Below are 54,761 nucleotides of genomic sequence, written 5' to 3'. Positions count from 1 at the left end.
CGGTCGGCCCGAAGTTCTCGCGGCTCCACGAGGGCGAGCCCGTCGAACTCGAGGACGGGACCGTCGTCGACCCCGAGCAGGTCGTCGGCGATCCGCGGCCGGGCCGATCGATCGTCTACACCGGCGACACCCGTCCCACGGCGGCGACGATCGAGGTCGCCGACGACCCCGATCTGGTGATCCACGACGCGACCTTCGCCGACGACCGCGCCGAGCGCGCCGCCGAGACCGCCCACTCGACGGCTCGCCAGGCCGCCGAAATCGCGAACCGTGCCGGCGCGGATCGGCTCGCGCTGTTGCATCTCTCCTCCCGGTATGCAGGCTATACCGAGGATCACGAACGGCAGGCTCGTGACGTCTTCGGCGAAGACGCGTTCGTCCCCGACGACGGTGAGAACGTCGAGATTCCCTACCCGGAGGACTGACCGGGGGGGGCGTTCGCGGCGCGGCTTCGACTCTCGTCCGACGGACTCCGTTGGCTCGTTGGACACCTCCTATAGTCGCCCTGATTCGGTTCGCCCGTATCGGGATCCACTCGAGTTCGCCGTCGTCCCGGTGGCGGTGGAAGCCCACGAGACGGTACGTGCCGGTTCGGTAATACTGTTCGACGGGAATCGAGGTGTTCCTCGAGCGATCCGGAACCGAACGCGCGCCGGATTTATACTCGACTCGCACCTATGACCGTCCGTGAGTACGCGAACGAGTGCGCTCGATGCGGTCGTCTTCGGTGTCGATATTCAGAGCGGTGACGTGCGCGGCGATGCACCATCGTACGCACTGGCCGTCTTCGATGGCGAGGACATCACCAGAGACGTCGTTACCCATCGGAAACTCCGGCGACTGATCGACGACGAGGAGCCGGCGATCGTCGCGACGGACAACATGTACGAGTTGGCTGCCGACAAGGACCAGCTGATCCACTTCCTCGGAACCCTCCCCGCCGGGACGAAGCTCGTCCAGGTAACGGGTGCCGAACAGCCCGAGCCGCTCTCCCGCGTCGCGAACCGTCACAACGTCCCCTACGGGAAGGATCCGATGCAGGAGGCCGAAGCCGCCGCCCGACTGGCCGCCCACAACGTCGGCCACGAGGTCTCGGCCTTTACCGACACGACGGAAGTCAAGGTCGCACGCGGGCGCTCGACGGGCAGCGGCGGCTGGAGCGAGGACCGTTACACCCGCCGCATCCACGGCTCGGTCAGGAAACGAGCCCGCGAGGTCGAGTCCGAACTCGAGGACGCCAACCTCGAGTACGAGAAAGACGTGCGGGAATCCTACGGCGGCTTCGCCAACGCCGTCTTCACCGTCCACGCCCGCCCCAGCGACATCCCCGTCTCCCGAAATCGGGCGGGCGACGTTCGCGTCGAGATCGAGCGCCAGCGCCGCGACGGCATCGAGTTCGAGCCGCTCGTCAAACGACGCGACCACGTCATCGTCGGTATCGACCCCGGAACGACGACCGCCGTCGCCATCGTCGGCCTCGAGGGAACGGTGCTCGACGTCTGGAGTTCCCGAACCAGCGACACCGCCGGGGTGATCGAGTGGATCGTCGAGCGCGGGCGGCCGATCATCGTCGCGGCGGACGTGACGCCGATGCCCGAAACGGTCGAGAAGTTCCGCCGGAGTTTCGACGCCGCGGGATGGACACCCGAGAGCGACCTCCCGGTCGACGAGAAACAACATCGCACGCGCGACCATCCCTACGACGACGACCACCAGCGCGACGCGATGGCCGCCGCACTGTACGCCCTCGACGCCCACGAGGATCAGTTCGACCGCATCGCCGACAAACTCCCGCCGGGTATCGATCGCGGCGAGGTCACTGCCCGCGTCGTCGCCGGCGAGGAAAGCGTCGAAGCCGTCCTGCGGGACCTCGACGACGACGAGGAGCCCGAAGCGGAATCCACCGAACACGAGCCACGCGAACTGACCGAGGAGGAAAAACGAATCAAGGACCTGGAACGACAGGTCGAACGGCTCCAGTCACACGTCGAGACCCTCGAGGGCCGTATCGAGGACCGCGACGACCGCATCGACGAACTCGAGACCGAACTCGGCGTCGCCCGCCGCGAGGAGCGCAAGGAGGTCCGCCGGAACCGCGAGGTGAGCCGCCTCGAACGGAAGGCAAACCGCCTCGAGCGCGAACGCGACGAAGCCCAGGAAGACATCGAGACCCTCGAGCGAAAGGTCGAACGGATGAAAGCCCTCTGGAAACTCGATCACTCGAACTTCAGCGACGTGTCCGCCGAAAAGGAGGGTCTGGTCCCGGTCAAGGTCGTCGAGAAGTTCACGAAAGGGGCGATCCGCGAGGCCGACGATCAGTACGGGATCGCGGCCGGCGACGTGGTCTACATCCGGGATGCCAGCGGCGCGGGCCGATCCACGGCCGAACTCATGGCGGAGTTCGAGCCTCGCGTCATCCTCAAAGACGGCGGCCTGTCCGAGATCGCCGACGAGATCCTCTTCGAGAGCGAGATTCCGGTCGGTCCCGCCGACGACGTCGCGATGCAGGAGGTCGACGAACTCGCCGTCGCCCGCGAAGACGACGTCGAAGCGGCCATCGACGACTGGCGCGAACGCGCCGAAGACCGAAAGCGGGACCGCAAAGCCGCGATGGTCGACCAGCTCATCAGCGAGCACCGGGCCGGCGACAACGAAGTCTGACAGTCCGTTCGAAGACCGATCGTTACGCGTCTGGCCCCGACGTCATCGGCGACAGCGCCGTCGGCACCTCCTCGAGCGCGACCTCCTCGGTGAGATCCGCGGGGTCGTCGACCGGTCCGTTGACGAACAGCGCGTGGCCAATGAAGCCGATCGCGACGATTCCCAGCGCGGCGATCGCGGCCGGATACGGAATCATCGTGGCGTACCCGACGACGGCACCGGCTCCGAGACTCGCGGCGATAGCGACCAACACGAGGTCGTAGTAATGAAGCGTTCGTCCCATACGGGAGATAACGAGGGACAGGGGTAAAACGCTTGAGCCGCTGTACACGGCTTCTACCGGAGACAATCAAAACATCCCGAAATTCTGGAGCAGGCCGGAGATCAGCGATCTGACGACCAGTCCGAGACCGGCGATGACGAGTGCCATCCCCGCGGCGATCACCGGATCCGCGTACGCGATGAGCCCGATGCCGGCCAGCAGGATCACAAGACCCGCGATACCGAGCGCGCCGAGGTTTCGCAACATACCCACGGGTGCAGAGCCAAGCGAAATAAACGGCGTGGTTTCGAGGGCTCGCGACGGCGGAACACCGTAGCGACGGATCCCGGTTTCGGCGATCGAATCGGTAAAGTGTTAAACCCCTCGAACGCCAATCGACGGCCATGAGCGACGACGGCGAGGGCGGTCGGAAGAACCTCCGAATGCCCGAGGACGACGAGGTCTTCGCGACCGTCACGAACATGCTCGGGGCGAATCGGGTCAAAGTACGCTGTGCCGACGGGACGGAACGCACCGCGCGCATTCCGGGCAAGATGCAAAAACGCATCTGGATCCGGGAAGACGACGTCGTCCTCGTCGAACCCTGGGACTGGCAGGACGAAAAGGCCGACATCACCTGGCGCTACGAGAAAAGCGACGCGGACCAACTCCGTCGGGAAGGCCACATCCAATAAGAACGACTTTTTGCGCTGCGTGCGGTCGCGAAGCGACCGCACTCGGCAAAAACTCGACTAAAAGCACTCCTCCTTCCTCTCCACTCACTCCGTTCGTTCCGAGTCAGTCGTCGGCTCGCTCGCGCCCCAGGCGCGAGCGGTGAACGGCGTCGCTCGGGTTCTTCGAACCGCTCGCTCGCCGACAATAGCCATATGCGATTTGACTGCTCCCGGTCAATCACCGGGCCTGCCATCGAACCCGCGTCAGGGGATGCAACGGGTTCGAGCCGTGGACGTCGTAGGTGACGTCGATAACGTCCAGTTCTGGAGAGTCGTGAAGCCGGTCGAGAACGGCATCGGCGTACCCGCGTTCCCGTAAATACCGTCGACGAAGGTGGCCGAGCACGGTCTCCGGGGGCGGACCCACCTGCTCGAGGTGAACGCCGGCCGTCACCGATCGCTCGGCTGCGAGGGTCTCAAGCCGTTCGACGACCGACTCCGTCTCCGAGAGCGTGACCAGCGTTCCCTTGGTGAAGACGACACAGTTGCCATCGACGGCGTCAACGATCTCCCACTCGCCGAAGAAGTCGAACTGGTCGACCGCGATCCGCTCTCGGTCGCGCCCGTCGACGAACACTTCGCGGGCGAATTCGACGCCGGCCAGGACGTACTCGCCGCCGACGACGCGGACGCCGGGAAATTTAGACGCGATCGCATCCAGCGTCCAGCCCCACCCGCATCCGAGATCCAGGACCGTTTCGTCCCCCTCGAGGAGCGGTTCGAGGGCCGTCTGGACTGTGTCGTACTCTCGTTCAACGAGTTCGGCTACTCCAACTCGATAGAGAGTCTGGTCCTCCGAGACGAGATCGCCGTCCGAACGACCGTGCGAGCGTATTTCTTTGACGGCGTCGATCGGGGGAAGCGGGTGGTCGCGGTAGCTCTCGAGAAGACGAGCGTAGATTTCCTCGTAGGTTTCGGTACCGATGTAGGCGGTCGAGTCACTTGGCGGCTCCCCGCTCGGGTCGAGTAGATACGCCGCCCAGTCGGAGTATTTCGGCAGGGCGTCGAGCGGAACTGGCTCCATCACTCGTCACCCCTCGCTGCGGATGGCGTTCTGCGAGCGGTACTATCGGCCAGTGATAGTTGCGTGACTATCACCGAGAAAGCAGTACGTCGATCGACGGCTTCGCTCTACTAGTTCGTTTCGGTTCGATCAATCGAGATATCAAATACCGGATTACAGCCCGGCGACGTCCTCGATCGCGTCGGTCAGTTTCTTGATGCTCTCGAGGTCATGTTCGCCCATGTGACCGATGCGGAACGTCTCCTCGCCGAGTTGCGAGCCGTAGCCGTTCGAGAAGACGAAGTCGTACTCCTCGCTCACGGCGTCGATAGTTGCGGCGACGTCGATGCCCTGCGTGTTCTCGATGCAGGACACCGTCTGCGATTCGTACCCCACCTCGGGGAACATGTCGAAGTGCTCGCGGGCCCACTCGCGGGTGTACTCGGCCATCTCGCGGTGGCGCTGGTCCCGGGCGTCGTGGCCCTCCTCGAGCATGTACTTCATCTGCTTGCGGTAGGCGAGCATGATCGGGATGGCGGGCGTCGAGTGAGTCTGGCCTTTTCGGTCGTAGTAGTCGATCGTCCGCTGGAAGCCACCATACCACGACGCGGAGTCCTTCTCGAGTTCGCGCTCGTAGGCGTCGTCGCTGACGACGCAGATCGCCAGCCCCGGCGGCATCGCGAACGCCTTCTGGCTCGATGCGAAGATGACGTCGATGTTGTGGTCGTCGATATCGACGTAGTCCCCGCCCAGCGAGGAAACCGCGTCGACGACGAAATAGGTGTCCGGATACTCGGCGACGACGTCGCCGATCTCCTCGATGGGATTCCGGACGCCGGTCGAACTCTCGTTCATCACGGTCGCGACGACATCGTAGTGCTTGTCGCTCTCCTCGAGCGTCTCCCGGATGTCCTCGGGCTTGATCGCCTGTCCCCACTCGTACTCGAGCCTGTCGACGTTCTTGCCCAGTCGCTCGGCGACGTTGGCGTGGCGCTCGCTGAAGCTCCCACAGGTCGGGACGAGAATGTCGTCGTCGACGAGATTGAGCGTCGAGGCCTCCCAGAACTCGGTGCCCGATCCCGTCAGGATGACAACCTCGTTGTCGGTGCCGAGGAACTCCTTGGTGTCCTCGACGATGGTCGTGTACAGGTCCGTCATTCGGTCCATCCGGTGGCCGAACATCGGCTCGGCCATCGCCTCGATCACGTCGTCGCGAACCTCCGTCGGACCTGGAATATACAGCGTTTTGTCGGGATAGTTGTCTTTGTATTCGCGTTTCTTGGTCACGCAAACCACCTCGGTACGGCCCACTGCGTAGCGAGGCGGTATGGTACTTTTGATGCCACACCGGGACCGGCTGTCGGAGCCGTGAGAAGTCCGATTCTGAAATCGCCGATACCGGCAGCCGCCGGGTCGGGGGACGGCTCCGGTATTCGACCTGAAGGGGACCCCTCATCGTCGTCTGATGTGGGTTGCAAACGTATGCGACCATCTCGCTACTCGCCGTGAACTCGAGGAGCCGGTCGCCCGCCGGCTCCGCGACAGGTTCCGTTTCGAGGCCATCGATCAACTCGTCGTCGTCCCCTCGGATCCCGACGTTGTGTGGCTGGCCGTTGCCGTCGACCATGCCGATCACGTACTCGGCATCCGCCTCGAGAACGAGCGTCGGGTTTGCTCGACCCTCGATGTCGGACGGCGTACCCCCCTCCCAGTGGCTCGTCTGGCCGCTGAGCGTGATCTCCGTTCCGGGCTCGATGTGATAGCCGTCGGCCGCCGACTCGCCCTCGTCGCCGGTTCCGTCCTCGGGAATCGTGGCGGGCTCGTCGGTCCCACCGCCGTCCTCGAGACATCCCGCGAGTCCCGCACTCGCCGTCGCGACGCTCGCGAGTTTCAGCACTGTTCGACGAGCGACGACTCGTCCGTCCCGGACAGATACGCATACCTGTCGGAAAGTTAATGTGAGCTCAATAATTTTAGCGGTCGAACGATTCTCGACCCGACCAGCGACAGGAGTCACTACGAACGTGATGAACGCGGGGTAGTAAAACGAAATCCCCGCGTGGTGACCGACGGACCCCCTCACGGATATAGGGTCCGTCGATCGACGATACCAACGTCGAACGGAGACGGGGTACTCGAGTGCGTTATTCGACCTGCAGGGTGCCCCGCATCTGCGTCTGGTGGGGACGGCAGACGTACTCGGCCATGTCGGAGTTCGCCGTGAAGGTCAGCGTCTGGTCCGACGGCTCTTCGTCGGAGACCTGTTCGGTCGAGAGGTCGTTGACGACGCTGTCGTCGCTGTCGACGATCTCGATGTTGTGTGGCTGGCCGTTGCCCTGGTTCCAGCCGATCGTGTACTCCTCACCCTCCGAGAGGACGATGGTCGGGTTCTCCGAGCCCTCGATCGCCGACGGGCTCACACCCTCCCAGTGACTGGTCTGTGCGCTGAACATGATCTCCTCGCCGGCTTCGGCTTCGTACTCGCTTGCACCGCCGCCGTTGCCGTTGCCGTTACCGTTGCCGTTGCCGTTGCCATCACCGTTACCGCTCCCGCCACAGCCAGCGACGAGCGCCGTCGATGCCGCTGCGCCCGTGAGCTTCAGCGCTGTCCGCCGCGAAACCGCATTATCTCGTGCCATCACCGGAGGTTGGGCCTGAGCACATAAAAATTGATACCTTCTACCACCACGATGTTATGAGAATACATGCCACAATATAGACCTCGGCAGCGCGAGTGTCGTCGCTCCCGCATCCGGGGATTCGTACGGCCTCCTGTCCGTCATTACCGGTGGGACCGGGACAGCAAACCGTCTCAGGCATCACCACGGTCTCCCGCGTGGAACCCCTCGGTCCGGTCGACGGAAAGGCGCAGGAACGCCGGCACCGTGATGAGCGCGATCGCGATCTCGAGGCCACCGACGACGACGAACGCGAGTCCGTAGCCGTAGGTGCCGGCGATCGTTCCGCCGACGAGGAATCCACAGAGGAATCCGAGGCTTCCGGCGAGGTTGAACCCGGCCATGGCAGTTCCGCGCTCGCTCTCGTCGGCGAGATCGGTGACCAGCGCCATCGTCGCAGGGGCGACGAGCGCGCCGAGGATCCCGACGCCGATCATCGCGATCGCTGCGGTCGGAACCGACGGCGACGCCCCGACGAGGAGGATTCCCCCGCCGTAACACGCCGAGCCGACGACGATCGGGACCGTCCGGCCGAACCGATCCGAGAGAGCCCCCATCGGATACTGCAACAACGCGAAGGGAGCGAAAAAACACGCCAGCAAGAGCCCGGTCATCCCGGCGTCGAGGTCGAAGGCCTCCTGGAAGTAGAGCGTCCCGACGAGCGCAAAAAAGCCCGCGGTGAGCCGGTCGACGAAACCGAAAGCGTACGGCAGCGACAGCACCGGCCGTCGCCGGACACCGTCGACGAGCGCTCGCACGGACCGACTCCCCTCGGGAGTTCGATCGCCGGCGAGCGAGACGAGACCGCCGACACAGACGAGCAGGCCGGCGGCGACGACCAGCGGCGCACGCGGGTCGAGTTCGGTCAGTTGCCCGCCGACGGGCGCACCGAGCGCGGCACCGAGCCCGATTGCGATCCCCGCAGCACCCATGTTCCGGCCGTGACCACCCTCGAGATCCATCAACATCGTCATCGTCAGGGAGAACGCGCCGATGGTCATCGCCCCCTGGAAGACGCGCAGGAGGAGGACGCCCTCGAAGCTGACCGAGCCGACCGACGGAACGGCAGCGAGCGTCCCGTAGCCGAGCGCGCCGGCGAGGGACCCGACGACGATGAACGGCGTTCGCCGCCCGGTCGCGTCGCTCGCGATACCCCAGACGCCGACGAACGTCACGTAGGCGGCGAATTCGGCGACCAGAAACCACATGCTCGCATCGAGGGGCGTCGCTGCGAACGCGGACGTGGCCGCATCGGCCCCCAGCGTCTCCACGAGCGTCGCGACGCCCGGATAGAGCAGCACTTGCGAGAACAACACCGCGAAGACGAGGGCGGCGAGGACGACCCGATCGCGGTCACTCGAGTGCACGGCCGACCGTTGGTGCTCCGGAAGTATCAACTCGTTCGTCTCGATCGAACGCCGATCCCGTTTCTCGCCCACGGTGTCAACATCACGAACTGATAGCCCCGAAATCGACGTGTTTTCCCGTCCCGGCGACCTGTCGCTACCGATGACACTCACGCGTCGGCAGCTGCTCGCCACGGGAGCGGCCGCAGGAACCGGGGTCGTTGCCGGCTGTACCGGGCTGGTTCGGGACTCGCTCTCGTCGACGCCGGGGACCGTCTCGGCGGCGGCACTCGAGGAGACGGGCTACGACGAACACACTGTCGAGGAGGTCGTCGTCGAACGAACCGTCGGCCGGTTCGGGATCGAGCGCTCGATCGAGGCCAGCAACTGGTACGCCGAGTACGACCGCGCGATCGCGCTCGATTCGCTCGGCCTGACGCGCATCCAGGCGGCGGTCGTCTCCGTGTTGACCACGCCACAGGTGTCGGTGCTCGGGAAGACGTTCAATCCCGTCGGCAACTACTCGACCGACGACCTCGTCGAACTGATCCAGAACCGGTACGACCGCCTCGAGGACGTCGAATACGCCGACGAGGAATCGGTCGCCGTGCTGGGAACCGAAACGACGCTCGCCCGGTATCGGGCCAGCGCTCGCCTCATCACTGCGGGGACCACGCTCGACGTCTACCTGGCACTCAGCGAACCCGTCGCTCACGGCGACGACTTCGCGATCTGTGTCGCGGTCTACCCGCAACTACAGGGACTCGAGGCCGAATCCGGGTTCGTTCGGACCATGCTCGAGTCGGTCGAGCACGAGTGAGCGGGCCGTTGTCACTCGGTTAATCAAAAGAACTTGCTCGGGTGAAAACAGCTATGGCTTAACTACGTTGGGTATTAATCACCAGTATGTCAAAGGTCGACCGGTTTTTCCGATCAATTTCGAGTATTCAACGTCGTCGGTTGTTAGTCCATATGTTAGACCACAATCCGGAGGACGACTCGAAACTATACATCGGCGATACTGAAACGACCGACGAGGAACTGGAAGCACTTCTCACCGAGATGGAACACACGCATCTGCCGCTGTTGGAAGACTACGGGTTCATCAACTGGGACCGAGATACTCACGAGGTGACGAAGGGGCCACAGTTCGACGAGATCAGACCGCTCTTGGAGTTGATGGTGAACCACCGAGACGAACTCCCCGAGAACTGGATCTAGGACGCGAACCGATGCCGCGTCGAGTTCCCTCGAGCGCCGACGGTCGGTCCCCGGGTTCGAGTTTCATAGCTCGCCGGTCGTCTCGAGGGCGCACCTGGTCCGACCTCGTTACGTCCGATTGGCAGTAGATATAAGTCACAACGAGTCAAACAGGAAATCGGAAGCCGGTCTCCAGCGACGAGGGGGCTGTATCGAAATGCCCCGGGTGTAGTGGCACCCGAGACTCGCTTCCAAACCCACGAGGGTTTCGAAGCATGATTACGTTGATTCTACCGGGATATAAACGTCCCGCACGACGACAGAATCGCCAGACGCGACCAGTCTCGACGCCGCGCTCGATCGGGAGGTGCGATCGCGATGTGTAGCGAGGAGACGACGGCTGGCGATGACCGACGAGTGGACGACTCGGCGCTGCTCTCGTGTCCCAGTTGCGGCCAGCCCATCACCGGGCTGACGTCGACCGGGCCCCATACCGGCGTCGTCAGGCCCTGTGGCTGTTCGGTCGCACCTGGGCTGATCCACCGCGAGCGCGATAGCGGCATTCACCACGAGAGCGACACCAGCGTCCATCACGAGCGCGACGACGGGACCGGCGAGTAACCCGGGGCTCGGCGCTCGAGCCCCGACGAGCAGTCGACCGGTCGCCGTCGCGAGTCGATGACACCACCACGCCGTCGACACCACCACGCCGTCGATACGATCGACCGGCCGGTCGGCTCGGAACCGGGCCTCGAGTCCGGTCGCGGCTACCGACACACGGTAGTCGTCGGCGAAATCGCCCGCGAACCACGTGATCGATAGTCACGTGCATGGAACGACCCGTTCGAAGCGAAAGACCACCAGAAGGTGGCGTCCTGTTAGAGAGGTCCTGTTATCGTGGCAACGGGGAGTGGCCACTCCCTCCCCAACCGACTCACTCGCTGTGCTCGTTCGTCCCTCGCACGGCTTCGAGCCGCGGTTCACAGTAGCTCACCGCGGCACGGCGCGCGCCACCACATGCCAGTTGTCGGTCGGAGGTGATACGTAGACGTCCTGTCTGTGCCGATGTCCGCCGTCGGAGCGAACAGAGTTCCCACACTGATCCCGGCACCGTTCAGCGGAAAACCGTCGGCTGTCACACCTGAACGGGACGGGAGGTCGCCGAGTACGGGAGGAGCGATCACCGAGTGCGAAGTCGGAAGCATCGAGCCCCAGGCCGCCTCGCAGGCGACGAGCAGGAGAAGTCAGGCTCGAGCGCGGGTTCGTTCGGGCGTGTCGGCTTTGTTGTTCGCGTAGGCGTTGTAGGCCGAGAGGAGGGCCACGAGCAAGCCGGAGATCGCGGTCCCGGTCGCGAGTTGGGTGCTCCCCATCTCGATGACGGAAGGCGAAACGAGCGCCCACAGGCCGAGCACGACGGCGAGCGACGCGACGCCGACGCTCGCTAATCGATCCCGCGACAGCCGATAGAAGTTGTAGCCGGCGAGCAGGAAGATCGCCGTTCCGGTCAGGGTATCGTTCCAGACCGCCGCGTCCGTGGACTGGAAGAGGAACGGCAAGGCGACGAGAGAGAGCCCGATCAGCGCGACGAGGGCGCTCACCCACTGCATCGCATCCGTGTTGAGCGAGTTGTAGTCGGTCCGGGTCTCACGGCCGGTGTCGGTTGGTGTGTCACTCATAAGTTCGTCACGCCGCGGTAGCCCCCATTCGGAGAAAACGAGAGTGCTTGCACCTGTCGGGACGACCGTCGACGGGGAGGACCGGCCGTTCGATCCCGCCAGGTGTACCGAACGGGGTAACGGCCGCGTTCGAAACCCGGATCCGCTTCGGGACTGCTACGGCCGGATGTAGGCGTACCCCTCGCTCTGGAGCCGAGTGAGTTCGCCGCCACCGGAGGGAACGGTTTCGACGCCCTCGACGAGGTCGGATTCCGCGAGGTCTTTCAACTCGAGCGTGTTGCCACAGGCTTTGACCGAGATGCCGGTCTCGAGCAGGGATTCGACCGTGTCGCTGCCGTCACCGCCGGCCGTCAACGGCTCGATCCCCTCGGCCTGGGCGACGATCGCGATATCGTCGATCTCGACGGAGTCGTCCATGGTGAGGTTTTCGGCGATCGTGAGCGCGGTCTCTCGTTGCGTCGGGTCGTCGGCGATGAGGTGGAAAACTGTCTGCACGTGTCGAGGACCCACTCCGCTCCCGATAGGAGTTGAGCCTGCAAACGAAGCGCCCCGGCGAACTCGCCGCTCGAGGGATCGCGGGAGCGCCCGAGCGATTCGTGCGTGTCATTCTCTCGCCTACGTTTTTTGCCGTTACTGAGACGCATATGAACGTGGAGAAGTATGCATACTAAACATGAGCGACGACGCGAGCGACGAGCACGACGGGGACCGCGAGCGCGGACTCGGCACGCGGAGCGTCCACGCCGGCCAGTCCCCCGATCCGGAAACCGGTGCGATGGCACCGCCGATCTATCAGACGACCTCCTACGTCTTCGAGGACGCCGACACCGCCGCCGACCGCTACGCCCTCGAGGACGACGGCTACATCTACTCCCGGATCGCCAACCCGACGGTCGAGATCCTCGAGGACCGCCTCGCCGACCTCGAGGGCGGTGTGGGCGCGGTCGCGACGGGCAGCGGCATGGCCGCGCTGGACTCCGCAGTGCTGATCCTCGCCGAGGCGGGCGACAACGTGGTCTGTTCGACCGACACCTACGGCGGGACGACCACCTACTTCTCGAAGACGGCGACGCGCCGGAACATCGAGCCGAAATTCGTCCCAACCCTCGAGTACGACGCCTACGAGGCGGCCATCGACGAGGACACCGCGTTCGTCCACGTCGAGACGATCGGCAACCCCTCGCTGGTGACGCCCGACTTCGAGCGGGTCGCCGAGATCGCCCACGAGAACGGCGTGCCGCTGGTCGTGGACAACACCTTCGCGACGCCGGCGCTCTGTCGCCCCCTCGAGCACGGGGCCGACGTCGTCTGGGAGTCGACGACCAAGTGGCTCCACGGATCGGGCACGACCGTCGGCGGCGTCCTCGTCGACGGCGGCTCCTTCCCCTGGGGCGAGCACGGTTACGACGAGATCGCCGGCCAGAACCACGCCTACCACGACGTCGACTTCTCGCGGGACTTCCCCGAGGCCCCCTTCGCCGCGACGGCCCGCTATCGCTCGCTGCGCAGTCTGGGCAACCAGCAGTCGCCGTTCGACGCCTGGCAGACGCTGCAGGGCCTCGAGTCGATGCCCCTGCGCGTCGAGCGACACTGCGAGAACGCGCAGGTCGTGGCGGACTACCTCGACGACCACGAAGACGTCGCCTGGGTCACGTATCCGGGACTCGCCGACCACCCGACCCACGACAACGCGCGGCGATACCTCGAGGATTACGGCGGGATGGTCGCGTTCGGACTCGAAGAGGGGTTCGAGGCGGGCAAGGCCTTCTGCGAGAACGTCGAACTCGCCCAGTTCCTCGCGAACATCGGCGACGCGAAGACGCTCGTGATCCACCCCGCGAGTACGACCCACGGGCAACTCTCGCCCGAAGAACGCGATGAGGCCGGCGTCACGGCCGACCTGATCCGGATGTCCGTCGGGATCGAGGACCCCGAGGACGTTCTGGCCGACCTCGAGGGAGCGATCGCCGCGGCGACGCGGGCCTGTCGATCGGCGGGTGAGACGCGGTGACGACCAAGAACACGATCGACCTCGGCGAGTTCCAGTTCCTCTCGGGGGAGTCGATCCCGAACCTCGAGATGGCATACGAGACGTACGGCGACTTCACCGGCGACAACGCGGTGTTGGTCTGTCACGCGCTGACCGGCAGCGCCCACGTCGCCCGCCGGCCGGATGCAGGCGGCGACACGGCGGGACAGGCTCGCGCCTGGTGGGGCGACGTCGTCGGCCCAGGGAAGGCGATCGATACGACGGAGTACTACGTCGTCTGTGCGAACGCGCCGGGGTCGTGTTACGGGACGACGGGGCCCGCGAGCGAGAACCCCGAAACGGGCGAGCCCTACGGGACCGATTTCCCCCCGGTGACGGTCGGCGACTGGTCGCGCGCCCAGCGAGCGCTGCTGGACGAACTCGGCGTCGGGCGACTCCACGCCGTCGTCGGCGGCAGCGTCGGCGGGATGAACGTCCTCGACTGGCTGCGCCGGTTCCCCGACGACGTCGAACGCGCCGGTGCGGTCGCGACCGCGTCCCGACTCGACGCACAGTGTCTCGCGCTCGATACCGTCGCCAAGCGAGCGATTACGGGCGACCCCAACTGGAACGACGGCCACTACTACGGCGGGCCGGAACCCGAGGAAGGGCTGGCTCGAGCCCGCCAGATCGGCCACATCATGTATCTCTCGAAGGACTCCATGGGGCGCAAGTTCGGTCGGCGCTCTGCGGGTCGAGAGGCGGTCCGCGAGGAGCCGCCGGATCCCGCGGCCGCCTTCTTCCCCTATCGGGAGGTCGAGTCATATCTGGACTATCAGGCCGACAAGTTCACGGACCGATTCGACGCGAACAGCTATCTCTACATGACCCGTGCGATGGACGACTTCGACCTGTCGGCGGGGTACGAATCCGACGCCGACGCCCTGGCAGCCTTCGAGGGGGAGCTCCTCGTTCTCTCCTTTACCGGCGACTGGCACTTCACCGTCGAGCAGGCCGAAGCCCTGGCCGAGGCCAGCCGCGAGGCCGGCGTCGACGTCGCCCATCACGTCGTCGAATCCGACCACGGCCACGACGCGTTCCTCGTCGAACCCGAAAAGGTCGGCCCGCCGCTCGCGGATCTGCTCGAGGCGGGGCTCGCCGGCCGTGCGATCACCGATACGGCTCCCGAAACCGACGACACGGGGGAGTTCGCGCCGGTTCACACGAGTCTGTTTTCCGAGTGAGGCTGTCGGGTCGACGTGGCATCGAACGCGAGTCGACTCTTATGGTCGTCGAAGACGGACACCTCTACACGACCGCTCCTCGGCCGGTCCCGCCCGGTTGATATTTGCGATAATACAGCTATAGATTGTCGTAACTTATAATACGACAGTATATTATGTGCAGATCATATCTATAGAAGGTCAAGTCAAATACGGGAGAAATCGACGAAGGATGAACGGAATCGATCGGTACAACAGGTACCGAAGGAGGGACAAAGCGACCTGCCGATCAAACAGGGAGCCGTGTTCGGGGCGATCACGGTGATCGCAACGTATCTCACGCACCTGTTCCTGACGGCGATTACGACGGCACAGGTTCGTCCCGAAGTCGCATCCATCGGAGTCGGTGACGACGCATCGCTGATCGTCACGGAACTGGTCAGTTCCTGGAAAGCTGCGGGCTGGAGTTACCTCGGCGTGTTCGGTACGGAGTTCGAAGTCGACGGTGAAGCCGCGACGCTCGGTGACGCCCCGAATCACGGTGCCGCGTTCGCGGGTAGCCCGAGCAGCGCGTTCGGCCTCTCGACGCTGTTCCTCTTTCTCGTAACGGTCGGTGGTCTACTTACCCAGCCTCGTGACGCCCTCGAGGCAGTGATGGCGAAAGTCCGGTAGCGACGGGACATGCGGAACTGAGTCGATCGACTGATCGAACCCGCCGTTTTTCTCGCGCGGGACGAGACGAGCGCGTTCGAACGGGCTCCCGGAGCGATCGTCGAGCGAACCGACTCGAGGCAGCGTTCGAGGATCAGTACTGTTGGTCGTGGCCGCGATCGAGCGAGACGTACTGTTCGGCGTGAGATCGGTCCGAGCGCCGGCGCGCGAACCAGTAGTGGACGTCGGAAACGAACAGCGCGAGGTTTTGGCGGCCCAGCAGCGCGATCGAGATCCCCTGTGGCGAGCGGAACAGGGCGATCAGCGACCACATCGTTCCTGCGGCGACCGCACCCGCCGCGGAGAAGCGCATCCCCAGCGTAACGAAGGTCAGTCCGTACACGAACCCGATCCCCATCGACGGCAGGCTCGTGCCGAGCGGAACCCGCGCACTCGAGTCGCGCAACGTCGGCGCGAGAAAGACGATCGAGAGGCCGCTTCCAACCATGAATACGAAGTCTTGCCACATCATCAAAACAACTTACTCGGTCACGAGTTAATAACGTCGTTGGTCTCGAAATCGGTCATTGGGCCTGACAGTTGCCGAAAACGGACGATACGGTCAGAGCAGTGGTCGGGAGACCGCGAGCCACAGGACGGGGTCCTATGAGCACAACCAGCGATTACGGGGCCAAACCGGACCGACCCGAACCCGCCTCAACGGTCGGCGAGCACGCCGTCGTCGACCAGCGTCTCGCGAGCCTCGGCCATCGACGTGACGACGACGTCACAGTGGGGTTCGACGGCCGGTTTCGGTTCGAAGCCGATCGCCAGGCCGGCGACCTCGAGCATCGGCAGGTCGTTGGCACCGTCGCCGACTGCCACGGTGTCCGCGAGGTCGACGCCGACGTCGGCGGCGAGGTCCTCGAGCGCGTCGTCTTTGGTGCCTTCGATCAGGGGCCCTTCGACTGCGCCCGTCAGCTCGCCCCCGTTCATCGGGAGTCGATTCGAGACGATGTGATCGACGGAGACGTCCTCGCGCTCGAGGGCCGCCGCGACGCCGCGTTCGAACCCGCCGGTGAGGATGGCGGTCGTGACGCCGGCATCGTTGAGTTCGGCGATGAGGTCGGCGGCACCCTCGCGCAGGACGACCTCGTCGAAGGCGGCCTCGGCCTCCGCCTGGGGAAGCCCCTCGAGCAGGGCCGCGCGTTTGCGCAGGCTCTCGGCGTAGCCGATCTCGTCGTTCATCGCGCGGTCGGTGATCTCCGCCATGTCATCGGCGACGCTCCGCCGATCACCGAGCAGTACGGTCATTTCCGAGTCAGAAAGCGTCCCATCGAAGTCGAAAGCGACGACTGTCATTGTGCCCCGGTTGTCGGTCCCCGGATAAACCAGTTCAGGTTTCCTCTCGTGGCGACCGCGGCGCTGCTTCCACGCTTCGAGCGATCGTAACGTATTATCGACCCGCCTTCGTTGCCGAGTACATGTCGTCAGATCGACGATTCGAGTACGACAAGGGACCCGATCTCGAGGCGGCGGAATCGACGACCGGGACCGATTCCGACGGTGACGACGAGGGCAATCGGGACGAGCCGGCAGAGAGCGATCGGCGGGTCGCAATCGTCGCCGGCTGGAAAGCCGGGACAGTCGCCGGTGTGAGCGCGTTCGCGGTCTGCTTCGCCGTGATCTACCAGATCGTCGGGTCGATGTACGCGATGGGCGCGTACTCGGGCGGGGAGACCGACCCGAGTCGCGTCGTGATCGCGGGGCTGACCAGCCTAGCGAGTCACGGCGTGACGATCGAAGAGGGTGGCGAACCGATCGAGGCGGCGGTCAGGTACGCGGCCAGCGCGGGCCTCACCTCACACGTGACCGCGCTGGTTCCGCCCGTCATCTTGGCAGTCGCTGGCTTCCTCCTCGTCCGATACGTTCACCTCCGGACGCGCCGGGTTGCCGGTCTCGCACTCGGCTCGCTGGTCGGCAGCTACGTCGTCCTGATGACCGGCCTCTCGATGATCGCTCGGTGGACGCCCGAACGGACGGCCAATGGCACCGACGAGGCAGCGACGATTGCCGCCGCGACCGATCTCGGCGCGGTGCTCTCGATCGGGACCACTGCGCTCGTCTTCGTCGCCGTCGGGGCCGCCGTGGCCGGCCTCCCACGGCTACTGGCCGTCGACCGATAAGTCGCTGTCCCGATGGATCAGTTCGATTCGACCGGCGTTTTGACGATCGTTATCGGTCGCGAGGAGAGGCGTGCGACGCGATCCGTGACGCTGCCGAGTAGCTGGCGATACTCGCCGGACCGCTCCTTCGATCCCATGACGAGCAGGTCGACGTCCGCCTCGTCGGCGTAGTCGAGGATCTCCTCGTGGGGGGAGCCATGCCGGACGACCGTCGTCGACTCGAGGCCCGCCTCGTGGGCCGCTTCGGAAGCCGATTCGAGCGCGTCCTCGCCCACCTGCTCGAGGGCCGCCTCGAGGCTTTCGAACTCGTGGACGTACTCGTCGCCACTGTAGGTACTGTACACGTCGCTGTCGACGACGTACAGCAAGTGGAGTTCCGCGTCGGTTTGTTCGGCGACGGCGATGGCGTGCTCGACCGCGAGTTCCGTCCCGTCTTCCGCATCGGTCGGCAGTAGGATTCGATCGTACATGGTTCGAGAGACGTCGTGTTGACGGATAATACTGTTCAATGTTCCCGGTGCGCGGGAGCCATGGAGTCGAAATCGGCATCGTTCGGGCGAGATCCGTACGGACAGAACGGTCAGGAGACAAACCGCCGTGGGGATAGCGCGTCTCGGCCAGCCGGGACCGTCGTCTGCACGGGCGGAACACCGGTATTTTTTGCCGGCCCCGAGCACAACGGAAGGGTTTACGTGCTCCGCACGGTTGTCTCGCGCATGAAGGTTCTCGTCACGGATCCGATCGCGGATGCGGGTCTGGACGTACTCAGAGACGCCGGCCACGAAGTCGAGACGGGTTACGAACTCGAGGGCGATGCACTCCTCGAGGCGGTCTCCGACGCCAACGGGCTGATCGTTCGCTCCGGGACCGAAGTCACCGAGGAGGTTCTCGACGCCGCGGACGAACTGGCTATCGTCGGTCGAGCCGGGATCGGCGTCGACAACATCGACATCGACGCCGCGAAAGATCACGGTGTCATCGTCGCCAATGCTCCCGAAGGGAACGTTCGGGCGGCCGCCGAACACACCGTCGCGATGACGTTCGCGACCGCTCGATCGATCCCGCAGGCCCACATCCGCCTGAAAAACGGCGAGTGGGCGAAAAGCGACTATCTCGGGACCGAACTCAACGGCAAGACCCTGGGCGTCGTCGGGCTCGGCCGCGTCGGCCAGGAGGTCGCCAAGAAACTCGACTCCCTTGGCATGGACATCGTCGCCTACGATCCCTACATCAGCGAGGAGCGCGCCGACCGCATCGGTGCCGAACTCGTCGAGTTCGAGCCGTGTCTCGAGCGTGCGGACTTCCTCACCGTCCATACCCCCCTCACCCCGGAGACCGAGGGGCTGATCAGCGAGGACGAACTGGCGTTGCTGGGCGACGGCTACCTGGTCAACTGCGCCCGTGGCGGCGTCGTCGACGAGGACGCACTGGCCGCCAAGGTCGAGGACGGAACGCTCGCCGGCGCGGCGATCGACGTCTTCGCCGAGGAACCGCTGCCCGCTGACTCGCCGCTCCTCGAGCACGACGACATCATCGTCACGCCCCACCTCGGTGCCTCGACGGAGGCCGCACAGGAGAACGTCGCCACCTCGACGGCCAAACAGGTCAACGCCGCACTGGTGGGCGAACCGGTCGCGAACGCCCTGAACGCGCCGTCGATCGACGAGAGCGCGTTCCCACGCGTCGAACCCTACATCGACCTCGCGGAGACCGCCGGCAAGGTCGCCGCCCAGCTCCTCGAGGGCCGCATCGAAGACATCGAAGTCGTCTACGAAGGCGACATCGCCGACGAGGACGTGGAGTTCGTCACCGCGAGCGCGCTCAAAGGCGTCTTCGAACCACTCGAGTGGCAGGTCAACGCGGTCAACGCCCCACAGATCGCCGAGGATCGCGGCGTCGACGTCACCGAGTCCAAGACGCGACAGGCCGAGGACTTCCAGAGCCTGGTCTCCGTGACCGTCAGCAACGGCGACGACGAGGTCTCCGTCGACGGCACCCTCTTCGCCGGTGACGATCCACGCATCGTCCGTATCGACGGCTACCGCGTCGACGCGATCCCCCACGGCCGGATGGTCATCGCGCGGAACACGGACGAACCCGGCGTCATCGGTCTCATCGGGAGCGTCATGGGCAAACACGACGTCAACATCGCCGGCATGTTCAACGCCCGCGAAACGATCGGCGGCGAGGCGCTGACCGTCTACAACGTCGACAGCGAGGTCCCCGCCGAAGCCAAGGAGGAGCTCGAGGCCGACGAGCGAATCATCGGCATCAGCGACATCACGCTGAACGGGCAGGCCTGAGCGGTCGAACGACCGCGTCGGCGTTCGCCGTTTTCCGTTCGTTCCGTGCAGTTTCGTATCCGCGGCCTCGACAGCGGAGCTAAACCCCCGACCCAGAATCCTGGTTGATACTGTCAGCCCGCGTTCGAACTACCCCCGGTACTCGGCCATCACGAACGGGACCGAACTCCCGAGCGGATCGTCGACGCGGCGCTCCCAGACGATCTCGAAACCGGCCGTTTCGAGCGCGCTACGGGTCCGCTGCCGGCCATGCGTGCTGAAGAACATCGATCGGCCGCTCCCGAGCCAGTCGCGCCGGACCGTCTCGTAACTACTCGAGCCGACCGTCGTGAGGAGCCGACCGCCCGGTCGGAGGACACGCGCGAACTCCGCGTAGACGGCCGGATGGTCCGCTCGGGGAACGTGGAAGACGGCGTGGTACGCCGTGATCCCGTCGACCGAGTTCGCCGCGATCGGGAGGGACGTCATCTCGCCCTGGACGAGGTGAGCGTCGGGGACGTTGGCCGCCGACAGCTCGAGCTGGCGGCCCGAGAGGTCGAGACCGATCCGGTCGACCCCGGTGAGGTTCGCGAGCGTGCGCATCCCGTCGCCACAGCCGACGTCGAGAACGGTCGCGTCCGCGGGAAGCGCCGCGAGCAGGTCGTCGATCAGGGCGGCGTCTTCCCCGTCGGCCCGGCGGTTCCTGGCGTAGTCGTCGGCGACGGCGTCCCACGCTCGTCGGAGTTCTCGTCGGTCCATGGGCGGGAGAGGTCCCCAGAGGGCATGTCGCTGGTGCCAAACGGGGACGACAGTGGGTCGGGCCAGTCGACCGCGTTGGCCGTACGCTCTTGTCCGTCGGCGTCGTAGCGGGGGCGATGAACTCCCCCGAGATCTCGCGGCTCGCGGCCGTCCTCGCTGACCTCCGTGACCGCGGCTACCGCTGCCCTGATCCGGTCGACGTCGAAGCGCCGGTCGTGGCGACCGGTGGCGACCACCCTGCGGACGGTCCGGACGCACCGCTGTCGGTCGAGCGCGTTCGGGAGGTCACGCCGCTGTCGCTCGTCAGCGGCCTGGCGGACGCCGCCCACGCCGGTCACGCGCCGGTTCTCGTCGTCGACGAGTGGGGGGTCGAGGACGCCCGGGCCGTCCTCGGCGAGCCGTTCTTGCTCCGCGGTCGGAGGGATGGACGCCGCCGGTTGTACTCGATTCCGGACCGGATCGCGCTGACCGACGGGCGGTACGCCTGCGTGCGAACCGACGCGAACCCGCAGTGGCGGGAGGAGTCGGTGACCACGGCGACCGCGCTCGAGGCGGGGCGTGCGGAGCCGTCGATCGAGGACGGGCGCGATCGGACGGGGACCGACGAGCCACGACTCGTGCTCAAGGCCGACGGCACGGTTCAGGCCGCCCTCGCAGCCGACGCGCTGACCTGTCCCGGTCCCGACCCGGACGCGTTCCCCTACCGGTACGGCCGCGGTGCGGACAAGCGCATCCACGTCTTCGATCGGGACCGCGAAGTCGGTCGCTACGCCGGCATCGCCGCCATGAAGGGCAACGCCTACCGACCAGTATCGCTGCCCTTGCTGCCCGAGCACCACGTCAAAACTGGCGGACGGCTGGCTCGCAGTGTGACGGTCGCCGTCGTGACAGCCGACGGCGTCGAGTACGAACGACCCTGAGGAGACAGCCGCTCACGACGGTCGACGCCGGCGATCACGGTGCGCCCATCAGCACGAACCGACTCTCGGTGTCGCCGTTGTGGATCCGGTGGGTCGTGTCCGGTGCGATCCGGATCGCGTCGCCCGGGTTCATCTCGATCGACTCGTCTTCGACCGTGACCGTCGCTTCGCCCTCCATCAGCAGGTAGACCTCTTCGTGGCCTTCCTCCTCGTGGGCGTGTTCCTTGCCCTCCCAGCCGGGGTCGCACTCGACGACGGTCACGCCCATGTTCTCGCAATCCAGTTCGTCACGGAGGAAGTACATCCCGTTCCGATCGTCGGCGTCGTGGTAGTTCACTTTGGTGTAGTCGGACATCACGGACACCTGCCCACACGGCGCACAATAAACGTTGACGGTACCCACGTCCTGACCGGATGGCGAGCGTTCACCGTCGGTGTGCCGATCAGCAAAAGACCTATCGCTCAGACGAACAACGTCTCGAGTATGGACGACGACGTTTCGGTCGATTTCGGCGAGGACGGACTCGTCCCCGCCGTGGCACAGGACGCCGACACCGGCGAGGTACTGATGGTCGCGTACGTCTCGCCGGACGCCCTCGAGCGGACCCGCGAGACCGGCCGCGCACACTACTACTCCCGCAGTCGCGAGGAACTCTGGGAGAAGGGCGCGACGAGCGGCCACGTCCAGGAGGTCACGGAGGTACGAGTCGACTGCGACGCCGACACCCTCCTCTACCTGGTCGACCAGGAGGGCGGCGCGTGCCACACCGGCCACCGGTCGTGTTTCTACCGGACGATCGACGGCGAGCAGGTCGGCGAACGGGTGTTCGATCCGGAGACAGTCTACGAGTAAGATGAGCGAGCGCGTCCATCCCTCCGACGACCGCTCGAACACTGCCGCCGGGAGCGACGAATCGACACCGCTCGAGGAACTCGAGGCCGCCCGAACCCGTCTCGCGGAGAGCAACGGCCGGATCGAAGACCACGGCGAGGAAACCGTCGACGAGGTCGCGACCGCCTATCGAAACGCGACGACGCTGTTAGACGACTACGTCGACCGCGCGACCGGGACCGGCAAGGAGAACTTCCAGGCGTACATCCAACTCGAGGGGAAATTCGACGGGCTGGTCTCGAGCCTGTCGGACGACCTCCCGGAACGGGAGGCCTTCGAGGACGCCCTCGAGGCGATCGACAAACGCCGGCTCAGCGAATCGGACTTCGAACGGGCCACCGACGCCCTCGAGCCGGCCGCCGCGTACGCCGACCTGCTCGAAGAACGGGAGGCCGCTCGCGAAGCGCTGGTCGAGGCCCGCAAGAACGCGAACAAGCGCCTGCGGGCCATCGACGACGAGATCGACGACCACGAGCGGCTGCTCGAGCTCTCGACTGCCGATCTGGACGCGCCGGTCGACCGGCTCCGGGACCCCATCGAGCGCTACAACGAGGCCGTCCGCGAGGCGTTCGAGGACTACCGGCTCTCGGCCAGCGCACGCGAGGTGTTCGACCTTCTCGAGCGAAGTACGTGGTATCCGTTCGTGACCTACGAGCAGCCGCCCGACGAGCTATTGGACTACGTCCGCGAGAACCCGGCCGGCGAGTACACGATCCCCGAGTTGCTCGAGTACGCCGACTATTCCCGGTCGAAGCTCTCCCACTACGTCGAGAGCGCGGACGAACTCAAGCGGTCGGTCGCGACCCAGCAGACGTATCTCGACGGTATCGACGCCGAGCCGCTGACGATCGACTGGCCGCCGGAACCGGCGGGCGCGTTGCGCCGCCGGGTGCGGGAGTATCGCCCCTTCGTCGCGCGGGTGGCCGGCGAGGAGACCGTCGCAACGTTGCGCGAGGTCGGCCTCCTCGCGACCGACCCCGACTACGACCGCCTGCAGACCGCAGCTCAGGCCGTCGTCCAGCTCACCCCCGCCGAGCGCGAGCGGCTGTCCGACGGTCGCATCGCGGACGAGCTCGAACGCCTGCGAACCGAACGGGAGCGACTCGAGGACGCACTCGAGGTCGACGACCCGGTCTGAGCGGCGCGACGACGGCGAAACCCATCGTCCGCGACGACGGCCCCGCACTTTAGCCGCCGCCGCTCGAAGGATCGACCATGGCCAGACACGTCCTCGTCCCGGTCGACGACTCCGAGCCGGCCCGGGCGGCCCTCGAGCACGCCATCGAGTGGGTGCCCGCCGATCGAGTGACGGTCGTCCACGCGATCGACGACCTCGAGGCGGACTACGCCGGTGTGGTGTCGGAAAACGACGAGCCCGCGTTCTTCGCCGCGGTCCGGGAAACCGCCGCCGAGTACGAGCGATCGGTCGAGACCACCGTCGTCGAGGGCGGCGGAGCGGCGGACGCGATCCTCGAGTACGTCGACGAGGCGGACATCGACGCGATCGTGATGGGCAGCGAGGGGAAAGCGGGCGTCTCGCGGATGCTGCTGGGCAGCGTCGCGGAGGCGGTCACGCGGCGCGCCGAGGTTCCGGTGACGATCGTGCCGTGACAGCGTGTGATGGTCACGGAGAGTCGCTACTGACACGATCGCCACGCTGATCGCGACCTGTCGTCCGATCAGGGTACGATGCCCATCAGAGGAGGGCAGAGAGAGACACTGACCGCGGCAGTTCGACCAGTCTACCTGTAAAGAAGAACGGCACTTCGTCCCTCGACCTGTTCTCGGAATAACTTTATCGGGAGGAACAATCTAGTTCGGATATGAGTGCTGCGAAACGTCTCTACAACCGCACTGATGAGTGGCTGCTGGACCGCTCTCAGGGGGAGTATGCGATCTGCTTAGGGGTGTCGGTAGGTGTCGGCGTTCTCGTAGTCGGCCTGCTGTTGGGTGGGAAATTCCTTCTCGTTCAGGCGCTCACGATGGCTCTCGTCATGTTCGGTTTGGAGTACGTGTTTGGGCTCCACCAGCCGACTGAAGAGGGCTGAGTCCGCCCGATCGATCCGTACGGGTCACCTGGCGTCGCCTCCGAAACGGTCGTATCTTGAATACTCCTGCCGTTATCGTGAGTGTGAGTTTTCGGGTGTCGACTGCTATTCAGCCGTTCCCCGCAATGGGGTGGTCGTAACTGATGGGCGATCGAGCGGGTCGCAGAAACCACCCTCAGACGGACCGCTGTCAGTCAGTGTCGGCGGCCCCAGGGACGGGTCGTGGGGTCGCCGGTCGCTCGAGACAGAGGATCGTCTCAGGCGTCGGCCTTCGCAGCCGCTAGCGCGTCGTACATGTCGTCGACGAGCCGCTCGGCGCGGTCGGCGTCGCGGGCTTCGGCGTAGATCCGGACGAGCGGTTCGGTCCCGGAGGGGCGGGCCAGCACCCAGGCGTCGCCGTAATCCAGCCGGTAGCCGTCGCGCGTGTTGAGGTCCGCGTCGGCGGCCTGGGCCTGGTTGGCGGCCGCATCGAGCATCGCGTCGCGTTCCGCCGTCGACTCGTACTCGAGGTTGCGCCGGACGTTGACGTAGCCGTCGTAGGGGGCGACGATCTCGCTGACCGGCCGCTGGGCGACCAACTCGAGGAATCGCGCGGCCGTGTAGGCCCCATCGCGCGAGAGCCGGTGGTTGGGGAAGAAGATCCCTCCGTTGCCCTCGCCCGCGATCGGGACCCGCCGGCCGTTGGCCTCGAGTTCCTCGATGCGGGTGATGATGTTCGTCGAACCGATCGGCGTGAGCTCGAGTTCGGCCCCGACCTCGCCGACGACGTCGACGAGCCGCTGGGAGACGTTGACCGCCGAGACGGTGGTGTCGCCGGCCTCGAGTTCGGCCGCGGCGAGGGCGGCGAGGGTGGCATCGCCCTCGACGTACTCGCCGGTCTCGTCGAAGAAGATGGCCCGATCGGCGTCGCCGTCGTGGGCGATGCCGACGTCGGCGTCGGTGGCCCGGACGAGCCTGCCGAGGTCCGTGAGGTTGTCGGGGACGGGCTCGGGGTCACGGCCCGGGAAGTGACCGTCGGGCTGGCCGTTGACTGTCACGACGCGACAGCCCAGTTCGCGGAAGAACTCGGGACTGGTCAGCGAGCCAGCCCCGTGACCCGGATCGAGCGCGACGGTGAGGTCGGCGTCGGCGATCCGCTCCCGCTCGGCAGCGGCGAGCAGGTCGTCGACGTAGGCCCGCCGGACGCCCGCTACCTCCCGGACGCGTCCCGTTTCGTCCCAGGGGGCGACGGTGAACGATTCCGCGAGCAGCCGTTCCTCGATCGACTCGAGGGCGGCGATCGAGAGTTCGACGCCGTCGGCCCCGACGAGTTTGACGCCGTTGTACTGGGGCGGGTTGTGTGAGGCCGTGATGACCATCACCGGCACCCCTTCCCGTTCGGCGTAGGCCTGTGCGCCCGGCGTGGGGACGATCCCGAGGCGGTCGACGTCGGTCCCGGTACTCGCCAGCCCGCTGGCGGCCGCGTCGGCCAGCATCCGCCCCGTGTAGCGCGTGTCGCGGGCGATCGCGACGCGGTCCCCACCGTGACCGTCGCGCCAGGTCGTCCCCGCCGCTTTCGCGACGCGAAGGACGAACGCAGGCGTCAGCTCCTCGTTGGCGACGCCCCGCGTCCCACTCGATCCGAAGACTTGCATTACGCGCTAGTCTGACCGGACTCCCCAAAGGGATTCCGCAACCTGTCCCGACGCGACGGCGACGGGGCGGAACGTTTTCGGCCCACCCTCGCCACGTTCCCGTATGGATTCGATCGAGGAAAAGCGCGTCTACGGCGACCGCGAAGGGGCGATCACGGCCTACGTCGCGAGCGCGATGGGCGTCGTTCGCGTCCGCGTCGCCGGCGACACCGTCGGCGAATTCGGCCTCTGCGAGCGCTGTGCGGTCCGGGACATCGCAGCGACCCGCGACGCCGTCGCCATCGCGACCGACCGGGACATCCGCGTGTGTCCGCTCGAGAGCGAGCGCGACGACGGGACAGCCAGCGAGGACGAGACGTTCGTCGAAACCGGATTCGGCCCGGCGGTCGCCGTCGGGTACGACGGCGGCGATTTGATCGGGGCCGACCCGGAGGGCCGCGTTGCGCGTCGAGCGGGCGGGAGCGAGGAATGGGTCACGCTCGAGGACGAGGCCGTCGAGACGGTCCGAGCGATCGACGGCGACCTCGTCGGGGCCGATCGTGGCGTCTTCCGCGTCCACGGCGGCGGGCTCGATCACGCCGGACTGACCGACGTGCGGGACGTCTCGGCTGCCGGCGTGCCGCTGGCCGCCACCGCCGATGGACTCTACAAGCTCGGCAACGGCTGGATGGCGGTCCTCGAGGGGTCGTTCGACACCGTCGCGGCGGATCCACGGTCCCGACGTGGCCACATCGAGCGCGCACACGCCGTTTCGGGGGAGACGATCTACGCGTCGACGGGGGACGGCGAGTGGCTCGCCGACGACGACGCGAGCGATCGAATCGTCGGCTTCGGGTACGGCGACGAAACCTACGCCGTCACGGAGACCGGGACCTTCCGATCCTCGAGCGAGGACGGGTGGCGACGGCGACTACTGGGCGTCACCGACGTCGTCGGGATGGCCGTCCCCGCGACGACACCGCCAAAAACCGACAGCCCTGCGAGGTAGCTGGCTCTCGTCGGCGACGGGACCATCCGACGATAGGAGCCGGGAGAACGAAAACTGGTTTACCCCCCGGCCTGTCCAACCGACTATGATCGTCAGCGGATCCGCGTCGCAGGCTCTGGCCGCCGCGCTCGCACGTGAACTCGAGGAACCGCTCGCCGCCGTCGAGTACGACCGCTTTCCCGACGGCGAACTGCTCGCCGCCGTCCCCGGCGTCGCCGAGACCGAGCCCGATCGGGCAGTGATCGTCGCCTCGACGGTCTCGAGCGACGCCCACCTCGAGGTGCTCCAGTTGCAAGACGCCGTCCGCGAGGCCGGCGTCGCGGAGGTCGTCACCGTCCTGCCCTACATGGGCTATGGGCGACAGGACGCGGCCTTCGAGCCGGGCCATCCCGTCTCCGCGCGAGCGGTCGCCCGCGCGATTTCGACCGGGACGGACCGGATCCTGACCGTCAACCCCCACGAGACGGCCGTCTGCGAGTTCTTCGAGCCGGCGGCGACGGCGGTCGACGCGGCCGGGCGACTGGCCGAACCCCTGCCCGACGACCTCGCGGATCCGGTCTTCCTCGCGCCGGATGCGGGGGCCGTCGAACTCGCCGAGACGGCCCGCGACAGCTACAGCGCGGGCGAGACCGACTACTTCGAGAAGACCCGCCATTCGGGCACCGAGGTCGAGGTTTCGCCGAGCGACGTCGACGTCGCCGGCCGCGACGTCGTCGTCGTCGACGACATCATCGCGACGGGGTCGACGATGAGCGAAGCCGTCGCGGTTCTCGAGGATCGCGACGTCGGTCGGGTGTTCGTGACCTGCGTCCACCCGCTGCTCGCTCGCAACGCCGTCACGAAGCTCTCTCGAGCCGGCGTGGAAGCGATCTACGGCACCGACACCCTCGAGCGCGGGGTCGAGACGGTCTCCGTCGCCCCCACGCTCGCACAGTACCTGTAAGTAAACGATTAAGTACTCCCCGGACACTGGTCTAGTTGTTATCGCCTGGCACGAGCTCGGCTCGGCCACGGCACCGACGAACCGATCGGCGGAGACACTGCGGGAACTGATCAACGGGTTGGGATGCACGGAATCGTCCACAAGACGCTCAAGGAGTACGTCGTCGACCGAACCGACGACGGCACCTGGGATACGATCGTCGAGCAGTCCGGTCTCGAGCCGAAGCTCTACCTCCCCGTCTCTCATTACGAGGACGAGGAAATCGACGCCATCCTCGAAACGCTCTCGACGATGGCCACCCAGGATCGGCGGGCGATCGAACGCGATTTCGGCAAGACCCTCGCCCCCGAACTGCTCTCGACGTTTAGCGCACACGTCCAGCGGGACCAGGGCCTGCCGGAACTGCTGGTCGGACTCGAGGACGCCTACAGCAACATCAACACCGCCACCGAAGAGACATCGCTCCCCGCGGTATCCGCGACACGCGAGTCCGATTCCGTAACCGTCACGTACGATACCGCCCGGGACCAGCAGTACTGCGGGCTCGCCCACGGCATCCTCGAGGGACTCGCCACCGCGTTCGACGCCGACGCGACCGTCACGGAAACGGAGTGTGTCGACGACGGGGCCGATACCTGTCAGTTCCGCGTCGTCCTCGAGTGAGACGGACGACCGTCAGTCGGTGCCGGCACATCTACACGGCGAGTCGCGGGTGCGCCGGGATCCAGTGACAGCAGACCGCACGAGCGCCGATGGCCGATTAGTCGGCCACCGTGATCTCGAACCGAGCACCGCCGGATCGAGACTCCAGCACGTCGATCCGCCAGTCGTGGACGTCGACCGCGTTCGTGACGATCGACAGGCCGAGTCCGGTGTTGTCGCGGGTCGACCCCGACGAGTAGCCGACTTCGAACGCGTCCTCACGACGGTCGGCCGGAATGCCGGGCCCGTCGTCTTCGACGTAGAACCCGCGAACGTCCTCGAGCGCACCGACGCCGATGGTAACGCCGTCGCCGCCGTGTTCGATCGCGTTCCGAAAGAGGTTCTGGAAGATACTCGAGAGGATACTCCGGTCCGCCTCGAACGCGATCGTCTCACCGCGTTCGAGGGTCGCCCCGTCGGTCTCGATGACCGTCCACACGTCCTCGACGACGCTGTGCAGATCGACGACGTGGACGTCGTCGAGTTCCTGCTTCGAGAGCGTCACCGCGTCGTCGATGATGGCGTCCATCCGGTGGAGAGCGGCGCGGACGGCCGCGACGGTCTCCGGTGACGGGTCCGTCGCGAGCAGTTCCGTGTAGCCAAGCGCGACCGCCAGCGGGTTTCGGAGGTCGTGTGACAGGACACGCGACACCGTCGAGAGGCGTTCGTTTCGCTCCTCGATCTCGCGTTCGATCCGCTTTCGATCGGAGATATCGAAATGTTCGACGAGAACGTACAGCTCCCCATCGCGTTCGAACGTCGTCGCCCACATCAGAAACCACGAGAGCGGGTCCTCGGGCGTCGGACAGGGATACTCCAGTTGGACGTGTTCCTCGCGGCCGTCGAGCAGCGCTTCGATGTCCTCACAGGCCCGTTCGGCGTACGGATCGTCGTCGCGACTCGATTCACAGACCTCGAGATAGTTCGAGCCGACCATCGCAGGATCGGCGGGAAACCCGCCCTCGAGCGCGAATTCCTGCCACGCCGCGTTCGTGTAGACGATCAATCCGTCGGAATCGACGATCGCCACCTCCGAATCGAGCGTGTCGATCGCGAGAAGGGCGAGTTCGTCGGATCCACTCATGCACGACAGATAGCAGCCGTACCATATCAGCGTTCGTACGCCTACGACGGTCGACGCGCGACGCCCACCAGCACTCGAGCGTCAGCGACGACGCGCCAGCACTAGCCGGACACACACGATGCCGACGGCAGCGAGCGCCGCCGAGAGGCCGAAGCCGGGCATCTCCTCGAGCGTCGTCAGCGGGCCGCCGACACTGACCGTGGCGGTCCGTTCGCCGACGGCGATCTCGTACCGCCCGTCCTCGTCGAACCGGAGGTCGGCATCGACCGTCGCCGTCTCGCCGGGCCGGATCGCGACCGGGCGCTCAGCGACGACCCCGTCGACGGTTTTGAACGCGAGGATCGCCGCGGCCGGTCGGTCGTCGGCGGCCTCGACCGTCGCCGTCGCGGTGACCGGCTCGCCGGGGTCGGTGCTGTCGGGCGTAACCCGCAGGTCGGTGACGGTCACGCTCGCCGACGAGCGGACGACGACGGGCAGCCGCTCCGAACCGACACGAACCTCGTACTCCCCGGGCTCGGACGGCGTCCACGAGAACCGATGGCTCGTCTCCGCGCCAGGTGTGAGCCGCCCCGAGTAGTGATCGACTACCCGTCCGTCGACCTGGAGGGTCGCATCGTAGACACCCTCGCGCTCGCCGACGTTCGAGACTCTGCCCGGAATCGTAACGGATTCACCGACCGGGATCGCGATCGCGTCGCGCTCCTCGCTGTCAGTATCGGCCGACGCCAGCGGGAGCTCCCGTTCCCACGCGCCGTCCGCCACCTCGAGCGAGCCGGGTCCGAGCCCGTACTCGAAGACCGCGACCGGCTGGTCGAAGGCGGCGGCGTGCTGGCTCCGGGTCCACATCTCCGGGCTCGCGTTGGTCCGCGTGTACCGCTCGGCGACGGCACGAACCGTCACACCGCCGGCGTCCTCGATCGCCGCCAGGAACTGCGCCTCGGTCACCGCCTCTTCGTGGGCGTTCAACGATCGGAACACGTCCGCGAGCGTCCGGTCGCCGTCCGTCTCGAGCCGGAGCCGGCGGTCGATCTCGCCGTAGACGAGTGCCCCTTTCACGTAGTGGGTCCGTTCGTCGCCCCAGGTCGAGCGGTCGACGAGCGTCCCGTCGGCGTCGGGAGACTGCTCACCCCGCTCGAGGAGCCGCTTGAACTCGTCGAACTCGGTCCGACCGTTCTCGAGTGCGAGCAGCCCCGCATAGTAGTCCGCCTGTCCTTCGACGATCCACTCCGCCTCCGGTTCGATCCCCGTCTCCGGCCCGGAGAAGCGCTGGCGAGTGTGGACGTACTCGTGGAGCCACACCGGGTTCGGATCGTCGAGGGTGGCATCGTCGACGACCCACGCGTCCGACTGCCCGTACTGAATCCCGCGAGATCCCCAGTCGACCTCGTGTGGGACCGCGACCACGAACACCTCGTCGTTTCGCGCCCCGACCTCGAGGCGCTCGCGTGCGTCGGCGAGGCTCGTGAGGATCGCGTCCGGGGACTCCCGAAGCGTCGCCGCGTCGGGGACGACCAGCCTGATCGTCCCGCCGTCGACGGCTCGCTCGTACTCCCGAACCGAACCGAAGAAGGCGATGTCGCCGCCGGTCGCCCCCGATCCGTCGACCCGAACCGTCTTCTCGAGCCCGACCGGTTCGGTTCGGCGCAGCGAGAGTCCGACGTCGGGGACCGCCACGACGCCCCAGTCACCGGTGTCGACGAACGCGTAGCCGTCACTCGCCGAGCGGGCCCCGCCTCGCTCGCCCTCGCCCCGCCGATCCGCCGGCATCGTATACCGGATCGTCGCCTCCTCGCGGTCCTCCGTCCACCGGAACGTCCGCTCGCCGGTCCGTTCGAAGCCCGCCATCGACTCGACGGTTGCACCCCGCTCGAGTTCGATCTCGAGTTCCGTCACCGAATCCGGAACGCCGACGGTCAACGTCGCTTCGAACACGTCGGGATCGGCCGGCCGGTGCCGAAGGACGGTCGTCCGGGAGAGCACGTCCTCGGCGTGACTCGTCGCGACCGCCTCGCTGTTCGTTCCGACCGAGGGCAGCGACTCGCCGGACCCGCCGCTCGAGTCAGCGGCGACTGTCCCATCGATCGGTCGTGCCGGCTCGAGGGCACCGACGGCGGCCGGGCAACTGCCGAGGAGCAACACGACGAACGCGAGCACGGCGACGCGGGATTGCACTGACCCGTTCTAACGAGTCAGTGGTAAAGACGCTTCTTACGGGAGTACTATCACGTTCCACGGAATCACCGGAGAGGCGAACGGAAACTCCCTCGCTGCTCGCGGGTCACTCAGTTCCCCATCCGCTCGCGTGGTCTAAAGAAGGGAGCGTCTCTGGCTATTCGCGTCTCCGAAGTCCGAACGAAGGAACGACCTCGCCTCGCTCGTCGGCGACTAGTCCGACGCTTCCGCAGCCGCCAGCGGCTCGATCGCCATCTCGGCATCCACCTTTTTCTCGTCGGATTCGCTCGTATACTCGCTCATCCCTCCTCGAAAAATCTGGACCAAAAAGCAGAACGGTCGGCTTCTCCTCCCGTTCTGGGAGTATCCCCTTGCAACGCTTGCCAGACGCTAGTCCGACGCTTCCGCAGCCGCCAGCGGCTCGATCGCGATTTCCATCGTCACACCGTCGACGTCCCACTCCTTGCGGTGGCCGTCCTCGACCGGGCGGCGTTCGTCGGCTCGAACCTCCCCGCTGATCAGCTCCTCGCGCTCGGCGACGAGGTCGGCGATCCGGTCGTCGTCGATCGCGAACTCGAGTGCGATCCGTTCGTCGACGTCGAGCTCGAGGTCCTTGCGCATCTCCTGAACGCGGCGGATGACCTCGCGGGCGTAGCCCTCGCTCTCGATGTCGTCGGTCAGCGAGGCGTCGACGTAGGCGACGCCGCGGTCGTCGCCGTCGGTGCTGAACGCGGTGCCGGCGACGCTGTCGGGCGTCTGGGTCACGAAGGAAACCATCTCGTCGGTGATCCCCTCGTCGGCCTCGAGCACGTCCGCGACGGCGTCCTCGATCGCTTCGAGGCTCGGCTCGTCGATGCGAGCCTCGTTGAGCGCGTTCATGACCTGCCCGGCGCGGTCGCCGAAGGCCGGGCCGAGTTCGCTCATGTCCGCCTCGGCGCTGTACTGGAGTTCCTCCCAGCGGGCGTCCGGCGAGACCAGTTCGATCTCGCGGGCGTTGAGCCGATCCTCGAGCAGGTCGGTGTGGCGGGAAACGGCGTCGACGACGCGCTCGTCGTCGGCCGCGACGACGACCCGCGGAACGGGCCAGCGAAGCTTGCGGCCGGCCTGCTGGCGGGCGTTCGCGCCGGCCTCCTCGATCGCGCGGAGGATGGCGACGTCGACCTCGAGCTGTTCGTCCTCCCAGTACTCGTCGACTGCGGGCCAGTCTTCCATGTGGACGGTGTCGAACCCGTCGTCGCCGGTCAGCGTGCCGTAGATCTGCTCGCTGATGAACGGCGCATAGGGTGCGAGCAGCGCGACGCTCTCCCGGAGCACCCGATAGATCGTCGCGTAGGCGGCCCGTTTCGAGCCGCTGTCCTCCTCGGCCCACATGCGTTCGCGGACCGCCTGGACGTAGAACCGGGAGACGTCCTCGACGACGAACTCGATGAGCGCCTCGAGCGCGCGGTCCTGCCGGCGATCCTCGAAGGCCTCGGTCATCGCCGCCTTCGTGGACTGCAAGCGGGCGAGCACCCACTCGTCGATCAACTCGAGGTCGGAATCGACATCGTCCAGCGTCGTCTCCTGCGGGTCGAACTCGTCGAGTCGCATGTACGGCAGCGGGAACCGGAAGACGTTCCACAGCGTCCGGAGGTGGTTCTCCATCGTCTGCATCCCGTCCCAGTCGAAGCGCATGTCCTCGCCTTGCGGGTTGTTCGAGAGGAGGAACATGCGCATCACGTCCCGGCCGTGGCGGTCGATCGCCTCGTGGGGGTCGATCAGGATGTCCTTGGACTTGCTCATCGCGCGACCGTCGGGCATCAGCGCGTGGCCGTGCATCAGGACCTCCTGATAGGGGCTCTCGCCCAGCGCGGCGGTACTCATTCCCAGCTGGGACCAGAACCAGCCCCGGGTCTGGTCGTGGGCCTCGAGGATGAAGTCGGCAGGCCAGAGCTCGTCGAACGTGCTGTCGTCCGAGGGGTAGTTCAGGGTGCCCCACGATGCGACCGAGGCGTCGAGCCAGACGTCGAAGACATCGGGAACGCGGGTATAGGTGGTCCCGTTCTCGGTGATCGTGAGGTCGTCGACGGTTCCCTTGTGGAGGTCGACCGTCTCGGGATCGATGTCTTGATCGACGCGTTCGGCGAGTTCCTCGCGCGTCCCGATGACGATCATGTCTTCGTCGTCGTCACGGTCCTCGGGCGTCCAGACCGGGAGCGGGGTCCCCCAGTAGCGCTGCCGGGAGACGTTCCAGTCGGGTGCCTCCTCGACGAAGTCGCGAAACCGGTTGTTGCGAGCCCAGTCGGGATGCCACTCGCTGTCGCCGATGTTCGCGAGGAGGTCGTCTTTGACGTCCGTAACCGTGATGAACCACTGATCGGTGACGATCTGGAGCACGCCGGTGTCACACCGCCAGCAGTGGCCGTAGCTGTGGTTGACGGTCCCCGACGCGAGGAGCGCGCCGTTGTCCTCGAGGTCGGCTATAATCTCGTCGTCGGCGTCTTTGACGAACCGACCCGCGTACTTGCCGGCTTCCTCGGTGTAGACGCCGTCGCCGCCGACGGGACAGAAGATCGGGAAGCCGAGTTCGCGACCGCGCTCGAAGTCCACCTCACCGTGACCGGGCGCGGAGTGGACCAGCCCGGTGCCGTCGCCGTGCGTGTCGACGTAGTCGGCGTCGTAGACCTCGAACGCGCCCTCGGCGTCGACGTGGTCGGGCACCTCCTCCGCGAGGGGGTGCTCGTAGGACCAGCCGATCAGTTCCTCGCCGGTGACTTCCGCTACCACCTCGTAGTCGTCGTAGCGGCCCTCTTTCAGAACGTCTTCGTGTTTCGCGTCGGCGAGGTAGAGGAGTTCCTCCTCGCCATCCTTTTGCGCGCGCACGCCGACGTAGTCGCCGTCCTCGTCGACGGCGACGAAGGTGTTCGCCGGAACCGTCCACGGGGTCGTCGTCCAGATGACGAGTTTCCCGTCCCGGTCCTCGAGATCGAACTTGACGTAGATCGAGGGATCCTCGACGTCCTCGTACTCGACCTCGTTGTTCGCGATGGCAGTCTCACAGCGTGGACACTGCGAAATCGACCGGTTGCCTTTCTCGACTAAGCCGCGGTCGGCGGCCTTCGAAAAGCCCCACCAGGCCGCTTCCATGTACTCCGGGTTGACCGTCTTATAGGGGTCGTCCCAGTCCATCCAGACGCCGAAGTCCTGGAAGTCCTCCTGGAGCCCCTCGAGTTGCTCGTTGGCGTAATCCTTGCACTCCTGGATGAAGTTCTCCTCGCCGAACTCCTCGATGTCTTTCTTGTTCTCGAAGCCCAGACGCTCCTCGACGCGGGTCTCGATCGGGAGGCCGTGCATGTCGTAGCCCGGCCGGTCGGTGACGTCGTACCCCTGCATCCGAAGGAAGCGCAGATAGACGTCCTTCAGCGACTTGTTCCAGGTGGTTCCCATGTGCGCCGACCCCGACGTGTACGGCGGGCCGTCGACGAAGAAAAAGGACTCACCGTCCGAGCGGTGCTCGACCGTCTGTTCGTAAGCATCGACATCGTCCCAGTACTCGAAGACCCGTTGCTCGAGTTCGTGTGGGTCGTACTGGTCGTCGACCTCGTCGAACCTGCTCATACCCGACTTAATCGCCTCCGGCAGTAAAGAGGAATCGATATCTCGGGTCGCTCGCAAAAACCAGTCGCGATCGCGTCGCTCAGACGTACTGCGAGAGGACTTTCTGGTAGCCCAGTCCGTACGCGCCGGCGTAGAGCATGACGCCGCCGAGGACGGCCAGCCAGACCGCGATCATCGCCTCGCCGGAGCCGAGATGCTGGAGGCTCGCCTGCTCGACGAGGACGCCACCGACCGTCAACAGGCCGGCGACGACGGTGTAAACGACCAGTGAGAGCGATTCCGCGATCAGTTCCGGGCCAAGCGATGTCATTATCGTCCCCGTACCCACCCACCACACGTAAACCTGTCCCCTCGTGTGCGACACAACGACACGCGCCGAGCGCGCCGAACCGACTCGCATATGCCCTCGGGGACGTATCCCCGAGCGTGCCCGCGTCTGACCCCGACCCGGACCCCGATTCGGGTGGGACCGACGAGCCCGCCTATCCGACCAGTCGAAACGTCCTCGAGCCCGACTGCGATCGCTGCCCGGCGCTCGTCGACTCCCGCGAGTGCATCTCGTGGGGGACCGGCGATCGCGACGCCGAGGTCGTGGTCGTCGGCGAGGCCCCCGGCCGCGGCACTCCCGAAGCGGACCGCTGGCGGGGCGGCAACTGGACCGGCAGGGCCTACACCTCGCGTCACTCCGGTCGCCGCATCCGCCGCATGCTCGAGCGGGTCGGCTACGGCGACGCCTACTACACGAACGCGGTGAAGTGTTTTCCAGCCGATCCAGCCGATCCGACGACGAACCGTGAGCCCACCGCCGAGGAACGAGCGACCTGCCGGACACATCTGCTGACCGAACTCGAGGCGGTCGATCCGGCGGTCGTACTCGCGACCGGCAAACACGCGACGAAAACCGTGCTCGCGGCCGAAGGTCGCGAACTCGGAGGATTCGTCGACAGCGTGCTCGAGCCGGTGTGGTGTACGCGACTGGACGTGTGGCTCGTACCGATCCTCCACCCATCGTATCAGGACGTCTGGATCGGCCGGCTGGGATACGAGCCCGAGGCGTATCTCGCGGCGATCGGCGAGGCGCTCGAGGAGTGCTGTGACCGCGGCACTGACCGATAGCGCCGTTCGTCGGGGCGGGAAACGGGCGGTTCGAGGCTCCGGGGCCGGACCCCCACATCGACAGCCGACCCGTGTGTAGATCGCTCGCCGCAAGGAGCGTCGCTACAGCCCCTGTGAGGGGGGCGTCGACTCGATCGACGGCGGCTCGATGTCCCACCGATCCGCAGTGACGCCGTCGACACCGGCCGCCCGGAGCGCGCGGAGGTCGTCGACCGTCCGCGCGGCCTTCCAGGCGATGACGTCGAATCCGTGGTCGCGGGCGGCGGAAACGACGTCAGTGCCGACGCAGAGGTCGTAGTGGGGAAACACGTGTGAACACTCGAGATCGAGCGCCCGGGAGAGGTTGCCGTCGGGCTCGTCCCCGAAAAGGAGCCCGTTGGGAACGTCCAGACAGCAGTCCTCGACTTCCGCGAGCGCCGCCGGGAGGAACGACGTCACGCGGACGTCGACACCGGCCGCCATCGCGAGTTGCATCGCGTCCGCGGCGACGCCGGTGTCTTTGAGCTCGATCTGGACGGTGGTTCCGTCCGGCACGGCTCGCAGCACCGACTCGAGGCGCGGAACCGGTTCACCGGAGTCGAGCACGGTGAGCTCGCGGAGATCGGTCCACGGCGTTTCCGAGACCCGACCGTCGGCGTCGGTGACACGCTCGAGGGTGGCATCGTGAAACACCACCAGTTCACCCGACGCACAGCGTCGAACGTCGATCTCGACTGCGGGCAGCCGTCTAGCGGCTTCACGGATCGCGAGGACGGTGTTCTCCGGAAACTGATCTGCACAGCCACGATGGCCGATAATCTCCATCTATTGGGTTCCCACCAGGCAGTAGGTATCAATATTGTGTTTCCCCGCCGTATTCCGTTCAATCGTGCAGACACTCGTCGAACGTGGAACGTCCGGCTATCGGAGACGGGGCGTGAACGAGCCTCGCCGACGGAGCGGTGGGATCGCCGTGGATTCCGTCCCTCGCCCGTTCGTCACTCACGCAGACCGGATCCGTTCGGATGCGAGCCACGCTCGGGCCCGCTCGAGGTCGGCGGGGCGATTGACCTCGATGTGTCGCTCGGCCGGGATCAACAGTGGTCGGGTCGGCATCCGAGGGTAGACGCAGGGATACCAGTCGGAGAGTCGCTCTCGGAGGGTCCGGATCGCCGCCGTCCGGTGAGCGCAGCTCACGATACCGAACCCGGCGTGTTGGTGGCCCTCGATGAGTCCGTACTCCGTCACCCGACCCGACTCGTCCCAGCGAACCGCCGTCTCGTCGGCCTGAAGCCCCGGGATACAGCCGACGAGGTTGAGACGTCCCGTGAGGGACTCGAACGTCCCCACGAGCCGACCGATCTCGCGCTCGTCGACGAGAACGTCGCCGTTCATGACCAGCAGATCGTCCGGAATGCGTTCGAGCGCCAGCAGTAGCGACGCGGCGTTTTCGTAGCGGTTCCACCCCTCGAGGACGAGCGGATCGTCGGGATCGTACCTGTCGAGGACCGTCTCGTGGCGATACCCGAGGACGATGCTCGTTCCGTCCACGTGTGAATCGAGCAGGGTGCGCTGTCGGTCGTACAGCGTCCGGCCGTCGAACTCGAGGAAGGCTTTCGGGACATCGTCGGTGTGGTGGCCCATGCGTCGACCCCGGCCCGCGGCCAGGATCACCCCGCGCATCGGCACACCTCCCTGGCAGCGCGTTCGCCGGCACGTCCGTCCATCGGGATCCCGAGACGGTCGAGCCACGACGCCCGCCGGCGCTTCGCGGCAGGAGGCTCGCCGTTGCTGTACAGATCGTCGACCAGCTCGAGATCGATCGCATCCGTCGTGACGCCGATTCGGGGAACCTCGCGGTCCGGCGCGTCGATAGCCGTCAGTTGAACGAGCGGCCGGCCCGTGTGGAGCCACTCCGCAATCGCGCCGGAGTAATCCGAGACGAGCACGTCCGATCGACGCATGCTCTCGGTGGGCGTCGTGGCCGTATCGAAGACGACGTTCGGTATCTCGGCGATCCGTTCCCGACACTCTCGGGTGACCGACAGACCGGGCCCTTCGCGTCTGTCCGTCGGATGGGGTCGAAAGAGCAGTTCGTACTCCGTGTCGGCGAAACACTCGACGACCGAGCGGGCGGTGTTCGCGTACGCGCCCCGGCCGACCTTGTAGTTGGTCGGCGCGTACAGTATCCGGCGTTCGCGGGGCGGTGGTGCGTCGACCAGTTCGTCGGCTTCCGGGATCCCCACGACGGCGATCCGTACGTCGCGGGGAGCAACGGCCCGGTAGGCCCGCGCCCAGCGCTCACCGGGTGCGAGCGCGGCGGCGACGCGCTCGAGGATCGTCGCCGTCGTGACCTCGATCTCCCCGCGACCGATCGACGCACCGTGGCGCAGGTGAACGAGCGGATACTCCTCGTAGAAGGTGAACCGTTCGATACCGAATCGGTGGTTGTAGACGACGACGCCGGGATCGATCGCCCGCACGTTTTCGTCGACCGCGTCGGGGTTGCGGACGTCGATTTCGTCGATGCGGTCGCTACAGCCGCGCGCATCGTCTCGAACCGGGAGGAACGCGGACGCGACGTCGACGTGGCGGTCGATCGCCTCGAACGTCTTCCGCATGAACGGTCGCTCGATCGCGTACAGTACCACTGTCATGTTGTGAACTCACCGAAGAGCGTGCCGCTGGGCGGTTTCGGCCGGTCAACGGGATCGCGCGACGTCGAAGAGGCCGTCGAACGAACCACCCGATACGACCGAGTACGTCGGCCAGTCCGATAACGTTTACAGCGTCATCCGTCGAACGACGGTCGCTCGGACCGTTACTTCCGGATACGACGACAGTCTCGACTGCGTGGACGGGACGCCGAAGAACCGCCAGATCGTGCATCTCGTGGGCAGCCACCGATCGACCGAGACGGCGAGTAAGCTTCTTACAGCAGGCCGACAGACACTCGAGCATGAGTACGATCTTCAGCCAGATCGTGGAGGGGGAGATCCCCGCGCGAATCGTGTACGAAGACGAGACGACGGTGGCCTTCCTCGACGCCAATCCGCTGGCACCCGGCCACACGCTGGTGATTCCGAAAGACGAGTACGAGCGGCTGAACGACGTTCCCGACGACGTCGCCGCGGACCTCTACGCGACCGTTCACCGCATGGTCCCCGCCGTCGAAGAGAGCGTCGACGCCGACGCGACGACCGTCGCGTTCAACAACGGCGAAGCCGCCGGTCAGGAGGTTCCCCACGTCCACTGTCACATCGTCCCCCGCTTCGAGGGCGACGGCGGCGGTCCCATCCACGCCATCGCGGGCGAGCGGCCCGACCTCGAGGACGACGAACTCGACGACATCGCCGCGGACATCGAGTCTCGCGCCTGAGTCGACCGAGGGAGCGCTGTCGAGCGACGGGCCTCGCCGCCGGGATCGCACGGAGAGCGACGCTCGAATCCACGGCGTCGAACGCGGCGATCGCCAGCGAAGATGTTCGCACCGATATCCTTGCACTCCCGTCCCCAGGCTGTGACCGAATGACCGATCGAGAGGCGCTTCTTCAGGACCTCGCGAGAAGACTCCGGGAGTACGACGCCGTCAACGACGCCTTCCTCGCGAAGAGTTTCACCGACCGCCACCTGATCCTCGATCTCGAGGACGGGCACTCGCTGCCGGGGGAACTCCGGGACCTGCTCGCCGACCACGATCTCCAGGGGGCGAACGAGGAGTACGACACCGGCGGCGACGATCCGTCCTTCGCCGGGGATCTCGAGGACGGGACGCGCCACCAGTTCGTCGATACCCGAACCCGTGGCGACCACCAGTCGTACGTCGTGGAGTGACCCGAAGATAGTCGCCGACCCGTCGTGACGTTTTTCCGGCCGCCGAACGAGACTCGCGTATGACCCTCGCCGGTATCGTCGCCCGGGTTCGGTCCGCCCCCGTCGGTGCGATCCTCGAGTTGGGGAGCGTCCTCGTCTGTTGTCTGCTGTTCGCCGGAACCTTCCTCCTCCTCTCGAGTGGCGTGCCGACCGGCAGGGGGGACGCGTGGCTGACACTCGTCGGCGTCGGCGTCGCGTTCGTGCTCTTCTGGACGGTCGTCGTCCCCCTCTACGAGCGAACGCTGTAGGAGTGGCCCGTCAGAACAGCGTCCCGAGGAGCAGATCGCCGTAGATCAGGGCGACCACCAGTCCGGCGAAGATCGGCACGAGAAACGGCGTTCCCGGCGAGATCCAGACCGTCTCCGACTCGGCGAGTACCGCGAGCCCGTCACGGAGCGTCTCGGGCGACGTTCCGTAGGCCGACCCGTCGATATCGTCCAGAAACGCGTCGGCACCCCACGGGTCGTCCACGTCGGGTTCGGAATCGCCGACTCGAGCCGCCTCGGCAGCGCCGTCGGAACTCGACTCGAGCCGACCGCCGTCGCTGTGGGTCCCCACTGCTGCGGTCACTGCCCCGTCGGTCGGCGGGTTCGGCTCGTCGGGCAATGTCGCAGGGTCGCGGTACCGCTCGGGGTCGTCGCGCACCTCGGCCAGGGAGAGCCCCCGCCAGCGCAGGTACATCCGGAGGGCATCGAGGTCGAGTCCACCGCGCGAGAGCCCCGACGGCGTCTCGAGCAGACGGCCGTGGGTCTCCGGGATGCGCTCCCAGGAGACCGGCCAGCCGACGACCATGACCGGTGCGATCCGGCCGGCGGCGGCGTTGCGGATCGCGAGGACGACCGGGAGGAGGATCGCGACGAGGACGGCGTTGGTCAGGATGGTAAACGAGAACGCCCCGACTGGGGTCGTCTCGAGCGGCAGCGTCACCGAACCGAGCGCGTACTCGGGGAACGTCGGGAAGAGGACGGCGAGGACGAGCAGCGCCTTCGCGTCGGCACCGCCGAAGCCGCCGACCCACCAGAAGAGGTAGGCGATCGGAACGACCAGCCCAAGGCTGATCGCCGTCGGGACGAGAAACTCGTAGGGCCAGACGCCTCCACCGGCCGTCCAGGCCCGCCAGCCCTCCCAGAGCAACAGTATCGTCGCCAGCAGCGAGAGGGGGATCCAGACGGTACTCGAGACCCGTCTGGTCTCGATGTCGCGGTAGGCGGTCCAGGCGAAGACGGGGACGGCGACGAGTCGAAGGAGGTCCGGACCCGTCGCCGAGACGCCAGGAACTGTCACGGCTGTGCATCTCGAGCGCGAGAGTGTTACGTTTTCGGCTCGTATTCGTGGCTCGAGCGAAGCCCGCGAGCGGTCGGCCTTCGGGGAGAGGAGGTCGCCGAGGACGACGAACCGGGGTCGAACACGCCCGGCCCGACGGATCGGCATCCGACGACTCGAGTCAGGCCGGTGTCACGCCGTCGAGCCCAGCCAGGGAACGGGTCGTCATAACGCGCCCGTCACGGTCGTCGGAGAGGGAAATCGGCCCCGGCAGATGGTGGCGACGCGGTCGCCACTCGAGGAGAGTCGAAACAACGAACAGTATATCCGTCCGTGCTGACAAGGCGGCGATCATGAGAGAGGACGCGGCGTTTTCGACCCTGTACGTCGGCGTCCTGCTCGTAGTCCCGGGCCTGTTAGCCTGGGTGACCGGCCAGGCCCTGCTCTTTCCGAGTCTGGGGCCGTCCGCGTTCCTCCTGGCGACGGTTCGTGACGGAGAAGTCACCGCTGCGTGGCGAGTGATCGGTGGCCACTGTATCGGTGTCGTCGCCGGGCTCGTGGCGTATCACGCGATCGCCCCGGGGCTCGTGGTCGTTACGACCGAACCGATGCTCGCGACCGACCAGCTCCGGTTGGTCGCCAGCGGCGTTCTCGCCGTCGTCTTGACGTCGGGCGGGATGCTCGCGACCGAGACGGTCCACCCGCCTGCCTGTGCAACGACGCTGATCGTCGCGCTGGGCCTGCTCACCTCGATTCTCGAGGGTGGGCTCATCGTCCTCGCCGTCGTCGTCCTCGTTGGCGTCCACGAACTCCTGCTCCACGAGCGAACGTTCGGCGAGTACGTGCCGACCGGGCGCTAAGGGTCGTGATTCGTCAGGGGGCGTCGCTGAACTCGTCGAACAGCGCGACGACCCGCTCTTCGATCTCGTCGCGGATCTCTCGTACCGCCTCGAGGTCCCGTCCGTCGGGATCCTCGAGCGCCCAGTCGCGGACGTCGACGTCGCTCCCGACGTCGCCGACGTCGAGCGTCGAACAGCCCATCGTCGCGACGACGTCACACGAGCGGAGTTCCTCGAGCGTGATTTTCCGCGGCGTTCGCTCCGAGAGATCGAACCCGGCTTCCGCCGTGACTTCGATCACCTCCTCGTGGACGCGTTCGGCGGGAGCCGTGCCCCCGGTCAGGATCTCCACGCGGTCCTCGAGGCCGCGACGCTCGCGTTCGCGCTCGGCGAAGGCGGTCGACAGCTGGGAACGGCCGGCGTTCTGGACGCACATGAAGGCGATACGAATCGGGTCGTCGGAGTCGGTAGTGGTGGACATGATCGTGGGAGTACGAATGGGGTAGTGTGGTGGTCAGTCGTCGGTCGGTGATTCAGTCGTCGTCGCGTCGAGGCGACCGGTGTCGTGGCCGCGCCAGTCGAATTTTCGCTGGAAGTACAGCGCGACGTTGACCAGGGCGAGTAACACCGGCACCTCGATGAGCGGGCCAACGACGGTGGCGAACGCGACGCTCGAGCCGACGCCGAACACCGCCACGGCGACGGCGATGGCCAGTTCGAAGTTGTTCGATGCAGCCGTAAAGCCGATCGCGGTCGTCGTCGAGTAGTCGGCACCGATGCCCCGCCCCATACCGAAGCTCACGAGGAACATCACGACGAAGTAAATCGTCAGCGGGACGGCGATCAGGAGGACGTCACCCGGCGCGGCGATGATGTTCTCGCCCTGCGTGGCGAACATCACGACGACGGTAAACAGCAGCGCGACGAGCGTCACGGGATCTATTTTCGGCACGAACGCCTCGTCGTACCACTCCTTCCCTTTGGTCCGGGTGCCGACGTAGCGCGTGAGGATCCCGCCCGCAAAGGGAATGCCGAGGAAGATCACGATGGCGAAGAACACCTGCTCGGGCGAGACGTTGAACGTCGTGATCCCGTCGGCGAGCGCCTCCAGTCCCAGCAGCGGCGGGAGAAACAGGCCGAAGAACCAGACGTAGACACCGTAGGTGAGGATCTGGAAGAGACTGTTGAACGCGACCAGCCGGTCACGTACTCGGTCGAACCCTCCGCGAGTTCGTTCCAGACGAGCACCATCGCGATACACCGGGCCATCCCGATGAAGACGAGTCCGAGGAAGTACTCGGGACGAGCGGGCAGGCCGGGCACGAGTCCGCTGAAGAAGAACACCGCCAGCCCGAACATCAGCGTCGGCCCGATGAGCCAGTTCTGGACGAGGCTCAGTCCGAGCACGCGCCAGTTGCGAAAGACCGTCGGCAGCCGCGAGTAGTCCGCTTTCGCCAGCGGCGGGTACATCATCAACACGAGTCCGATCTCGACGAGATGGAAGTCCCGAATCGGCCCGGTCAGCGACGGCGCGACGTATCCGAGCCCGACGCCGACGGCCATCGCGGCGACGATCCAGAGGGTGAGATACTTGTCCAGAAACGCCATCGAACTCGGATCGCCACAACTCTCACAGCCACAGTCCGGTCCGTGCTCGTGAGTCGCGTTACTCATCGGTTACGCTCCCCTCGAGGACCGTCACGAGGGCGACCGCCCGGTTCGTCGCCCGGTATTTCTTCCAGCGGCCGTCCTTGTCGGCGTCGACGAGCCCCGCGTCGACGAGCGCCGAGAGCGCGTGGCTGAGTCCGCTCTCGCTGACGTCGACGACCGCGTTCAGTTCACAGACACAGAGCTCTTCCTCGGCCGCGACGAGAACGCGGACGAGCGTGTATCGGGTCTCGTTTGCCAGTGCCGAGAGCACGTCGAGTTCGGCCGAGACCCGATCACCACCGAGCGCTGCCTCGAGCGTCTCGAGTTCCTCGAGCCGCTGTTCGACGTCCTCGCTGCGACACACCTCGAGTTCGTCCTCGAGATACCGCCGTAACCGGTCCGTCGCTTGTGCCATCGGCATATAGTTGAGAGATTTCTCAATTAATAGTTTCGGTCGGGATCTATATACCGGATGGTTCTGGCATATAGTCGATTCGGGCGGGAAAGCAGATCTAGCGGAGTAAGTTAATTGAACGATTGGTCAACCACGGTGGGCCGGTATCCCCTGCATCAGTCCCGTTCGACGGGTACGGGAGCCGTTGAACGGCAGGAACACGCCCTCGCTGGAACTGACTTCGACGCCGATCTCGTAACTAATATGCGCTCCGTATTCAGCAGACATCCCGAAACCGATCACCGACGGAGGGTTTCAACGAGGCCGTAGTAGCGTATCGGACTCAGCATCCGTTCTTGAACGCTTCAACGTGACTCTGACCCGTTCTCCATGATAATTAGTGGTCGTGGTTTCCCCTGTGAGAGAATCACCACCAGGGCCCAAGTAACGCACTACCGAAGCTTTCGTATGCACCTTGGTATCATCCTGGAGACCAACGACCCTGAGCGTGTCTGGAACGCGTTCCGTCTCGCAAACACGGCGCTTGATTCGGATCAGACAGTCGAAGTCTTTCTCCTCGGCGATGGCGTCGAGGCACCGGACCTGGAACACCAGAAGTTCAATCCACACGGCGTGATGCGCAAGTACGTCCAAAACGGGGGACAGCGCTACGCCTGCGGGACGTGTCTCGATTCTCGCGACCTCGAAGCGGACGACCTCAGGCCTCGTGCAACGATGGAAGACTGTCTCCGAATCATCGAGAAGGCAGATAAGGTGCTTACTATCGGTTAGTCAAAGACTCTGTTTCCGAAGACACACGTTCAGTTAGTCGGCAGCCTGGTCCGCCTGCCCTGTCTTTTTTATTTGTAGCGGATCGGCCGACGAGGTCGCGGTGACCAGTCGCAAGAACTGTCCCGCGTTGGTGAGCAGTTTGTTCTCTGCCTTTCGAAGGTGTTCCTCGTACGTCGATCGAGCAACGGCCGTCCGATCGGCTAAGTCCCGGAGCGACGTCTTCCGTGGTTGTTCGTAGTATCCACTTTCGAGCGCCAGTCGAAGCGCCGCCATCTGCCGTTCGGTCACGTCTTCGAACAACTGATCGACCGGAGCCAACATACTGTGAGGGATTTGCTGTTCCGTAATCGCCGTCTTCGAGAGCACTTCGATATCACGGTCGGCCTCCAAATCGTGATGGAGCGCCTGAATATCACTCTCGTCGAACGCGATGATCGTATAGTGCTCCCAGCCCTGGCGATGAATCGTCGGCGGCTGGTACAGGCAATTGTACTCCTCGAACCGTTCGATGATCGAGCCCTCTAACGAACAGAGACAGGACTGCGTGACGACGTGGAGGCCGGACTCGTCGATCGATCTGTGGAGGATCGTCCCCAACTGATCGATTTCCTCGAGTAATTCGTCGGCCGGAGATTCCGAGGAGGTGATTTCGATCACTTGGCAGTCGCTCAGGTACCACTCACGGATCGTGAGGTCCGGGTACTGCTCCGAGATTTCTCGGTACGGACACTCGTGTTTGACCCGAAACGAGGCCTCGTAAAGGCTCATACACGTAGAAATGGTCTGAAGAAAATTAACGGTGCCGGTCATGTCCCGCACTACCCATATTCTACTACTTCTCGTACGAGTGACTACCGATGTCAGAGATACGCCCTGAAAAGCTCAGTGAACGGTTACAGGCCGGCGACGACGGCCTGCTCGTGCTTGATATTCGCCACGAAGAGGAGTACGACGACTGGCATATTCCGGACAGCGTTAACGTCGACGTCTACGACCAACTAACCGACGACCCGAACGCGGCAAAGGACGCCCTCGGAGACCTTCCAGATGGGATGGAGATCGTTACCGTCTGTACTGCAGGCATCGTGTCGCAAACCGCAACGGACGTGCTGCAGGAACTCGAGTACGACGCCGAGACGCTCACGGACGGGATGAACGGCTGGAGTCGTGTCCACCGGCACGCACCCGTTCCTGTCGATCTCGATGACACGCTCGTTCAGGTTGCACGTCCGGGGAAAGGCTGCCTCTCGCACGTCCTCATCTCGGACGGAGACGCCGTCGTGTTCGATCCGTCGCAGTATCTCGAGGAATACGAAGCGATTCTCGAGGACTACGACGCCGAACTCGTTGGCGTCTTCGACACGCACGCACACGCAGACCACGTTTCGGGCGCTGGGGAACTCGCCGACCGTCACGGCGTGCCGTACTATCTCCATCCCGAGGACGCGCTCGCTATCGACGCAACGCCCGTCGAGGAGGGGCAAACCGTGACGGTCGGCCAGCTCGATCTCGAGGTCATCCACACGCCGGGACACAGCGAGGGGAGCGTCTCGTTCGATATCGGTGGTGCAGCGTTAATTACGGGGGATACGCTCTTCCACACGAGCGTGGGTCGCGTCGAACTCGGCGTCGAAGCCGGGATCGAAGACGCCGACATCGAAGGAAACGCCGCGACGCTCTACGAGAGCCTCCAGCGGTTGCTGGACCGATCGGACGACACTGTCGTCTTACCGGCGCACGATCCTGGCTCTCCCGATCCGCCGGTGACGGCGACCCTCGGCGAGGTGAGAGAACGGAACGAGGATCTCGAACGCGACCGTGAGGAATTCGTCCGAGAACTCGCTTCGGACATCCCGGAACATCCGCCGAATTTCGAGCGCGTCAAGCGAACGAACGTCGGTCAGGAATCGATTCCTGCAGACGAACTGGCCGATTTGGAACTGGGGCCCAACAACTGCGCGGCCGAGTAATCGATGGGTACGACAACTGAACTCAAGCAGGGGATCCGCGAGCACCTCGGACAGTTCTCTTTGCACGTTCTGTTAGTGTTCGCCACCGGGCTGACTATCGGGTCCGAGCGCACCGTCGTGCCCGTTCTGGGCGAGGACGTACTCGGCGTCGAGTCCTTTCTGGTCATCGGCTCGTTCGTCGCCTCGTTCGGGTTCGTCAAGGCCTTGCTCAACCTCTACGCCGGGAAGTGGGGCGAAGAGTACGGCCGCAAGCCAGTCCTCATCCTCGGGTGGGCAACCGCGTTGCCCCTCCCGGTTATTCTCATCGTCGCTCCCAGTTGGGGCTGGATCACGGTCGGGAACATCCTCCTCGGCATCAACCAGGCACTGACCTGGAGCATGGCGATCAACGCCAAAATCGACCTCGCAGGTCCCGACCAGCGCGGTCTCGCAGTCGGTATCGACGAGGCGTTTGGCTACTCCGGCGTCGCCGTCGGTGCGTGGATTACGGGCGTCATCGCTGGCCAGTGGAGTCTCCGTCCCGAACCGTTCTACTTCCTCGCGGTGGTCGTCGTGCTGGCGTTCCTCATCTCGATCTTCCTGATCACGGAAACCGTCCAGTACGCACAGGCCGAAGGTGACGATGATCACCACGATGCGAATCTCCCGTTTCGCGAGGTGCTGAAGCGAGCAACGTACGGGGACAGGACCTTGTTCGCCGCGGCACAGGCTGGTCACATCGAGAACTTCGTCGATACCCTGTTCTGGATCGCAGTGCCGCTGTATCTCACGAGCCAGGGGCTCGGCATCGCAGCAGTCGGTGTCGTCGTCGGCGTCCACAGCGCGATGTATTTCCTCCAGATCGCGACCGGAGGGCTTGCAGACCGTATCGGCCGCCGCCCTCCCGTGATCTGGGGAATGTTCCTCGCAGGGGCCGGCGTCCTCGGGATGGTGTTCGTCGATGGGTATCTCCCGTGGGCCGCTCTGGCCGCCGCCTCCGGGTTGGGTATGGCGTTGCTGTATCCAAACCTGATGACGGTCCCTAGCGACGCAGCCCACCCGACGTGGCGGTCGGCTGGAATGGGCGTGTACCGGATGTGGCGGGACTCCGGCTACGGAGTCGGTGCGATCTCGATCGGCCTCTCGATGCAGTTCGTGAACGCCGAGGCTGCGTTCTACATGACTGCGATCCTGATGTTCATCTCCGGGGCGATCGTGTACGTCTGGATGGAGGAGACCCACCCCGATTTCGGCACACACGAGCCACCTTCCCCTGCGACAGAAACGCCGACCCGGGCAGTGTCTGAAGACTAGATTTCGGTGGAAATCGCTTCAGCTGGGTGCTGACTATGCCGTATACCCCCTCTCGTTCGATCGATGCTAAATTTGAGAGAGCGGTGCTGAATACACGCCTCCGGTCTTGTTTAGACGGTGGAAATCATCTGAGTTAGGCCCTGAGCGATTGTTCAATGTTTCTGACGGCGGCCTTAAGGACGAGTTCTCGGAACTGTCCAAACCACGTTCTTGCCTTAAGTGTTGAACCGAATCGCTTGCGCAACGCGAAAAACATCGATTCTGCGATAGATCGTTGATGGTAGGTTTCATCATCAATCCGAGCATTGTGTGCGGCGTCCAGCGAATAGAACTCACGATGCTTGATCACCGGTCTAATCCCCTCATTTCGCAGCATCTGCCGAAGTTCATCCCAATCAAACCCTTTGTCAGCAACGATAGTTTCCACGTTGCTGAGGTTTCTTTTCAGGACTTGCCACGCAATCTGCGTGTCGTGTGGTAGGTTCATCGAGCAGTGTACGTCGAGAATAGCTCGCGTAGAACAGTCTACGAGAATAGTGGCTTTGACCGACTCAAACGTTCCTTTGACGCGCTTTGCGTAGTTATGGCTGGACGAGCGATGAGCGATGCTGGTTGAGTCGATTGCTTGTACCTCTCCGGTATCGAACAGTTCCGCCGACAGCTGCAACAGCATCCGCCAGACGGGCATCTTGAGATCTTGTTTTCGAGCACAAACGGTGGTGAAGTCCGGCAGCTCATCCGGTGAAAGGCCGAGTTTGGCGACAATAGCAGGCATTTCTCGAAGAACGTCTAGCAACCGTCGGTAGGAGTGATCGAGGTATTCTCGAAGACCGTGGATCGCTACGATCACCCAATCAGCGTAGCCATCTTTTCCTTTGCTGAGAGGTTCTGTTGAACCGCTTCCGACAGCTTTTTGAGACAATTCGACGCATCGTTCGGTGAAGCGGGCCAGTTTGGAGTGCACATCCACCTGTGCTCGCTTCATTTCCTAGAATTCCCGACATAGAGGCAATATTACTAGCGTCTAAACACGGCCCACGCCTCCCATCACCTGCTCGTCCCAAGTCATAGAGAGACACACCACCGTTTCGACTGTCGAGCAACCGAGGGAGCAGTGTCGCTATCGAAGGCGCAAAAACATGAGACCGAGGTGATGAACCGCGCCCCGGCTGTTACCAATCGTTAACTGCTGTTGCTTAGATGACGCGGTTCTGCAGGTAGTCGAGGTGCTTTGCGTTGTAGACGATCTTGACCTCGTCGGTCTCGGCCGATCCGATGCAGGTCAAGCGGACGTTTTTGTCCTCGACTTCCTCGTCCGAGAGGATCTGCTGCATGTCCATCTCGATCTCGCCCTCGAAGACGATCGCGGCACAGTTCGCACAGGCACCGGCGCGACACGAGAAGGGCCAGTCGTAGCCCTGTGCTTCGGCCGCCTCGAGGATGTATTCGCCCTCGGCGACGTCGAGCGTGCCGTAGTCCTCATCGTCGAGGCCAGCGTCGGCAGCCTGTTCGAAGAGGTCGTCGTCGTCCATGTCCCAGCCCTGATCGTCCAGTACTTCGTAGTTGAGGTATTCTACCGTGGGCATCATCCGGCGATTCGAGTCCCGCACTGGTATAGCTTGCTGTTCAGTCCTAAATTGTCTTTGAGCCGGAATTGACCAATTCGAAGGCAAGAATTCGATAGTTCGTTACAAGAATAGTGGGCAAACGGAAGAGAAAAAGAAATGTCCGAACGTATTCGTAGGGACGGCGTATCCCTTGCCGGATCTAAAATATCTGATGCCTCTCCCCGTTCGCTCCCGTCGAGGGGGCGATAGGGGGCCGTTACGACAGCGAGCCGGTCTCGAGGTGTTCGCCAACCGATTAGAACCCGAAGACCGGGACGAATCGGAAGGTGAGGTAGGCTCCGACCGTCGAGATGGCCGGTACGACGTTTTGCATGAGGATCACACGGGCCGTCGTCGAGGGATCGAACAGGTCCGACGCTTTCGGGATGTCCGCCGGCTCTTCCTCGCCGATCTTGGGGGAGCGTTCACCTTCCTCATCGGCGGTCAGTGCGCCGACCGAGACGCGGGTCTCCTCGCCGGCTCTGACACCGGACAGCGTCGTCGTGCGGGTCGCTCGTCCCCAGCCCAGCCCGACGATACTCATCGTCGCGATGACGACGAAGCTCGCGGGGATGCCGATCGACGAGAGACCGATGACGATCCCCGAACTGATGACGGCGACGACGATCGCGGCCGTCAGCGGAAGGTGCGTGATGTCGTTGCCGAGGGTGTCGAGGGTGCGGCGAGCGATGGTGAAACAGCCGACCGCGACCGCCGCCGAGCCGATCAGGATCAGCGGCACCATATCGACGTCACCGGTCCCGTAGATCGGCGCGATCGCGTTGGCGATGTTGCTCGTCCCCGACGAGAATCCCATCAGACAGCCGATCGCAACGACGACCAGCGCACCGGTGATCTCCCGCCGATTGGCGTCGACCCCGAACTGGAGTCGCGGGACGAGTCCCGACCGATCGACCGAGACCATCGGTCGGCCGCCCTCTTTGCTTTCGATCGCGACCCAGGCGTTGATCCGGGGGTAGAAGTACCGGCCGACGACGCCGGCGACCCAGAACCCGAGGATCGGCGCGACGATCCACCAGACGGCGATCTCGCCGAGTATATCCCAGTTGAGTTCGCCCGTTGCGAGCCCGAGCGCGGCGATCGCCCCGACTGCAGTCATCGACGTCGACGCGGGAACGCCCGCGTAGTTGCCGACGAACAACGCGCCGCCGATAAAGAAGAGCACGGCGACGTTCGATCGGAGCGTAAAGATCGACGTGTCGTTGACGAGATCCGTACCGAGCGTATCGACGACGTTCGGGCCGATGGTGTAGGCTCCGATGAAGAAGAAGACAGACATCAGCCCGGCAGCCATCACCTTCGTGATCACGTTCGCGCCGACGGCTGGGCCGAAGGCGGGACCGGTCGTCGATCCGCCAATATTGTAGCCGACGAAGATCGCGGTGAGGATCCCGACGATAAGTAGTACTTCCGGCACGTTCGATAGTCATGCGATCCGACCGTAAAAGCGCGCCTATTCGCGTCAGCGTCGGCAACCATCAGTCAGTGGGACCGTTCGAACTGCACTCCACTCACCGAACGACTACGACCGGCACCGGCGACCGGCGAACGGGCATTTCAGCGACGTTCCCGACGAACAGCCGTTCCGCGACGGTTCCCCGTGACTGCCGATCACGACCGTCTCGTACTCATCAGCGCGAGGAACGTTACTGCGGGCGCGAACGCGGACAGTGGAAGGACGGTGGTCGTTCGGCGAAACCGTCGCTTTTACTCGCGCCGGCCTCGCCCACTCGAGTATGAACGACGACGCGAGCGGTCGGTTCGGGAGCTTCGAGGTGATTCCGGCGGTCGACATCCAGGACGGCGAGGTCGTCCAGCTCGTCCAGGGAGAGCGGGGGACGGAGACGACCTACGGCGATCCCGTCGAGGCGGCCCGGCGGTGGATCGACGCCGGCGCGACGACGCTCCACCTCGTCGACCTCGACGGCGCGTTCGAGGGTGAACGGGCGAACGCCGACGCCATCGACGCGGTGATCGACGCCGTCGACGTGCCGACCCAGCTCGGCGGTGGGATCCGCACCGCCGAGGGTGCGATCGATCTGCTCGAGCGGGGCGTCGACCGCGTCATCCTCGGCACTGCAGCAGTCGAACACCCCGAGATCGTCGCCGAAATCAGCGAGACCCACCCCGACAGCGTGGTCGTCAGCCTCGACGCGAAAGACGGCGAGGTCGTCGTCGAGGGATGGACCGAAGGCGCGGGAATCAGTCCGGTCGAGGCCGCCGAACGCTACGCGGAGCTCGGGGCCGCCGCGATCCTCTTTACGAACGTCGACGTCGAGGGGCGACTCGAGGGCGTCGCGACCGACCCCGTCCGCGAACTGGTCGCGGCGACGGATATCCCCGTGATCGCCAGCGGCGGCGTCGCGACGCTCGCGGACGTGCGAGAGCTGGCGGACGCCGGTGCCGCTGCGGTCGTCGTCGGCAGCGCGCTCTACGAGGGGAACTTCACGCTCGCGGAGACACAGGCCGCGGTCGACGCCGACGACGGTAGTAGCCGTTGAAACGATTGACGCACTAATCGCAACGCTGTCGCGCGATTAGATGTGCAGTGACCTTCGGTGGCTACTATCGGTTCCCGCGCCACGAGTCTTCGCACGACAGCCCCTGCTTCTGGCGTTCGTCGCGACGCCCGCGGTCAGCGGAGTCCCTCGAGACAGCCGGCCGAAAAAGAACCGCTCGCTTCGTTCCCGGCCCTATCGGAGCGCCTCGAGGTCGAACTCGAAGGCCGACACCGGCACCTCGAGGTCGTGTTCGACGAGCACCTTCGGGTGGACCTCGCCGATGACGCCGACTTCCTCGCCGTCGATGACGACCGCCGCGGTTCGACCCGAAATGAAGGTCGGGTGGTCGGTGGGGGGCGTCTCGAGGTCGACGTCGAAGTTGCGGGCGAGCGCCTGCAGCCGTGCCTTGGCGTCCTCGTAGCCGGCGTCGTGGTGGGCGAGGACGGCCCCGACGCGGCGACCCTCGCTGACGCCGGTGTTTTCGCTCTCGTCGACCGCGGCCGCGAAGCCGATCTCGGCGAGGTTCTGCGGGTACGAGCGGTGGGTGTTGCGCTCGAGGACCATCAACAGCGACGGCATGACCCAGGTCCGCAGCATGGTGAAGTCCTCGCTGTAGGGCTCTTTGATCGTCGCCGGCTCGCCGGCCCCGTAGACGTCGTCACCGGGGGCCACGTCGAGCCGGTCGTAGTTCTCTTCCTCGCTGATCATGTGGAAGTTCAGCAGGTCCTCGAAGCCCAGGCCGACGAGGCCCTCACGGACCGCGCGCTCGAGTCGGGAGCGCTCGTGGCGGCCGCCGACGGTCCCCACGTCGGGGTAGCGAGGCTCGAGTTCGTTGAAGCCGTAGGCCCGCCCGAGGTCGTCGATGACGTCCAGCGGGTGGAGCACGTCGACGCGGTAGGGCGGGATAGTGACCTCGTAGACGAGATCGGCGTTCTCGTTCTCTTCTTTCGCCGCCTCGAGCCCCGACCGCTCGGCGAGGTCGATCACGTCGTCGGGATCGAGCCCGATGCCGAGGATGGTCTCGATGCGGTCGTGGGCGACCGTCTTCGTCTTCATCGAGAGGTCGGGCCGGACGAGCTCGCGTCCGCCGGACGCAGTCCGGCTCCCGTTCGAGTCCGCGTTCGCGGACTCGCTATCCGGATACTCGACCGTCACCTCCTCGAGCGTGGCTCCCCGAGCCGACAGCGCGTAGCAGACGATGTTCAGCATCTTGTCGATCGTCCACTGATCGGTGCCGGTCATCTCGACGAACAGGTCCCGCGAGTCCGTCGACACCTCGGTGCGCCGGCCGTTGATGACCGGCGGGAACGAGAACAGACCGATGCTGTCGTAGATCGCGGGATAGCGGTCGTACTCGCTGACGAGATCGGCGTAGGTCTGGCCCGTCCCGTGGTCCTCGAGCACGTCCGCCGGCGTCATCTCCTGATCGGAGTCGAGGGGGACGAACCGGTCCTCGTCCGGTTCGACGCCGACGTACTGGATCGTCGGGTTGCCCTCCGTCGCAGCGGTGCCCTTCAGCATCGTCAGGTCGTGGATCCCGATCGCACCCTTCGCGCGCTTGCGGCCCATCGTCGCGTGGAGCTTCTCCTGGAGTTGGATGAGCGACTCGAGGGCCTCCTCGTCGAGATCGACGTCGCGGATCACCGCGCCGGTGACGTATGGACGCTCGTCGGGGACCGACGCCGCGACCTCGATCGTCCAGTCGGGAGAGTTGGGCGAGGGGACGTGTACCCCGCGTGCGTCGCCGTACTGGTAGCGCATCGAGCGGGCGACGCCCTCGACGGAGAGTCGATCGAGCCGGTCGGGTGCGAACTCGAGTTCGAACTCGCCGTCCTCCGTCCGTCCCTCGAACT

At 65.3% G+C, this 54,761-nt stretch carries 58 protein-coding genes and 2 pseudogenes (2 of these 60 running past the window's edge); 28 read left to right on the top strand and 32 right to left on the bottom strand.

The features are described 5' to 3' along the window. Positions 1 to 425 carry the end of a ribonuclease Z gene (rnz, locus tag J0X27_RS09710; protein WP_207268946.1) on the top strand. 502 nt of this gene lie to the left of the window's left edge, so 425 of the gene's 927 nt are visible here — the last part of the coding sequence; its start codon lies off the left edge, out of view; the stop codon is at positions 423 to 425. A gap of 262 nt (positions 426 to 687) precedes the next feature. After that, on the top strand, positions 688 to 2,661 hold the full coding sequence (locus J0X27_RS09705) for a DUF460 domain-containing protein (RefSeq protein ID WP_207268945.1): 1,974 nt from the start codon (positions 688 to 690) through the stop codon (positions 2,659 to 2,661). Positions 2,662 to 2,683: 22 nt separating this feature from the next. Here J0X27_RS09705 and J0X27_RS09700 read toward each other — a convergent pair whose 3' ends face one another. Together J0X27_RS09700 and J0X27_RS09695 are read right to left on the bottom strand one after the other, a co-directional pair. After that, positions 2,684 to 2,944 (bottom strand): DUF8015 family protein, encoded by a 261-nt coding sequence (locus J0X27_RS09700; RefSeq protein ID WP_207268944.1) that lies wholly within the window; start codon positions 2,942 to 2,944, stop codon positions 2,684 to 2,686. 66 nt (positions 2,945 to 3,010) lie between these two features. After that, positions 3,011 to 3,190, bottom strand: a complete 180-nt coding sequence (locus J0X27_RS09695) for a DUF7470 family protein (RefSeq protein WP_097380804.1) — start codon at positions 3,188 to 3,190, stop codon at positions 3,011 to 3,013. 137 nt (positions 3,191 to 3,327) lie between these two features. Here J0X27_RS09695 and eif1A point away from each other — a divergent pair, with 137 nt between their 5' ends. Beyond that, positions 3,328 to 3,618, top strand: coding sequence for a translation initiation factor eIF-1A (gene eif1A, locus J0X27_RS09690; protein ID WP_124196678.1), 291 nt, complete (start codon positions 3,328 to 3,330; stop codon positions 3,616 to 3,618). Positions 3,619 to 3,835: 217 nt separating this feature from the next. On the opposite strand, the gene J0X27_RS09685 is transcribed toward eif1A, so the two are convergent. The 4 genes from J0X27_RS09685 to J0X27_RS09670 all read right to left on the bottom strand — a co-directional run bounded on the left by J0X27_RS09685 (position 3,836) and on the right by J0X27_RS09670 (position 8,705). Further along, positions 3,836 to 4,681 (bottom strand): class I SAM-dependent methyltransferase, encoded by an 846-nt coding sequence (locus J0X27_RS09685; protein ID WP_207268943.1) that lies wholly within the window; start codon positions 4,679 to 4,681, stop codon positions 3,836 to 3,838. 153 nt (positions 4,682 to 4,834) lie between these two features. After that, a complete protein-coding gene (locus J0X27_RS09680; protein ID WP_207268942.1) occupies positions 4,835 to 5,947 on the bottom strand; it encodes a pyridoxal-phosphate-dependent aminotransferase family protein in 1,113 nt (370 codons plus the stop codon). An 857-nt stretch (positions 5,948 to 6,804) separates the two neighbouring features. Then, positions 6,805 to 7,299, bottom strand: coding sequence for a plastocyanin/azurin family copper-binding protein (locus J0X27_RS09675; protein ID WP_207268941.1), 495 nt, complete (start codon positions 7,297 to 7,299; stop codon positions 6,805 to 6,807). 173 nt (positions 7,300 to 7,472) lie between these two features. Further along, the gene (locus J0X27_RS09670; RefSeq protein WP_207268940.1) at positions 7,473 to 8,705 is read right to left on the bottom strand and encodes an MFS transporter; all 1,233 of its coding nucleotides are present in this window, start codon (positions 8,703 to 8,705) and stop codon (positions 7,473 to 7,475) included. A 142-nt stretch (positions 8,706 to 8,847) separates the two neighbouring features. Between J0X27_RS09670 and J0X27_RS09665 the strand changes: the two genes are divergently transcribed. The 3 genes from J0X27_RS09665 to J0X27_RS09655 all read left to right on the top strand — a co-directional run bounded on the left by J0X27_RS09665 (position 8,848) and on the right by J0X27_RS09655 (position 10,505). Next, positions 8,848 to 9,504, top strand: a complete 657-nt coding sequence (locus J0X27_RS09665) for a DUF6517 family protein (RefSeq protein ID WP_207268939.1) — start codon at positions 8,848 to 8,850, stop codon at positions 9,502 to 9,504. An 86-nt stretch (positions 9,505 to 9,590) separates the two neighbouring features. Continuing rightward, positions 9,591 to 9,905 (top strand): DUF7344 domain-containing protein, encoded by a 315-nt coding sequence (locus tag J0X27_RS09660; RefSeq protein ID WP_425491897.1) that lies wholly within the window; start codon positions 9,591 to 9,593, stop codon positions 9,903 to 9,905. 357 nt (positions 9,906 to 10,262) lie between these two features. Then, the gene (locus J0X27_RS09655) at positions 10,263 to 10,505 is read left to right on the top strand and encodes a hypothetical protein (protein WP_207268937.1); all 243 of its coding nucleotides are present in this window, start codon (positions 10,263 to 10,265) and stop codon (positions 10,503 to 10,505) included. A gap of 623 nt (positions 10,506 to 11,128) precedes the next feature. On the opposite strand, the gene J0X27_RS09650 is transcribed toward J0X27_RS09655, so the two are convergent. Both J0X27_RS09650 and J0X27_RS09645 read right to left on the bottom strand, forming a co-directional pair. Further along, positions 11,129 to 11,560 (bottom strand): SPW repeat domain-containing protein, encoded by a 432-nt coding sequence (locus J0X27_RS09650; protein ID WP_207268936.1) that lies wholly within the window; start codon positions 11,558 to 11,560, stop codon positions 11,129 to 11,131. A 156-nt stretch (positions 11,561 to 11,716) separates the two neighbouring features. Further along, positions 11,717 to 12,055 carry a DsrE family protein gene (locus J0X27_RS09645; RefSeq protein WP_097380810.1) on the bottom strand — a complete coding sequence of 113 codons (339 nt, stop codon included), beginning with the start codon at positions 12,053 to 12,055 and terminating at the stop codon, positions 11,717 to 11,719. Positions 12,056 to 12,233: 178 nt separating this feature from the next. Here J0X27_RS09645 and J0X27_RS09640 point away from each other — a divergent pair, with 178 nt between their 5' ends. The 3 genes from J0X27_RS09640 to J0X27_RS09630 all read left to right on the top strand — a co-directional run bounded on the left by J0X27_RS09640 (position 12,234) and on the right by J0X27_RS09630 (position 15,424). After that, complete coding sequence (locus J0X27_RS09640) at positions 12,234 to 13,571, top strand: O-acetylhomoserine aminocarboxypropyltransferase/cysteine synthase family protein (RefSeq protein WP_207268935.1); 1,338 nt, start codon at positions 12,234 to 12,236, stop codon at positions 13,569 to 13,571. Then, a complete protein-coding gene (metX, locus tag J0X27_RS09635; protein WP_207268934.1) occupies positions 13,568 to 14,773 on the top strand; it encodes a homoserine O-acetyltransferase MetX in 1,206 nt (401 codons plus the stop codon). Before J0X27_RS09640 ends, metX begins: the two co-directional genes overlap by 4 nt. Positions 14,774 to 14,923: 150 nt before the next feature. Next, complete coding sequence (locus J0X27_RS09630; protein ID WP_484549481.1) at positions 14,924 to 15,424, top strand: DUF7978 family protein; 501 nt, start codon at positions 14,924 to 14,926, stop codon at positions 15,422 to 15,424. Positions 15,425 to 15,557: 133 nt separating this feature from the next. Here J0X27_RS09630 and J0X27_RS09625 read toward each other — a convergent pair whose 3' ends face one another. Further along, positions 15,558 to 15,935: a hypothetical protein gene (locus tag J0X27_RS09625; protein ID WP_207268932.1), complete on the bottom strand. Its 378-nt coding sequence runs from the start codon at positions 15,933 to 15,935 to the stop codon at positions 15,558 to 15,560. A gap of 185 nt (positions 15,936 to 16,120) precedes the next feature. Then, on the bottom strand, positions 16,121 to 16,765 hold the full coding sequence (gene serB / locus J0X27_RS09620) for a phosphoserine phosphatase SerB (RefSeq protein WP_207268931.1): 645 nt from the start codon (positions 16,763 to 16,765) through the stop codon (positions 16,121 to 16,123). Between the two features lie 122 nt (positions 16,766 to 16,887). On the opposite strand from serB, the gene J0X27_RS09615 reads away from it, so the two are divergent. Then, complete coding sequence (locus tag J0X27_RS09615; RefSeq protein WP_207268930.1) at positions 16,888 to 17,589, top strand: DUF7978 family protein; 702 nt, start codon at positions 16,888 to 16,890, stop codon at positions 17,587 to 17,589. A 17-nt stretch (positions 17,590 to 17,606) separates the two neighbouring features. Here the strand turns inward: J0X27_RS09615 and J0X27_RS09610 are convergent, their stop codons facing one another. Then, on the bottom strand, positions 17,607 to 18,059 hold the full coding sequence (locus J0X27_RS09610; protein WP_207268929.1) for a universal stress protein: 453 nt from the start codon (positions 18,057 to 18,059) through the stop codon (positions 17,607 to 17,609). A gap of 246 nt (positions 18,060 to 18,305) precedes the next feature. Here J0X27_RS09610 and serA point away from each other — a divergent pair, with 246 nt between their 5' ends. Next, on the top strand, positions 18,306 to 19,892 hold the full coding sequence (gene serA / locus J0X27_RS09605) for a phosphoglycerate dehydrogenase (RefSeq protein WP_207268928.1): 1,587 nt from the start codon (positions 18,306 to 18,308) through the stop codon (positions 19,890 to 19,892). 129 nt (positions 19,893 to 20,021) lie between these two features. Here serA and J0X27_RS09600 read toward each other — a convergent pair whose 3' ends face one another. Next, positions 20,022 to 20,630 carry a class I SAM-dependent methyltransferase gene (locus tag J0X27_RS09600; RefSeq protein WP_207268927.1) on the bottom strand — a complete coding sequence of 203 codons (609 nt, stop codon included), beginning with the start codon at positions 20,628 to 20,630 and terminating at the stop codon, positions 20,022 to 20,024. A gap of 116 nt (positions 20,631 to 20,746) precedes the next feature. On the opposite strand from J0X27_RS09600, the gene J0X27_RS09595 reads away from it, so the two are divergent. After that, entirely contained in the window at positions 20,747 to 21,550 is an 804-nt protein-coding gene (locus J0X27_RS09595) for a hypothetical protein (protein WP_207268926.1), read from the top strand. Between the two features lie 34 nt (positions 21,551 to 21,584). Here J0X27_RS09595 and J0X27_RS09590 read toward each other — a convergent pair whose 3' ends face one another. Beyond that, the gene (locus J0X27_RS09590; protein WP_207268925.1) at positions 21,585 to 21,905 is read right to left on the bottom strand and encodes a cupin domain-containing protein; all 321 of its coding nucleotides are present in this window, start codon (positions 21,903 to 21,905) and stop codon (positions 21,585 to 21,587) included. 129 nt (positions 21,906 to 22,034) lie between these two features. Between J0X27_RS09590 and hisI the strand changes: the two genes are divergently transcribed. From hisI to J0X27_RS09570, 4 genes are all read left to right on the top strand, one after another. Beyond that, on the top strand, positions 22,035 to 22,403 hold the full coding sequence (hisI, locus tag J0X27_RS09585; protein WP_207268924.1) for a phosphoribosyl-AMP cyclohydrolase: 369 nt from the start codon (positions 22,035 to 22,037) through the stop codon (positions 22,401 to 22,403). 1 nt (position 22,404) lies between these two features. Then, on the top strand, positions 22,405 to 23,580 hold the full coding sequence (locus J0X27_RS09580; protein ID WP_207268923.1) for a DUF7118 family protein: 1,176 nt from the start codon (positions 22,405 to 22,407) through the stop codon (positions 23,578 to 23,580). Between the two features lie 77 nt (positions 23,581 to 23,657). Next, positions 23,658 to 24,053: a universal stress protein gene (locus J0X27_RS09575; protein WP_207268922.1), complete on the top strand. Its 396-nt coding sequence runs from the start codon at positions 23,658 to 23,660 to the stop codon at positions 24,051 to 24,053. Positions 24,054 to 24,265: 212 nt separating this feature from the next. After that, positions 24,266 to 24,490, top strand: coding sequence for a hypothetical protein (locus tag J0X27_RS09570; RefSeq protein WP_207268921.1), 225 nt, complete (start codon positions 24,266 to 24,268; stop codon positions 24,488 to 24,490). 257 nt (positions 24,491 to 24,747) lie between these two features. On the opposite strand, the gene glmM is transcribed toward J0X27_RS09570, so the two are convergent. After that, entirely contained in the window at positions 24,748 to 26,124 is a 1,377-nt protein-coding gene (glmM, locus tag J0X27_RS09565; RefSeq protein WP_207268920.1) for a phosphoglucosamine mutase, read from the bottom strand. Positions 26,125 to 26,227: 103 nt separating this feature from the next. Here glmM and J0X27_RS09560 point away from each other — a divergent pair, with 103 nt between their 5' ends. The 3 genes from J0X27_RS09560 (at position 26,228) to J0X27_RS09550 (ending at position 28,718) form a co-directional block, all read left to right on the top strand. Next, entirely contained in the window at positions 26,228 to 27,112 is an 885-nt protein-coding gene (locus tag J0X27_RS09560) for an HVO_0234 family beta-propeller protein (protein ID WP_207268919.1), read from the top strand. Positions 27,113 to 27,197: 85 nt separating this feature from the next. Further along, entirely contained in the window at positions 27,198 to 28,055 is an 858-nt protein-coding gene (locus tag J0X27_RS09555; RefSeq protein ID WP_207268918.1) for a ribose-phosphate diphosphokinase, read from the top strand. Between the two features lie 123 nt (positions 28,056 to 28,178). After that, positions 28,179 to 28,718 (top strand): heme NO-binding domain-containing protein, encoded by a 540-nt coding sequence (locus J0X27_RS09550; protein WP_207268917.1) that lies wholly within the window; start codon positions 28,179 to 28,181, stop codon positions 28,716 to 28,718. Between the two features lie 97 nt (positions 28,719 to 28,815). On the opposite strand, the gene J0X27_RS09545 is transcribed toward J0X27_RS09550, so the two are convergent. From J0X27_RS09545 to J0X27_RS09530, 4 genes are all read right to left on the bottom strand, one after another. Next, positions 28,816 to 29,841 carry a PAS domain-containing sensor histidine kinase gene (locus J0X27_RS09545; RefSeq protein WP_207268916.1) on the bottom strand — a complete coding sequence of 342 codons (1,026 nt, stop codon included), beginning with the start codon at positions 29,839 to 29,841 and terminating at the stop codon, positions 28,816 to 28,818. 81 nt (positions 29,842 to 29,922) lie between these two features. After that, a complete protein-coding gene (locus J0X27_RS09540) occupies positions 29,923 to 32,013 on the bottom strand; it encodes a CARDB domain-containing protein (protein WP_207268915.1) in 2,091 nt (696 codons plus the stop codon). 390 nt (positions 32,014 to 32,403) lie between these two features. Further along, positions 32,404 to 35,610 (bottom strand): isoleucine--tRNA ligase, encoded by a 3,207-nt coding sequence (gene ileS, locus J0X27_RS09535; RefSeq protein ID WP_207268914.1) that lies wholly within the window; start codon positions 35,608 to 35,610, stop codon positions 32,404 to 32,406. A gap of 79 nt (positions 35,611 to 35,689) precedes the next feature. After that, complete coding sequence (locus tag J0X27_RS09530) at positions 35,690 to 35,920, bottom strand: DUF8151 family protein (RefSeq protein ID WP_207268913.1); 231 nt, start codon at positions 35,918 to 35,920, stop codon at positions 35,690 to 35,692. Between the two features lie 116 nt (positions 35,921 to 36,036). Here J0X27_RS09530 and J0X27_RS09525 point away from each other — a divergent pair, with 116 nt between their 5' ends. Further along, complete coding sequence (locus tag J0X27_RS09525) at positions 36,037 to 36,726, top strand: uracil-DNA glycosylase (protein WP_207268912.1); 690 nt, start codon at positions 36,037 to 36,039, stop codon at positions 36,724 to 36,726. Between the two features lie 102 nt (positions 36,727 to 36,828). Here the strand turns inward: J0X27_RS09525 and J0X27_RS09520 are convergent, their stop codons facing one another. From J0X27_RS09520 to J0X27_RS09510, 3 genes are all read right to left on the bottom strand, one after another. Then, positions 36,829 to 37,530 (bottom strand): glycerophosphodiester phosphodiesterase, encoded by a 702-nt coding sequence (locus tag J0X27_RS09520; RefSeq protein ID WP_207268911.1) that lies wholly within the window; start codon positions 37,528 to 37,530, stop codon positions 36,829 to 36,831. Between the two features lie 177 nt (positions 37,531 to 37,707). After that, positions 37,708 to 38,388 carry an NTP transferase domain-containing protein gene (locus tag J0X27_RS09515; protein ID WP_207268910.1) on the bottom strand — a complete coding sequence of 227 codons (681 nt, stop codon included), beginning with the start codon at positions 38,386 to 38,388 and terminating at the stop codon, positions 37,708 to 37,710. Then, on the bottom strand, positions 38,376 to 39,362 hold the full coding sequence (locus J0X27_RS09510; protein ID WP_207268909.1) for a CDP-glycerol glycerophosphotransferase family protein: 987 nt from the start codon (positions 39,360 to 39,362) through the stop codon (positions 38,376 to 38,378). Before J0X27_RS09510 ends, J0X27_RS09515 begins: the two co-directional genes overlap by 13 nt. A 302-nt stretch (positions 39,363 to 39,664) precedes the next feature. Here J0X27_RS09510 and J0X27_RS09505 point away from each other — a divergent pair, with 302 nt between their 5' ends. From J0X27_RS09505 to J0X27_RS09495, 3 genes are all read left to right on the top strand, one after another. Next, complete coding sequence (locus tag J0X27_RS09505; RefSeq protein WP_207268908.1) at positions 39,665 to 40,084, top strand: HIT family protein; 420 nt, start codon at positions 39,665 to 39,667, stop codon at positions 40,082 to 40,084. A gap of 149 nt (positions 40,085 to 40,233) precedes the next feature. Further along, complete coding sequence (locus J0X27_RS09500) at positions 40,234 to 40,539, top strand: hypothetical protein (protein WP_207268907.1); 306 nt, start codon at positions 40,234 to 40,236, stop codon at positions 40,537 to 40,539. Between the two features lie 59 nt (positions 40,540 to 40,598). After that, positions 40,599 to 40,826 (top strand): hypothetical protein, encoded by a 228-nt coding sequence (locus tag J0X27_RS09495; RefSeq protein WP_207268906.1) that lies wholly within the window; start codon positions 40,599 to 40,601, stop codon positions 40,824 to 40,826. Positions 40,827 to 40,836: 10 nt separating this feature from the next. On the opposite strand, the gene J0X27_RS09490 is transcribed toward J0X27_RS09495, so the two are convergent. Next, complete coding sequence (locus J0X27_RS09490; protein WP_207268905.1) at positions 40,837 to 41,862, bottom strand: A24 family peptidase C-terminal domain-containing protein; 1,026 nt, start codon at positions 41,860 to 41,862, stop codon at positions 40,837 to 40,839. A 332-nt stretch (positions 41,863 to 42,194) separates the two neighbouring features. On the opposite strand from J0X27_RS09490, the gene J0X27_RS09485 reads away from it, so the two are divergent. Continuing rightward, positions 42,195 to 42,701 carry an HPP family protein gene (locus tag J0X27_RS09485; protein WP_207268904.1) on the top strand — a complete coding sequence of 169 codons (507 nt, stop codon included), beginning with the start codon at positions 42,195 to 42,197 and terminating at the stop codon, positions 42,699 to 42,701. Between the two features lie 13 nt (positions 42,702 to 42,714). On the opposite strand, the gene J0X27_RS09480 is transcribed toward J0X27_RS09485, so the two are convergent. The 4 genes and pseudogenes from J0X27_RS09480 to J0X27_RS09465 form a co-directional block, all read right to left on the bottom strand. Further along, complete coding sequence (locus J0X27_RS09480; RefSeq protein ID WP_207268903.1) at positions 42,715 to 43,161, bottom strand: low molecular weight phosphatase family protein; 447 nt, start codon at positions 43,159 to 43,161, stop codon at positions 42,715 to 42,717. Between the two features lie 33 nt (positions 43,162 to 43,194). Further along, a pseudogene (gene arsB, locus J0X27_RS09475) lies at positions 43,195 to 44,354 on the bottom strand (ACR3 family arsenite efflux transporter). After that, positions 44,347 to 44,745: an ArsR/SmtB family transcription factor gene (locus J0X27_RS09470; RefSeq protein ID WP_207268902.1), complete on the bottom strand. Its 399-nt coding sequence runs from the start codon at positions 44,743 to 44,745 to the stop codon at positions 44,347 to 44,349. Before J0X27_RS09470 ends, arsB begins: the two are co-directional and overlap by 8 nt. Positions 44,746 to 44,871: 126 nt before the next feature. Further along, positions 44,872 to 45,012, bottom strand: a complete 141-nt coding sequence (locus J0X27_RS09465) for a hypothetical protein (RefSeq protein WP_207268901.1) — start codon at positions 45,010 to 45,012, stop codon at positions 44,872 to 44,874. A 180-nt stretch (positions 45,013 to 45,192) separates the two neighbouring features. Between J0X27_RS09465 and J0X27_RS09460 the strand changes: the two genes are divergently transcribed. After that, positions 45,193 to 45,516 carry a DsrE family protein gene (locus J0X27_RS09460; protein ID WP_207268900.1) on the top strand — a complete coding sequence of 108 codons (324 nt, stop codon included), beginning with the start codon at positions 45,193 to 45,195 and terminating at the stop codon, positions 45,514 to 45,516. 33 nt (positions 45,517 to 45,549) lie between these two features. On the opposite strand, the gene J0X27_RS09455 is transcribed toward J0X27_RS09460, so the two are convergent. Then, a complete protein-coding gene (locus tag J0X27_RS09455; RefSeq protein WP_207268899.1) occupies positions 45,550 to 46,284 on the bottom strand; it encodes a helix-turn-helix domain-containing protein in 735 nt (244 codons plus the stop codon). 89 nt (positions 46,285 to 46,373) lie between these two features. Between J0X27_RS09455 and J0X27_RS09450 the strand changes: the two genes are divergently transcribed. Together J0X27_RS09450 and J0X27_RS09445 are read left to right on the top strand one after the other, a co-directional pair. After that, positions 46,374 to 47,486, top strand: a complete 1,113-nt coding sequence (locus tag J0X27_RS09450; protein WP_207268898.1) for an MBL fold metallo-hydrolase — start codon at positions 46,374 to 46,376, stop codon at positions 47,484 to 47,486. A 3-nt stretch (positions 47,487 to 47,489) separates the two neighbouring features. Then, positions 47,490 to 48,779 carry an MFS transporter gene (locus J0X27_RS09445; protein WP_207268897.1) on the top strand — a complete coding sequence of 430 codons (1,290 nt, stop codon included), beginning with the start codon at positions 47,490 to 47,492 and terminating at the stop codon, positions 48,777 to 48,779. Positions 48,780 to 48,912: 133 nt separating this feature from the next. Here J0X27_RS09445 and J0X27_RS09440 read toward each other — a convergent pair whose 3' ends face one another. The 4 genes and pseudogenes from J0X27_RS09440 to J0X27_RS17900 form a co-directional block, all read right to left on the bottom strand. Beyond that, positions 48,913 to 49,743, bottom strand: coding sequence for an IS5 family transposase (locus J0X27_RS09440; protein ID WP_207272064.1), 831 nt, complete (start codon positions 49,741 to 49,743; stop codon positions 48,913 to 48,915). Positions 49,744 to 49,975: 232 nt separating this feature from the next. Next, positions 49,976 to 50,365, bottom strand: a complete 390-nt coding sequence (fer, locus tag J0X27_RS09435; RefSeq protein ID WP_097381681.1) for a ferredoxin Fer — start codon at positions 50,363 to 50,365, stop codon at positions 49,976 to 49,978. A 277-nt stretch (positions 50,366 to 50,642) separates the two neighbouring features. Then, complete coding sequence (locus tag J0X27_RS09430) at positions 50,643 to 51,824, bottom strand: inorganic phosphate transporter (protein ID WP_207268896.1); 1,182 nt, start codon at positions 51,822 to 51,824, stop codon at positions 50,643 to 50,645. Between the two features lie 94 nt (positions 51,825 to 51,918). Then, positions 51,919 to 52,061, bottom strand: a pseudogene (locus J0X27_RS17900) (universal stress protein); the annotation flags it as partial. A gap of 82 nt (positions 52,062 to 52,143) precedes the next feature. On the opposite strand from J0X27_RS17900, the gene hisA reads away from it, so the two are divergent. Further along, entirely contained in the window at positions 52,144 to 52,908 is a 765-nt protein-coding gene (gene hisA / locus J0X27_RS09425; RefSeq protein ID WP_207268895.1) for a 1-(5-phosphoribosyl)-5-[(5-phosphoribosylamino)methylideneamino]imidazole-4-carboxamide isomerase, read from the top strand. A 192-nt stretch (positions 52,909 to 53,100) separates the two neighbouring features. Here the strand turns inward: hisA and pheT are convergent, their stop codons facing one another. Then, a protein-coding gene (gene pheT / locus J0X27_RS09420; protein ID WP_207268894.1) for a phenylalanine--tRNA ligase subunit beta crosses the window boundary here: on the bottom strand, positions 53,101 to 54,761 show its 3' portion. It continues 103 nt past the right edge of the window; only the last 1,661 of its 1,764 coding nucleotides appear in the window; its start codon lies off the right edge, out of view; the stop codon is at positions 53,101 to 53,103.

The organism is Natrinema longum (assembly GCF_017352095.1).
GTDB lineage: Archaea > Halobacteriota > Halobacteria > Halobacteriales > Natrialbaceae > Natrinema > Natrinema longum.
Note: the sequence above shows the minus strand (reverse complement) of the source record. Positions and strands in the feature narration are given on the sequence as shown.

What these genes read in the sequence shown, in the direction of transcription:
- J0X27_RS09520 (WP_207268911.1), bottom strand. Translation starts at nt 37,530, where the DNA reads ATGGAGATTATCGGCCATCGTGGCTGTGCAGATCAGTTTCCGGAGAAC.
- J0X27_RS09485 (WP_207268904.1), top strand. Translation starts at nt 42,195, where the DNA reads ATGAGAGAGGACGCGGCGTTTTCGACCCTGTACGTCGGCGTCCTGCTC.
- J0X27_RS09470 (WP_207268902.1), bottom strand. Translation starts at nt 44,745, where the DNA reads ATGGCACAAGCGACGGACCGGTTACGGCGGTATCTCGAGGACGAACTC.
- hisA (WP_207268895.1), top strand. Translation starts at nt 52,144, where the DNA reads ATGAACGACGACGCGAGCGGTCGGTTCGGGAGCTTCGAGGTGATTCCG.
- J0X27_RS09610 (WP_207268929.1), bottom strand. Translation starts at nt 18,059, where the DNA reads ATGTACGATCGAATCCTACTGCCGACCGATGCGGAAGACGGGACGGAA.
- J0X27_RS09560 (WP_207268919.1), top strand. Translation starts at nt 26,228, where the DNA reads ATGGATTCGATCGAGGAAAAGCGCGTCTACGGCGACCGCGAAGGGGCG.
- fer (WP_097381681.1), bottom strand. Translation starts at nt 50,365, where the DNA reads ATGCCCACGGTAGAATACCTCAACTACGAAGTACTGGACGATCAGGGC.
- ileS (WP_207268914.1), bottom strand. Translation starts at nt 35,610, where the DNA reads ATGAGCAGGTTCGACGAGGTCGACGACCAGTACGACCCACACGAACTC.
- J0X27_RS09580 (WP_207268923.1), top strand. Translation starts at nt 22,405, where the DNA reads ATGAGCGAGCGCGTCCATCCCTCCGACGACCGCTCGAACACTGCCGCC.
- J0X27_RS09665 (WP_207268939.1), top strand. Translation starts at nt 8,848, where the DNA reads ATGACACTCACGCGTCGGCAGCTGCTCGCCACGGGAGCGGCCGCAGGA.
- J0X27_RS09450 (WP_207268898.1), top strand. Translation starts at nt 46,374, where the DNA reads ATGTCAGAGATACGCCCTGAAAAGCTCAGTGAACGGTTACAGGCCGGC.
- J0X27_RS09530 (WP_207268913.1), bottom strand. Translation starts at nt 35,920, where the DNA reads ATGACATCGCTTGGCCCGGAACTGATCGCGGAATCGCTCTCACTGGTC.
- J0X27_RS09480 (WP_207268903.1), bottom strand. Translation starts at nt 43,161, where the DNA reads ATGTCCACCACTACCGACTCCGACGACCCGATTCGTATCGCCTTCATG.
- J0X27_RS09455 (WP_207268899.1), bottom strand. Translation starts at nt 46,284, where the DNA reads ATGAGCCTTTACGAGGCCTCGTTTCGGGTCAAACACGAGTGTCCGTAC.
- J0X27_RS09625 (WP_207268932.1), bottom strand. Translation starts at nt 15,935, where the DNA reads ATGATGTGGCAAGACTTCGTATTCATGGTTGGAAGCGGCCTCTCGATC.
- J0X27_RS09510 (WP_207268909.1), bottom strand. Translation starts at nt 39,362, where the DNA reads ATGACAGTGGTACTGTACGCGATCGAGCGACCGTTCATGCGGAAGACG.
- J0X27_RS09600 (WP_207268927.1), bottom strand. Translation starts at nt 20,630, where the DNA reads ATGGACCGACGAGAACTCCGACGAGCGTGGGACGCCGTCGCCGACGAC.
- J0X27_RS09515 (WP_207268910.1), bottom strand. Translation starts at nt 38,388, where the DNA reads ATGCGCGGGGTGATCCTGGCCGCGGGCCGGGGTCGACGCATGGGCCAC.
- J0X27_RS09655 (WP_207268937.1), top strand. Translation starts at nt 10,263, where the DNA reads ATGTGTAGCGAGGAGACGACGGCTGGCGATGACCGACGAGTGGACGAC.
- J0X27_RS09500 (WP_207268907.1), top strand. Translation starts at nt 40,234, where the DNA reads ATGACCGATCGAGAGGCGCTTCTTCAGGACCTCGCGAGAAGACTCCGG.
- J0X27_RS09685 (WP_207268943.1), bottom strand. Translation starts at nt 4,681, where the DNA reads ATGGAGCCAGTTCCGCTCGACGCCCTGCCGAAATACTCCGACTGGGCG.
- J0X27_RS09640 (WP_207268935.1), top strand. Translation starts at nt 12,234, where the DNA reads ATGAGCGACGACGCGAGCGACGAGCACGACGGGGACCGCGAGCGCGGA.
- J0X27_RS09695 (WP_097380804.1), bottom strand. Translation starts at nt 3,190, where the DNA reads ATGTTGCGAAACCTCGGCGCGCTCGGTATCGCGGGTCTTGTGATCCTG.
- J0X27_RS09465 (WP_207268901.1), bottom strand. Translation starts at nt 45,012, where the DNA reads ATGTCTGCTGAATACGGAGCGCATATTAGTTACGAGATCGGCGTCGAA.
- J0X27_RS09595 (WP_207268926.1), top strand. Translation starts at nt 20,747, where the DNA reads ATGAACTCCCCCGAGATCTCGCGGCTCGCGGCCGTCCTCGCTGACCTC.
- J0X27_RS09555 (WP_207268918.1), top strand. Translation starts at nt 27,198, where the DNA reads ATGATCGTCAGCGGATCCGCGTCGCAGGCTCTGGCCGCCGCGCTCGCA.
- J0X27_RS09570 (WP_207268921.1), top strand. Translation starts at nt 24,266, where the DNA reads ATGAGTGCTGCGAAACGTCTCTACAACCGCACTGATGAGTGGCTGCTG.
- J0X27_RS09615 (WP_207268930.1), top strand. Translation starts at nt 16,888, where the DNA reads ATGTCGTCAGATCGACGATTCGAGTACGACAAGGGACCCGATCTCGAG.
- J0X27_RS09700 (WP_207268944.1), bottom strand. Translation starts at nt 2,944, where the DNA reads ATGGGACGAACGCTTCATTACTACGACCTCGTGTTGGTCGCTATCGCC.
- J0X27_RS09545 (WP_207268916.1), bottom strand. Translation starts at nt 29,841, where the DNA reads ATGAGTGGATCCGACGAACTCGCCCTTCTCGCGATCGACACGCTCGAT.
- J0X27_RS09495 (WP_207268906.1), top strand. Translation starts at nt 40,599, where the DNA reads ATGACCCTCGCCGGTATCGTCGCCCGGGTTCGGTCCGCCCCCGTCGGT.
- serA (WP_207268928.1), top strand. Translation starts at nt 18,306, where the DNA reads ATGAAGGTTCTCGTCACGGATCCGATCGCGGATGCGGGTCTGGACGTA.
- J0X27_RS09650 (WP_207268936.1), bottom strand. Translation starts at nt 11,560, where the DNA reads ATGAGTGACACACCAACCGACACCGGCCGTGAGACCCGGACCGACTAC.
- J0X27_RS09445 (WP_207268897.1), top strand. Translation starts at nt 47,490, where the DNA reads ATGGGTACGACAACTGAACTCAAGCAGGGGATCCGCGAGCACCTCGGA.
- J0X27_RS09505 (WP_207268908.1), top strand. Translation starts at nt 39,665, where the DNA reads ATGAGTACGATCTTCAGCCAGATCGTGGAGGGGGAGATCCCCGCGCGA.
- J0X27_RS09660 (WP_425491897.1), top strand. Translation starts at nt 9,591, where the DNA reads ATGTCAAAGGTCGACCGGTTTTTCCGATCAATTTCGAGTATTCAACGT.
- eif1A (WP_124196678.1), top strand. Translation starts at nt 3,328, where the DNA reads ATGAGCGACGACGGCGAGGGCGGTCGGAAGAACCTCCGAATGCCCGAG.
- J0X27_RS09550 (WP_207268917.1), top strand. Translation starts at nt 28,179, where the DNA reads ATGCACGGAATCGTCCACAAGACGCTCAAGGAGTACGTCGTCGACCGA.
- J0X27_RS09675 (WP_207268941.1), bottom strand. Translation starts at nt 7,299, where the DNA reads ATGGCACGAGATAATGCGGTTTCGCGGCGGACAGCGCTGAAGCTCACG.
- J0X27_RS09590 (WP_207268925.1), bottom strand. Translation starts at nt 21,905, where the DNA reads ATGTCCGACTACACCAAAGTGAACTACCACGACGCCGACGATCGGAAC.
- serB (WP_207268931.1), bottom strand. Translation starts at nt 16,765, where the DNA reads ATGACAGTCGTCGCTTTCGACTTCGATGGGACGCTTTCTGACTCGGAA.
- glmM (WP_207268920.1), bottom strand. Translation starts at nt 26,124, where the DNA reads ATGCAAGTCTTCGGATCGAGTGGGACGCGGGGCGTCGCCAACGAGGAG.
- J0X27_RS09575 (WP_207268922.1), top strand. Translation starts at nt 23,658, where the DNA reads ATGGCCAGACACGTCCTCGTCCCGGTCGACGACTCCGAGCCGGCCCGG.
- hisI (WP_207268924.1), top strand. Translation starts at nt 22,035, where the DNA reads ATGGACGACGACGTTTCGGTCGATTTCGGCGAGGACGGACTCGTCCCC.
- J0X27_RS09460 (WP_207268900.1), top strand. Translation starts at nt 45,193, where the DNA reads ATGCACCTTGGTATCATCCTGGAGACCAACGACCCTGAGCGTGTCTGG.